General features: G+C 48.6%; 54 protein-coding genes (2 of these 54 cut by a window edge). 6 read left to right on the forward strand and 48 right to left on the reverse strand.

Annotation, left to right across the window (positions count from 1 at the left end; translation table 11 throughout):
- A protein-coding gene (gene gpr / locus ACTRDR_RS03695) for a GPR endopeptidase (protein ID WP_440526202.1) crosses the window boundary here: on the reverse strand, window positions 1–349 show its start. It extends 572 nt beyond the left edge of the window; only the first 349 of its 921 coding nucleotides appear in the window; it begins with the start codon at window positions 347–349; the stop codon falls past the left edge of the window.
- A 199-nt stretch (window positions 350–548) separates the two neighbouring features.
- On the opposite strand from gpr, the gene rpsT reads away from it, so the two are divergent.
- Window positions 549–812 (forward strand): 30S ribosomal protein S20, encoded by a 264-nt coding sequence (rpsT, locus tag ACTRDR_RS03700; protein WP_022311808.1) that lies wholly within the window; start codon window positions 549–551, stop codon window positions 810–812.
- Between the two features lie 124 nt (window positions 813–936).
- Here rpsT and ACTRDR_RS03705 read toward each other — a convergent pair whose 3' ends face one another.
- From ACTRDR_RS03705 to gap, 7 genes are all read right to left on the reverse strand, one after another.
- On the reverse strand, window positions 937–1,866 hold the full coding sequence (locus ACTRDR_RS03705; RefSeq protein ID WP_440526203.1) for a TPM domain-containing protein: 930 nt from the start codon (window positions 1,864–1,866) through the stop codon (window positions 937–939).
- A gap of 27 nt (window positions 1,867–1,893) precedes the next feature.
- Window positions 1,894–2,985 (reverse strand): hypothetical protein, encoded by a 1,092-nt coding sequence (locus ACTRDR_RS03710; protein ID WP_440526204.1) that lies wholly within the window; start codon window positions 2,983–2,985, stop codon window positions 1,894–1,896.
- A 140-nt stretch (window positions 2,986–3,125) separates the two neighbouring features.
- Window positions 3,126–3,662, reverse strand: coding sequence for a DUF3877 family protein (locus ACTRDR_RS03715; RefSeq protein ID WP_440526205.1), 537 nt, complete (start codon window positions 3,660–3,662; stop codon window positions 3,126–3,128).
- Window positions 3,652–4,749: an Rpn family recombination-promoting nuclease/putative transposase gene (locus ACTRDR_RS03720; RefSeq protein WP_440526206.1), complete on the reverse strand. Its 1,098-nt coding sequence runs from the start codon at window positions 4,747–4,749 to the stop codon at window positions 3,652–3,654. Before ACTRDR_RS03720 ends, ACTRDR_RS03715 begins: the two co-directional genes overlap by 11 nt.
- Before the next feature lie 280 nt (window positions 4,750–5,029).
- Entirely contained in the window at window positions 5,030–5,782 is a 753-nt protein-coding gene (gene tpiA, locus ACTRDR_RS03725) for a triose-phosphate isomerase (protein WP_118537301.1), read from the reverse strand.
- Between the two features lie 174 nt (window positions 5,783–5,956).
- The gene (locus ACTRDR_RS03730) at window positions 5,957–7,180 is read right to left on the reverse strand and encodes a phosphoglycerate kinase (protein ID WP_118537302.1); all 1,224 of its coding nucleotides are present in this window, start codon (window positions 7,178–7,180) and stop codon (window positions 5,957–5,959) included.
- 93 nt (window positions 7,181–7,273) lie between these two features.
- Window positions 7,274–8,287 (reverse strand): type I glyceraldehyde-3-phosphate dehydrogenase, encoded by a 1,014-nt coding sequence (gene gap / locus ACTRDR_RS03735; protein WP_022154143.1) that lies wholly within the window; start codon window positions 8,285–8,287, stop codon window positions 7,274–7,276.
- Window positions 8,288–8,538: 251 nt separating this feature from the next.
- Here gap and ACTRDR_RS03740 point away from each other — a divergent pair, with 251 nt between their 5' ends.
- Window positions 8,539–9,360: a histidinol-phosphatase HisJ family protein gene (locus ACTRDR_RS03740; RefSeq protein ID WP_440526207.1), complete on the forward strand. Its 822-nt coding sequence runs from the start codon at window positions 8,539–8,541 to the stop codon at window positions 9,358–9,360.
- Window positions 9,361–9,373: 13 nt separating this feature from the next.
- Here ACTRDR_RS03740 and ACTRDR_RS03745 read toward each other — a convergent pair whose 3' ends face one another.
- The 7 genes from ACTRDR_RS03745 to nifS all read right to left on the reverse strand — a co-directional run bounded on the left by ACTRDR_RS03745 (window position 9,374) and on the right by nifS (window position 15,509).
- Window positions 9,374–9,742, reverse strand: a complete 369-nt coding sequence (locus tag ACTRDR_RS03745) for a DUF3783 domain-containing protein (RefSeq protein WP_440526208.1) — start codon at window positions 9,740–9,742, stop codon at window positions 9,374–9,376.
- A complete protein-coding gene (locus ACTRDR_RS03750; protein ID WP_440526209.1) occupies window positions 9,742–10,158 on the reverse strand; it encodes a DUF523 domain-containing protein in 417 nt (138 codons plus the stop codon). The genes ACTRDR_RS03745 and ACTRDR_RS03750 overlap by 1 nt, the downstream gene beginning before the upstream one ends.
- 31 nt (window positions 10,159–10,189) lie before the next feature.
- Window positions 10,190–11,806: a cardiolipin synthase gene (gene cls / locus ACTRDR_RS03755; protein ID WP_440526210.1), complete on the reverse strand. Its 1,617-nt coding sequence runs from the start codon at window positions 11,804–11,806 to the stop codon at window positions 10,190–10,192.
- A gap of 319 nt (window positions 11,807–12,125) precedes the next feature.
- On the reverse strand, window positions 12,126–12,665 hold the full coding sequence (locus ACTRDR_RS03760) for a hypothetical protein (protein ID WP_176864020.1): 540 nt from the start codon (window positions 12,663–12,665) through the stop codon (window positions 12,126–12,128).
- A 116-nt stretch (window positions 12,666–12,781) separates the two neighbouring features.
- Window positions 12,782–13,861: a tRNA 2-thiouridine(34) synthase MnmA gene (gene mnmA / locus ACTRDR_RS03765; protein WP_440526211.1), complete on the reverse strand. Its 1,080-nt coding sequence runs from the start codon at window positions 13,859–13,861 to the stop codon at window positions 12,782–12,784.
- A 5-nt stretch (window positions 13,862–13,866) separates the two neighbouring features.
- A complete protein-coding gene (gene nifU, locus ACTRDR_RS03770) occupies window positions 13,867–14,304 on the reverse strand; it encodes a Fe-S cluster assembly scaffold protein NifU (RefSeq protein WP_022154150.1) in 438 nt (145 codons plus the stop codon).
- A 26-nt stretch (window positions 14,305–14,330) separates the two neighbouring features.
- Window positions 14,331–15,509: a cysteine desulfurase NifS gene (nifS, locus tag ACTRDR_RS03775; protein ID WP_176864016.1), complete on the reverse strand. Its 1,179-nt coding sequence runs from the start codon at window positions 15,507–15,509 to the stop codon at window positions 14,331–14,333.
- 146 nt (window positions 15,510–15,655) lie between these two features.
- Here nifS and ACTRDR_RS03780 point away from each other — a divergent pair, with 146 nt between their 5' ends.
- Window positions 15,656–16,987 (forward strand): oligosaccharide flippase family protein, encoded by a 1,332-nt coding sequence (locus tag ACTRDR_RS03780; RefSeq protein ID WP_440526212.1) that lies wholly within the window; start codon window positions 15,656–15,658, stop codon window positions 16,985–16,987.
- Between the two features lie 199 nt (window positions 16,988–17,186).
- Here ACTRDR_RS03780 and nrdR read toward each other — a convergent pair whose 3' ends face one another.
- Entirely contained in the window at window positions 17,187–17,651 is a 465-nt protein-coding gene (nrdR, locus tag ACTRDR_RS03785) for a transcriptional regulator NrdR (protein WP_022313475.1), read from the reverse strand.
- 53 nt (window positions 17,652–17,704) lie between these two features.
- Window positions 17,705–17,938, reverse strand: coding sequence for a YlmC/YmxH family sporulation protein (locus ACTRDR_RS03790; protein ID WP_118546063.1), 234 nt, complete (start codon window positions 17,936–17,938; stop codon window positions 17,705–17,707).
- Between the two features lie 153 nt (window positions 17,939–18,091).
- Between ACTRDR_RS03790 and sigG the strand changes: the two genes are divergently transcribed.
- Window positions 18,092–18,871 (forward strand): RNA polymerase sporulation sigma factor SigG, encoded by a 780-nt coding sequence (sigG, locus tag ACTRDR_RS03795; RefSeq protein ID WP_176864012.1) that lies wholly within the window; start codon window positions 18,092–18,094, stop codon window positions 18,869–18,871.
- A gap of 142 nt (window positions 18,872–19,013) precedes the next feature.
- Here sigG and ACTRDR_RS03800 read toward each other — a convergent pair whose 3' ends face one another.
- The 25 genes from ACTRDR_RS03800 to ACTRDR_RS03920 all read right to left on the reverse strand — a co-directional run bounded on the left by ACTRDR_RS03800 (window position 19,014) and on the right by ACTRDR_RS03920 (window position 47,549).
- Window positions 19,014–19,547: a VanZ family protein gene (locus tag ACTRDR_RS03800; RefSeq protein WP_440526213.1), complete on the reverse strand. Its 534-nt coding sequence runs from the start codon at window positions 19,545–19,547 to the stop codon at window positions 19,014–19,016.
- 12 nt (window positions 19,548–19,559) lie between these two features.
- The gene (locus tag ACTRDR_RS03805) at window positions 19,560–19,877 is read right to left on the reverse strand and encodes a hypothetical protein (RefSeq protein ID WP_178050031.1); all 318 of its coding nucleotides are present in this window, start codon (window positions 19,875–19,877) and stop codon (window positions 19,560–19,562) included.
- A gap of 93 nt (window positions 19,878–19,970) precedes the next feature.
- Window positions 19,971–20,708 (reverse strand): RNA polymerase sporulation sigma factor SigE, encoded by a 738-nt coding sequence (gene sigE / locus ACTRDR_RS03810; RefSeq protein ID WP_178050030.1) that lies wholly within the window; start codon window positions 20,706–20,708, stop codon window positions 19,971–19,973.
- Window positions 20,705–21,517, reverse strand: coding sequence for a sigma-E processing peptidase SpoIIGA (locus tag ACTRDR_RS03815; RefSeq protein WP_440526214.1), 813 nt, complete (start codon window positions 21,515–21,517; stop codon window positions 20,705–20,707). Before ACTRDR_RS03815 ends, sigE begins: the two co-directional genes overlap by 4 nt.
- Before the next feature lie 80 nt (window positions 21,518–21,597).
- Window positions 21,598–23,388, reverse strand: coding sequence for a peptidoglycan D,D-transpeptidase FtsI family protein (locus ACTRDR_RS03820; protein WP_440526215.1), 1,791 nt, complete (start codon window positions 23,386–23,388; stop codon window positions 21,598–21,600).
- 75 nt (window positions 23,389–23,463) lie between these two features.
- Window positions 23,464–25,722 (reverse strand): peptidoglycan D,D-transpeptidase FtsI family protein, encoded by a 2,259-nt coding sequence (locus ACTRDR_RS03825; RefSeq protein ID WP_440526216.1) that lies wholly within the window; start codon window positions 25,720–25,722, stop codon window positions 23,464–23,466.
- Between the two features lie 18 nt (window positions 25,723–25,740).
- On the reverse strand, window positions 25,741–26,190 hold the full coding sequence (locus ACTRDR_RS03830) for a cell division protein FtsL (RefSeq protein ID WP_440526217.1): 450 nt from the start codon (window positions 26,188–26,190) through the stop codon (window positions 25,741–25,743).
- A gap of 39 nt (window positions 26,191–26,229) precedes the next feature.
- The gene (gene rsmH, locus ACTRDR_RS03835) at window positions 26,230–27,159 is read right to left on the reverse strand and encodes a 16S rRNA (cytosine(1402)-N(4))-methyltransferase RsmH (protein ID WP_176863999.1); all 930 of its coding nucleotides are present in this window, start codon (window positions 27,157–27,159) and stop codon (window positions 26,230–26,232) included.
- Window positions 27,160–27,197: 38 nt separating this feature from the next.
- Window positions 27,198–27,629 (reverse strand): division/cell wall cluster transcriptional repressor MraZ, encoded by a 432-nt coding sequence (gene mraZ / locus ACTRDR_RS03840; protein WP_176863997.1) that lies wholly within the window; start codon window positions 27,627–27,629, stop codon window positions 27,198–27,200.
- A 300-nt stretch (window positions 27,630–27,929) separates the two neighbouring features.
- Window positions 27,930–28,805 (reverse strand): prolipoprotein diacylglyceryl transferase, encoded by an 876-nt coding sequence (gene lgt / locus ACTRDR_RS03845; RefSeq protein ID WP_440526218.1) that lies wholly within the window; start codon window positions 28,803–28,805, stop codon window positions 27,930–27,932.
- A gap of 146 nt (window positions 28,806–28,951) precedes the next feature.
- Window positions 28,952–30,049 (reverse strand): redox-regulated ATPase YchF, encoded by a 1,098-nt coding sequence (gene ychF, locus ACTRDR_RS03850; RefSeq protein WP_154495055.1) that lies wholly within the window; start codon window positions 30,047–30,049, stop codon window positions 28,952–28,954.
- Window positions 30,050–30,197: 148 nt separating this feature from the next.
- On the reverse strand, window positions 30,198–31,265 hold the full coding sequence (locus ACTRDR_RS03855) for an N-acetylmuramoyl-L-alanine amidase family protein (RefSeq protein WP_440526219.1): 1,068 nt from the start codon (window positions 31,263–31,265) through the stop codon (window positions 30,198–30,200).
- 107 nt (window positions 31,266–31,372) lie between these two features.
- Window positions 31,373–32,638: a methyl-accepting chemotaxis protein gene (locus ACTRDR_RS03860; protein WP_440526220.1), complete on the reverse strand. Its 1,266-nt coding sequence runs from the start codon at window positions 32,636–32,638 to the stop codon at window positions 31,373–31,375.
- A 98-nt stretch (window positions 32,639–32,736) separates the two neighbouring features.
- Window positions 32,737–33,897: a toxic anion resistance protein gene (locus ACTRDR_RS03865; protein ID WP_176863991.1), complete on the reverse strand. Its 1,161-nt coding sequence runs from the start codon at window positions 33,895–33,897 to the stop codon at window positions 32,737–32,739.
- Window positions 33,898–33,957: 60 nt separating this feature from the next.
- Window positions 33,958–35,349, reverse strand: coding sequence for a 5-bromo-4-chloroindolyl phosphate hydrolysis family protein (locus ACTRDR_RS03870; RefSeq protein WP_440526221.1), 1,392 nt, complete (start codon window positions 35,347–35,349; stop codon window positions 33,958–33,960).
- A 2-nt stretch (window positions 35,350–35,351) separates the two neighbouring features.
- Window positions 35,352–36,245, reverse strand: a complete 894-nt coding sequence (rsgA, locus tag ACTRDR_RS03875; RefSeq protein ID WP_440526222.1) for a ribosome small subunit-dependent GTPase A — start codon at window positions 36,243–36,245, stop codon at window positions 35,352–35,354.
- 16 nt (window positions 36,246–36,261) lie between these two features.
- Window positions 36,262–38,379 (reverse strand): Stk1 family PASTA domain-containing Ser/Thr kinase, encoded by a 2,118-nt coding sequence (gene pknB / locus ACTRDR_RS03880; RefSeq protein WP_176863985.1) that lies wholly within the window; start codon window positions 38,377–38,379, stop codon window positions 36,262–36,264.
- Between the two features lie 55 nt (window positions 38,380–38,434).
- Window positions 38,435–39,214 (reverse strand): Stp1/IreP family PP2C-type Ser/Thr phosphatase, encoded by a 780-nt coding sequence (locus tag ACTRDR_RS03885; RefSeq protein WP_176863983.1) that lies wholly within the window; start codon window positions 39,212–39,214, stop codon window positions 38,435–38,437.
- On the reverse strand, window positions 39,165–40,238 hold the full coding sequence (gene rlmN / locus ACTRDR_RS03890) for a 23S rRNA (adenine(2503)-C(2))-methyltransferase RlmN (RefSeq protein ID WP_176863981.1): 1,074 nt from the start codon (window positions 40,236–40,238) through the stop codon (window positions 39,165–39,167). The genes ACTRDR_RS03885 and rlmN overlap by 50 nt, the downstream gene beginning before the upstream one ends.
- 10 nt (window positions 40,239–40,248) lie before the next feature.
- Window positions 40,249–41,562, reverse strand: coding sequence for a 16S rRNA (cytosine(967)-C(5))-methyltransferase RsmB (rsmB, locus tag ACTRDR_RS03895; protein ID WP_440526223.1), 1,314 nt, complete (start codon window positions 41,560–41,562; stop codon window positions 40,249–40,251).
- Window positions 41,563–41,564: 2 nt separating this feature from the next.
- On the reverse strand, window positions 41,565–42,284 hold the full coding sequence (locus ACTRDR_RS03900) for a zinc metallopeptidase (RefSeq protein ID WP_440526240.1): 720 nt from the start codon (window positions 42,282–42,284) through the stop codon (window positions 41,565–41,567).
- Between the two features lie 35 nt (window positions 42,285–42,319).
- Window positions 42,320–43,252 carry a methionyl-tRNA formyltransferase gene (fmt, locus tag ACTRDR_RS03905; RefSeq protein ID WP_440526224.1) on the reverse strand — a complete coding sequence of 311 codons (933 nt, stop codon included), beginning with the start codon at window positions 43,250–43,252 and terminating at the stop codon, window positions 42,320–42,322.
- 23 nt (window positions 43,253–43,275) lie between these two features.
- Window positions 43,276–43,758, reverse strand: a complete 483-nt coding sequence (gene def / locus ACTRDR_RS03910) for a peptide deformylase (RefSeq protein ID WP_440526225.1) — start codon at window positions 43,756–43,758, stop codon at window positions 43,276–43,278.
- A gap of 12 nt (window positions 43,759–43,770) precedes the next feature.
- Complete coding sequence (gene priA, locus ACTRDR_RS03915) at window positions 43,771–45,999, reverse strand: replication restart helicase PriA (protein ID WP_440526226.1); 2,229 nt, start codon at window positions 45,997–45,999, stop codon at window positions 43,771–43,773.
- A 41-nt stretch (window positions 46,000–46,040) separates the two neighbouring features.
- Window positions 46,041–47,549: a UDP-N-acetylmuramoyl-L-alanyl-D-glutamate--2,6-diaminopimelate ligase gene (locus tag ACTRDR_RS03920; RefSeq protein WP_440526227.1), complete on the reverse strand. Its 1,509-nt coding sequence runs from the start codon at window positions 47,547–47,549 to the stop codon at window positions 46,041–46,043.
- Window positions 47,550–47,704: 155 nt separating this feature from the next.
- Between ACTRDR_RS03920 and ACTRDR_RS03925 the strand changes: the two genes are divergently transcribed.
- Window positions 47,705–49,855, forward strand: coding sequence for a hypothetical protein (locus ACTRDR_RS03925; protein ID WP_440526228.1), 2,151 nt, complete (start codon window positions 47,705–47,707; stop codon window positions 49,853–49,855).
- Between the two features lie 4 nt (window positions 49,856–49,859).
- On the opposite strand, the gene ACTRDR_RS03930 is transcribed toward ACTRDR_RS03925, so the two are convergent.
- Both ACTRDR_RS03930 and recJ read right to left on the reverse strand, forming a co-directional pair.
- The gene (locus ACTRDR_RS03930) at window positions 49,860–50,531 is read right to left on the reverse strand and encodes a YitT family protein (protein WP_440526229.1); all 672 of its coding nucleotides are present in this window, start codon (window positions 50,529–50,531) and stop codon (window positions 49,860–49,862) included.
- Window positions 50,532–51,063: 532 nt separating this feature from the next.
- On the reverse strand, window positions 51,064–52,827 hold the full coding sequence (gene recJ, locus ACTRDR_RS03935; RefSeq protein WP_440526230.1) for a single-stranded-DNA-specific exonuclease RecJ: 1,764 nt from the start codon (window positions 52,825–52,827) through the stop codon (window positions 51,064–51,066).
- Between the two features lie 184 nt (window positions 52,828–53,011).
- Here recJ and ACTRDR_RS03940 point away from each other — a divergent pair, with 184 nt between their 5' ends.
- Window positions 53,012–53,269, forward strand: a complete 258-nt coding sequence (locus tag ACTRDR_RS03940; protein WP_440526231.1) for a hypothetical protein — start codon at window positions 53,012–53,014, stop codon at window positions 53,267–53,269.
- 52 nt (window positions 53,270–53,321) lie between these two features.
- On the opposite strand, the gene ACTRDR_RS03945 is transcribed toward ACTRDR_RS03940, so the two are convergent.
- The 4 genes in view from ACTRDR_RS03945 to ACTRDR_RS03960 are tightly spaced (at most 37 nt apart) and all read right to left on the reverse strand, a layout consistent with a single transcriptional unit that may run on beyond the window.
- Window positions 53,322–54,326, reverse strand: a complete 1,005-nt coding sequence (locus ACTRDR_RS03945) for a LacI family DNA-binding transcriptional regulator (protein ID WP_440526232.1) — start codon at window positions 54,324–54,326, stop codon at window positions 53,322–53,324.
- A 37-nt stretch (window positions 54,327–54,363) separates the two neighbouring features.
- Window positions 54,364–56,109 carry a glycoside hydrolase family 13 protein gene (locus ACTRDR_RS03950; protein ID WP_440526233.1) on the reverse strand — a complete coding sequence of 582 codons (1,746 nt, stop codon included), beginning with the start codon at window positions 56,107–56,109 and terminating at the stop codon, window positions 54,364–54,366.
- Between the two features lie 18 nt (window positions 56,110–56,127).
- A complete protein-coding gene (locus ACTRDR_RS03955) occupies window positions 56,128–56,970 on the reverse strand; it encodes a sugar ABC transporter permease (RefSeq protein ID WP_440526234.1) in 843 nt (280 codons plus the stop codon).
- On the reverse strand, window positions 56,967–57,671 hold the 3' portion of the coding sequence (locus tag ACTRDR_RS03960) for a carbohydrate ABC transporter permease (protein ID WP_440526235.1). It continues 240 nt past the right edge of the window; 705 of the gene's 945 nt are visible here — the last part of the coding sequence; its start codon lies off the right edge, out of view; the stop codon is at window positions 56,967–56,969. The genes ACTRDR_RS03955 and ACTRDR_RS03960 overlap by 4 nt, the downstream gene beginning before the upstream one ends.

Here is a 57,671-nt window from a genome sequence, read left to right on the forward strand (position 1 = left end):
CATCTGCCGTCACTTCCCGATTCCCCAGTCCAACGATCAACACCGCCAGTTCTTCCTGCTCCTGCGGCAACATTTTTAACAGTTCCTCCGCCAGTGCCTCCGAGATTTCTCTGTGATAATCATCATCCGGTTCCACCATGGCAGGGGCTTCCATGGTCACATAGACTCCCATGGGTTTCCCCAGTGTCTTTTCCGCATTTTTGGTGTCGATGGTCACCTTAGTGGTCCGGATATCCGTCTCTTCTTCATAGTGTTCTTCCACCGACACTCCCCGTAATCTGCTCTCTTCCTCATTGACACTTTCCCGCGCCTCCAGCGCCAGGTCTGTTCTGATCTGAAAAGTCTCCATTTTCTAACCTCTGTCCGCCTTTCGTAGATACCATATTTTTGTAATATTTTTTGCAAAAATCCGCAAAATATGTATTGACAAAAGCTGGCAGATTGTCTAAACTACAATAGTATGTTTACGTTAGTCTTCCGTGTCTGGCTAAAGTGAAACATTTCTTGTAAATTATAATTTTATTGTATACATTATGGAGGTGTACGACTTGGCTAACATTAAATCTGCAAAAAAGAGAATTTTAGTATCCCGCACAAGAGCTGACAGAAACAAGGCTATCAGATCCGGCGTTAAGACCGCTATCAAGAAGGTATACGCTGCAATCGAGACCGGTGACAAGGAAGCTGCTAAGGCTGAACTGACTGCTGCTACCAAGACCATCGAGATGGCTACTTCTAAGGGCGTTTACCACAAGAACAACGCTGCAAGAAAGGTTTCCCGTCTGAGCAAAGCTGTTAACGGAATGGCTTAATTTTTTCTTGAACTGATACAGAATTTAAGGCATACAAAAAGCACCTATACCGTCATGTAGGTGCTTTTATTGTGCAATTTAATATGTGCGGGCTTATCGCCCGCACATATTTATTTCACATTTCTTATCTTCTGTGTCCACCGCCGCCGTGACTGACACCACTACTGCTTCTGTGGCTTCCGCCATGACCTCCGCTGTGGTGACTGCTTCCGCCACTGCTACTGCTGGTCTCGATTCTTCTGGTAACCACATTCTTACGCAGATACTGATCTCTGGTATCGTTAATCTTTGGCTTTTTACCGTCAACATACTGGTTTGTTGCGGTAGTATCTTTCGCTTTGTTCTGATGAAGATTCACCGCTGCATAGATCAGCGCGACCACAAGTCCTACCAGGATCCAGGGAGCAAATGTCATGGGCATATCTTCCTGGCTCTCCTCCATGGTCCGGGTCACATAACTGATACAATTCTTATACGCTTTGTAGGGGCTTTCGTCTATGTAGTCATCCACTGCATACAATGCCTGGTCGATCTCATAATCTCCGAAATAATCATAGACATTTCCGCAGGTGGACAGCCAGCTTCCCTTCTGTCCCTCATAGGAATTATCCAGAAGCAGAACGCCGTTGCCATGTACCTTGTTATAACCATAATTATTGTAATCATAGAAGTTATCCGCCAGATCTCTCATGGCAGTGCTCCAGTCGGTGCTGCCGACCTCCTTCGCATGGAATGCCTCCGGAAGATCCGGATTCTGCAGATCATATTCTACCGATTCGGAAATCGTTACGATGACGATATCTGCCTGAATCTTCTCCTCACACTCCGCGATATATTCCCGCAGGCTCTGCTCTTCTTCGTCTGTCAGCATATCCGCGTAATCATATACGCGCTCTGCGGGCTCCTGACTGTTGTCCCGTACAGTCTTAGGTTTGAGTGCATGAACAACTGCCGCTCCGATGGTGATTACCGCCAGTATACCGGCAATGATAAACCATATTTTAAAATATTTGAAGTACTGTCTCAGCGCTTCTTTTTTAATATCTTTTTCCATTGTCCTGTTATCCTTCCCTCATAATCTTTACAGCAGACTGGCAATCGCATTTACCATGCATAAAATTGCCGCCAGTGTCACACCAAGTGTTCCCGCATAAGCCCACACCTTTGCTTTGGAAATCGGTGCGATACCTACCAGTTTACCGGTCTGTCCGTTCACATAGAAAGGATACTCTTTCCCTTTATAGGTATAATCATACTTCCATACCGGCAGAAGTCCGTAATTTACATCACTGCCTGTTACGCTGATATTTTCTCCCAGTTTGCGTACACTGGAATAGCCGGAATAACTATCATGCAGCAGCTTCTGCGCATCTTCCTGCATCTTCGCCTTCGCACGGCTCTCCACCAGATCGGAGGTCATATTGTAACGCTCACTGTAAAATCCGGACAAATACTCCGGCTTGAACTCCTGCAACTCCTTATAATCATAAGGCTCCATCAGATCCATGACATCATCCGGCATTCCTATGGATGCATCCACTGGAATCTTATCAAAATTAATATCCATATCCCTGACAACATCATAATAAGAAGTCTCCGTATACTGCGTATTGCCGGTAGTCCAGCTGCGCACCTTGGTACCCTCGCCGTGGAATGTACAATTGGTATCATAATCGTAAAACCAGAACGGTACATAATCACCATGGATGCCATTCAGTCTTACCTCAGACAGAAAATCCGTCGGTGCGAAAATACATTTTTCAAATTTGTCACGGATCAGCTTCTTGCAGCCTTCCTTCCCCATACGGAACGGGATCAGCATATGCGGTGTGTAAGCACCGGCAATCTGTTCATCCACGATCACGTAATTGTCACAGTACGGACACTGCGTAGCAGAAGTACTGGCTGTCATAGAAATCTCACCGCCACAGTTGGGACATACCTTCGTCACCTTTTTCTGAGATTCTCCTTCCGCCGCTGCCATTCTGCTTACCGGCTGACCTGCTCCCACCTGTGTCGTTCCCTCCGCAGCACCGTTCTCCTCACCGCTTGTCTCGATCACGCCATCCTGGCGCTCTTCACTGTCCTCACTTTCACAGAAAGGACAGAACATTTTCTTTCTCTCCGGGCTGTAAACTACATTACCGCCGCAGTTTTTACATTTAAAGATCATCTTACCCCTCACTTTCTGCCTTTTACGACATTTTTCTTGGTAGAACCTTAATTATCTTACCATACATTTTCTCGTATTTCCATAGCTTAAAATGCACATAAGCTTTCTTATCGTTCGGATTACCGCGCTCTTAAGCCTTCTTAAGCTTTCATCAGATCCGCATAATCCTCCGGCAGAAACCGGTGATAGATCACATGGCATCCCTCGTCCCGGAAGCAATAACAGTATGGGTCTCCTATCTCTTCCGGGAATCGGATCATGATATCAAAATCCTCTCCCCGCATCTCTTCTATATGGATATTCTCACTATACCGTAAAAATAATTGCCGGATGTCTTTGATCTTACAGTCATGCTGTCCGATCAGCCGGATCAGTTCATAGATAAATCCTGTCTCCGCAAAATGCTCATGGACATAGGCACTGCCCTCCTCCGGAATACAGAGGCAGAACCGGTCCCCTCTGCGGGTAACGGTGAGTTTCCCAAGCTTCTCTGTCATGCTCTCCGGCTGTCCGGTCAGAGTGACTGACATCTCTTCTGCCGTATCCTCAGTGTTCAATAAATGGTTCAGCGTGGATAATGGATAATACAGGCGGATCTTCTCACGGCGGAATCCAAGCTTTGCCTGCTCCTCCTGGATCACATCCATAAGATTTTTTTCTAATTTTTCAAATGTCATGACTTTCTTCCCTGATCTCCTGTACCAATTCCTCACTGCATTCCGCAATGGCACAGATATCCTCATTCTTATAGCCTCTGGCAATCATGTTCCGGACGATCTGCACCGTCTTCCCGGTAGCTCCGATCTGTTCTCCGATCTGTTGTCCAATACGCTGCCCGATCTGCTCTCCAATCTTCTGTCCGATCTCTTGTCCGATCTCTTGTCCGATCTCCTGTCCGATACTCCGTTCCTCTGTCCGCAGATCCATCAATGCCTTACACATATCATATCTCTCCTCTCCGCTTTCCTCGATTGTCACATAATACTCCATATTCTCTGTCAGTTCCCAAAAGCCCATAAGTACTGCCATAGCTGCCGCCGTATCCGCAGGCAGTCTGCGATATGCAGGGTCTGAAGATATCAGCTGCTCCAGTCTCTGTCTGTCCCCCCGGCAGGCAAGTGCCTGAAATACTTCCCGCAGATCCGTGCGGAACCGGTCAAAATCATCCTCTTCATTAATACAATATAACTTCATGGGATAGTCTGCAAAGGGAAGTCTCGTCCTGACCGTCTCTTCCTCCAGATTCATCATATCCGCCAGACACAGCGGTCCGTCCCAGGTATCCTCCCCGTGATATAAACATAATGTATACACCGGAACCAGTCTGTCCTGCTTACGGATTCCGCTGAGACGCTCTGCGTTTCTAAGTTCCCCGGTCCCCGTATATTTGCTCCGCAGTTCCCGAAGCTGCTTTAAATATTCCTGTACATCATATTCCATGCAGCGCAGAGGCATTGTATAGTCCACATAGCTTTGCGCCTCCACCGCCAATATCCGGAACATGGTACCGTCTTCCATCCTCTTCTTCACATCCCGGTATTCTTCCCGGTGCTTTCCGTTCCCTGGTCTTTTTCGTTGGTTCCCTCTCCGTCCTCCGGGATGCCCCTGCTGTTTAGGTGGATGTACCGTATAACGTTCCGACTGTTCACTTAACATCTGAGGTTCTATCACCTGCTCCCCCTGAAAAAATACAACATTGAACAGATCCGCGAACCGGTACGCATCCCCCAGGTACTCCTGCATGACTACTGCTGCTTCTCCCATTTGTTACCTCCTCGGTAGTATGATAGGAGATTCCGACAAAAATGTCTGTAACAGCATACACGGCATTTACGTACAAACGCATTTAACACTATGCAAAAATTACATTGGGAATACGTCAGGTCAGAATCTCCTGCTTCTAGAATGTTGGATCTTATTGAAAAAGCACGATTTTCCGACTTGTCAGATGTACCAGATTTGCCAAAAAGAAAACTACTATGCTTTGTATCTAACATAGCATAGTAGTCTTTTCGTTGCAAGTATTATTCTTATTTTCTAAGAATTATTTGTTATAACAAACAATCTGTCCGAAATCAGCCTTCAAGGAAGCACCGCCTACCAGACCACCGTCGATGTCTGCCTGTGCAAACAGTTCGGGAGCGCTGGAAGCAGATACGGATCCGCCGTACTGGATACGGATAGCTGCTGCAGTTGCATCATCATAGATCTCAGCGATGCACTCACGGATTGCCTTACATACTTCCTGTGCCTGCTCGGTAGTAGCTACCTTGCCGGTACCGATTGCCCAGATGGGCTCGTATGCGATCACAGCGGTTGCTGCCTGTGCAGCAGTTACATTCAGGAATGCGATCTTGATCTGCTGACGGATGAAGTCGATGGTAACCCCCTGCTCTCTCTGCGTCAGAGTCTCACCACAGCAGATGATGGGAGTAATACCATGCTCGAAAGCCTTGAGGACTTTCTTGTTCACGGTCTCGTCAGTCTCTGCAAAGTACTCTCTTCTCTCGGAGTGACCGATGATCACATACTTCACACCTGCATCATCTAACATTGCAGGAGAAATCTCGCCGGTGAAAGCACCCTTCTCCTCGAAGTACATATTTTCGGCACCAATCATGATATTGGAACCCTTTGCTGCCTCCATAGCGGGAATGATGTCGATTGCAGGAACGCACAGAAGTACGTCTACTTCATCATTTGCTACGAGGGGCTTTAAAGTATTGATCAGTTCTACTGCCTGGCTGGGAGTCATGTTCATCTTCCAGTTGCCGGCAATGATCTTCTTTCTTGCCATAATCATACACCTCTTATTTTTTATCGTTCTTATCGTATATCGGAGAATGCCTTTGGCATTCTCCTCAGAATAACTTAGAACTACTTAGGCGGCGTACTATGACGCCTTAGTAGTTCTTTATTCTGTCTTATCATCTGCTGCTGCCACACACGGCGTTGCGCTCACAACAGCTACTTATTTGTCGTCTGCTGCGGCAACTCCGGGAAGCTCTTTGCCTTCCAGGAACTCCAGGGAAGCTCCGCCACCGGTAGAGATGTGGCTCATCTTGTCAGCAAAGCCAAGCTGGTTAACAGCTGCTGCGGAGTCACCACCTCCGATAATGGTAGTTGCATCGGTCTCAGCCAGAGCCTTCGCTACAGCGATGGTACCTGCTGCCAGGGTAGGATTCTCGAATACGCCCATAGGTCCGTTCCATACAACGGTCTTAGCGGTCTTAACAGCCTCAGCATACAGAGCTGCGGTCTTGGGTCCGATATCGCATCCCTCTCTGTCTGCGGGCATGTTGGTAACATCATATACCTGAACCTCAACAGGAGCATCGATCGGGTTAGGGAAATCAGCGATGGTTACGGAATCAACAGGCAGTAACAGCTTCTTGCCCAGCTTCTCAGCCTTTTCCATCATTTCCTTACAGTAGTCGATCTTGGTATCATCTACCAGAGACTTACCGATTTCATATCCCTTTGCCTTTAAGAAGGTGTAAGCCATACCACCACCGATGATCAGGGTATCACACTTCTCTAACAGATTGGAGATAACGTTCAGCTTGTCTGCAACCTTTGCACCACCCAGGATAGCTACGAAAGGTCTTACGGGATCTTCTACAGCCTTACCTAAGAAGTTGATCTCCTTCTCCATCAGGTAACCTACTACGTTCTGACCACCCTTAGCGGTGATGAACTTGGTAACGCCTGCTACGGAAGCATGTGCTCTGTGAGAAGAGCCGAATGCATCACATACATACAGATCAGCCAGGTCAGCCAGCTCTTTGCTGAATTTCTCACCGTTCTTGGTCTCTTCTGCGCCACGGAAACGGGTATTCTGAAGCAGAACAACGTCGCCTTCCTTCATGTTCTCAACAGCCTTGGTAGCTGCTTCGCCGGTTACATTGTAGTCAGCTACGAAAGTAACCTCTTTGCCCAGCTTCTCGGACAGTCTCTTGGCAACAGGTGCCAGAGATTCGCCTTCGTTAGGACCGTTCTTTACCTTACCCAGATGAGAGCAAAGAATTACCTTGCCGCCATCGCCTATCAGCTTCTTGATGGTAGGCAGAGCTGCAACGATACGGGTATCGTCAGTGATCTCACCGTTCTTTAAGGGAACGTTAAAGTCGCATCTTACCAGGACTCTCTTTCCCTTTGCGTTAATGTCATCTACAGATTTCTTATTTAATCCCATGGTATTAACCTCCAATTATTTTAGTATCTAAAAAGGGCCCGGTCCTTGTAAGACCGGACCCTGATAGGTCTTTACGCGTTAACGCCTGTCGGCTTATGCTAACTCGCTGAAGTACTTGATGGTACGAACCATCTGAGAGGTGTAACTGTTCTCGTTATCATACCAGGATACAACCTGTACCTGAGTATTGCCATCTTCCATAGGAGCAACCATGGTCTGAGTTGCATCGAAGATGGAACCGTAGGTGCTGCCTACGATATCGGAAGATACGATCTCATCGGTGTTGTAACCGAAGGACTCGGTAGAAGCAGCCTTCATTGCTGCGTTGATCTCTTCCTTGGTTACAGCGCCCTTAACTACTGCTACCAGAATGGTGGTAGAACCGGTAGGGGTCGGAACACGCTGAGCGGAGCCGATCAGCTTGCCGTTCAGTTCGGGAATTACCAGGCCGATTGCCTTAGCTGCACCGGTAGAGTTGGGAACGATGTTGCAAGCGCCTGCACGGCTTCTTCTCAGATCGCCCTTTCTCTGAGGTCCGTCAAGGATCATCTGGTCACCGGTATAAGCGTGAACAGTGGTCATGATACCGCTCATGATAGGTCTGCAATCGTTCAGAGCCTTAGCCATAGGTGCTAAGCAGTTGGTGGTGCAGGAAGCTGCGGAGATAACGGTATCTTCGGGCTTCAGGGTCTTGTGGTTAACATTGTATACGATGGTAGGAAGGTCGTTACCTGCGGGAGCAGAAATAACAACTTTACGGGCACCGGCAGTGATATGTGCGGAAGCCTTCTCCTTAGAGGTGTAGAATCCGGTACACTCCAGAACTACATCAACCTTTAATTCACCCCAAGGAAGCTTGCTTGCGTCAGCCTCTTTGTAGATGGTGATGGTCTTGCCGTTAACGGTGATGCTGTCCTCGCCAGCCTCAACGGTGCTTGCATACTTGTAAACACCCTGAGAAGAATCATACTTCAACAGATGTGCCAGCATCTTAGGGCTGGTTAAATCGTTGATTGCTACTACTTCATATCCTTCTGCATCGAACATCTGTCTGAATGCAAGACGACCGATACGGCCGAAACCATTAATTGCTACTCTTACTGCCATTTTAGTTTCCTCCTAAAATATTAATTTTATATCTTTTGACTTACTGTGATTCACAGATTGTCAAAATTTTATCAGCAAATTCATTTTACCTAATTCCTCTTTATAATTCAAGATGTAAATGCAAAATATTTGTGATTTTGTGGTAAATTTTACAGTTTGTTTAGAAATGGTATGATTTTTGCTCCGTTTTTTGCTATACTGTACCCTGTAAATGACTTACAACAGAATGATAACCAGAAAGGATAAAAAATATGTCTATCAAAGCAGATTGTCATCTTCACTCTTCTTTTTCCGGAGATTCAAAGGCTCCCATGCCGGAGATGATCGATAAAGGGATCACTCTTGGACTGGAAACCATGTGTTTCACCGAGCATAACGATTTTGATTATCCACGCACTGAGGAAGGTCCCGGCAGTATCTTTTTGCTGAATACAGATTCTTATTTGTATGACATCCTCCGCTGCCGCGCCAAATACGAAGGGAAAATGCGGGTTCTCTTCGGTGTGGAATTAGGCTTGCAGCCGCATCTGGCCGACCAAGACGAAGATTTTACTTCCGCCTATGACTTTGATTTCGTCATCGGCTCCACCCATCTGTGCCGGGGAATGGATCCTTACTACCCGGAATTTTTCGAGAAGTTTTCTTCCGAGGAGGAAGCCATCCGTGCTTATTTTGCAGAGACGCTGGAAAATCTGAAATGCCATGACGATTATGACGTCTTAGGACACTTGGATTATATCGTCCGTGTGGCGCCGAACAAAGATAAAAATTATTCCTATGACAAATATAAGGATGCCATCGATCCGATTCTGGAGCTGTTGGTTCACAGCGGCAAAGGTCTGGAATTAAACACCGGCAGCTTCCGCTACGGTCTCAGACAGCCCCATCCCTGTACCGATATTCTGCGCCGCTATCACGAGCTTGGCGGTGAGATCATCACTGTGGGGACCGATGCCCATAAGACACAGGATGTGGGGTCCTACCTGGATCTGGCCTCCGAGATTCTGCAGCTGTGCGGTTTCAAATATTATACGATCTATGAAAAACGCAGCCCGGAATATCACAAGCTGTAATTTTCTTTATTCCCTATCCTCCAAGCTGAATGTGTTCCTTCATCAGCTCGCGAAGCAACGCATCCGCTGTCCATGAGATATTATACGGTGTCACAATCGCTTTCAGGGCAACCGGTGGTAAGCCGGTTGCCTTATATTCTGCCAGGAATGCATCCACCTGTTGCGAATCCATTCCGGAAAACACCAGCATTTCCATTGCAAAATCAGGACCGTTATATATTTTTCCATTCTTATGAAAACCGCTGATTTCCGCCAGTGTTCCGATCTTCTGTCCATAGTCCCTGCGGTTCACTGCCGTCACATCCACACCTATTTTCTCCGCTGCCACACGCACAGCCCGGTCTTTTTGTGTACTCACGCCAAACAATAATATTTTTGCCATTATATTTCCTCACAGTCCATCACCCGGAAACTGTTCTTTTCCAGCAATTGTGCAAATACTCCCTGTCCGGGAATGAGTTTACCGGTAAAGCTTCCATCATAAATCTGCCTTGCACCGCAGCTGGGACTTCGGGACTGTAAGATTGCCAGATCGATGCCATTCTCTTTGGCAATCCGCAGAGCCTCCTCTGCGCCTTTCCAAAACTGCCTGTCCACATTTACGCCTTTACAGTTTATGACCACACCGTCCACGATCTCTGACGGATCCCTCGGGGTCGGAAGTCCTCCCAGTACCTCGGGGCATACCGGGATTACCTCATGCCCTTCCAGATATTTTACCACACGCTCGCTGTAATTATTTTTCCCGTTATATTTACAGTTTTCGCCTAACAGACAGGCACTGACCAGTATTTTCATCGTGATCTCCAGCTTTCCGTTATTATGTCTGTTACAATAGCGGTGCGATCAGCCGCATGATACACTGCCAGCCTCTCACTGCCATATTTTTCCTTCCATCCCGGTATTTATCGGTGACTTCCTCACTATCCTGTAACAGCTTATCAAAATCTGTCTCAATATCCCGTATGGCATCACAGCCGTGCATCCACACACCGTTTTCAAAATGATGATACAGGCTCCGGTAATCCATATTGATGGTACCGACGGTCGCCGTATTCTCATCGCAGAGCATCTGCTTCGCATGCAAAAAGCCCGGGGTGTATTCATAAACCCGCACACCCTGACGCACCAGTCCGGAATAATAGGATCTGGTCACACCGTAAATGATTTTTTTATCCGGAATGCCCGGGGTAAATACACGCACATCCACGCCCCGTTTGGCTGCCAGTCCCAGCTCTCTCGTCATCTCATCACTGATGATCAGATAAGGAGTTGCCACATAGAGGCGTTTTTTCGCCGTCTTGATCAGGTTCAGGTAGACATTCTCGCCCACCGGTTCTCCGTCCAGAGGGGAATCCGCATAGGGCTGTACATAGCCGGACGCCTTCTGCACATTTCCGTCTTCCGTACCATTCTGTGATGCCTGCAGATATTTTTCATAATCGGTATCGGCCTGTCCCATAACATTCCACATTTCCAAAAACATCATGGTAAAACTCTGTACCGCTCTGCCGGTCAGCTTCACTCCGGTATCCTTCCAGTAGCCGTAAGGATGCGTGATGTTAAAATACTCATCCGCCAGATTATATCCACCGGTAAAACCGACTTTTCCGTCGATGATCATGATCTTGCGGTGGTCACGGTTATTCATGAAAATATTTAAGAACGGCACCACATAGTTGAATACCCGGCACTGTACACCGATGGCATTCATGCGGTCAATAAAGCTTTTATCCAGAAAGCCGATACAGCCTACATCGTCGTACAGGATACGGACTTCCACGCCCTCGGCAGCCTTTCTTGCCAATACATCCTTCAGCCGTGCAAAAGCCTCCGCCTCCTCTATGGCATGATATTCCAGGAATATAAAGTGCTTTGCCTTCTCCAGTTCCTTAAGCTGTTCCTCGTATCCCAGATAAGCTTCCGGATAAAATTTCACGTCTGTTGCATCATACACCGGATAATTACCATACTTCCGGATATAATAACACTGGTTGGCAGCCATGGGAGCTTCCGCCTCCAGCCGCTCTGTCACTGTTTCATCCTGGGGATTTAAAGGAAACAGTTGTGCATCCACATCCTCGAATTTCCGGATGATTTTATGCATGGCCTCTTTATGCCCGAACAATCCGTAAATGCACAGACCAAATACAGGAAATGCCAATATTACAATGATCCAGGGCATCTTAAATGCGGCATTGGTATGTTTCCCATAAATCCTGAGTGCCACCACCAGCGCAAACAGACCGGTCAACAGAGAGATCACTGAAGAATACTGATACAGCTTGATCATTAATACCAGTATCCAGCCGATCTGCAAGAGCACAGCCAATGCTGCAAAAGCAATTCTTCCTATACTGTTTTTCACATTCCCTTTTACTTCAGAACGCATCTGCTTTTTCTTACCCATAATGCTCTCTTTTCTCCTTCGTCCTGCCAAAATCATAAGTGATCTCCCGCACAGACTGCCATGAATACATCCTATGATGCCAGGGTTCCAAGGTCTAAGCCCACATGAGCTTGCTCATATGTGGGTGAAAGACCTTGGAACCCGCCCCGATATGAGCATAAAAGTGGGATGATAATCCCACGATATGCGAATATTGGGTAGGATTGTGGGAGTGCGTAGCACGGAGCAATCCGTAGGCATCAAAGTCGGGGGCTTTTGCCCCCGACATCATTCTATGGGGGGATTGTTTTATGGTATAACATTTTTGCAAAAATCTCAATAGGTCTATGGACTACAACTGTCCTCTTTTGTCTGCCTAACCACAGTTTCTGTCACACAGTACCACCACTGTAGACGGCGTGGTCTGGGCAGGAATACTTCTCGTGGAAGAGGAATAGATGACCACCAGATTATGGTTCGCGGGACTCGCCTGGAAATACTGGTTGTTCACAGTACGCACATCCACTGTACCGTCCAGATTCAGCTGCAATGTCTGCTCCTCATTGACCAGGGAATTGTTGTAGTAGCTCACATCCACATACCGGTCGCTTCTCTCTTCAGCCACTACCACTGCTGTATACTGAGGCGGATAGATCAGGGGCATGGGTGCATCGTTGCGATACCAGAAGGTTGCCATCATTCCCACTGACAACGTAGTAAAATCCACCACATAGGTATCGGGGTTGATAAAAAAGTTCACCGTATTGCCATCCGTATCCTCGATAGCAGCAAATAACAGGCATCCATCAGCTCTGCGGCCGCCCTGCCCTGCCGGCACCAGATCCACAATCGTTCCCTTCATGGAACAGAAGCTGTTTCTTCTCATAGGTCTCTGAAACGAAAATCGATAATCCATAGTCTCTCCTGTGAATTATAAAAGCTTTCTTCTATTATATGCACGCTCCCGCTGTTGTTGTTACATGCCATGATAAAAATATAGGACCACTATATAAAATAGTGATCCTTGTTTTCCTATAGGACAATGGTCCCGCCGCCCAGTACATGTTCGCCCTGATAGAACACCATAGCCTGTCCCGGTGTAGCGGCACGCACCGGTGCATCGAAGGTACAGAGTACTCTGCCATCCGGTTGTTTTGTAAGCGTTCCATGCTCGCCCTTATGATTATAGCGGATCTTCGCCAGTACCCTGACGGGTTCTGTGATATCCTCCACTGCCATATAATTCACATTTTCGCATAATACTTTATCCGTGAAAAGTTCCTGATTGGAACCGATCACCACCTCATTGGTCCCGGGACGGATGGCTGTAACAAACACCCTCTCTCCCATGGGGAGATCCAATCCTCTGCGCTGTCCTAAGGTATAATGGGTAATCCCCTTATGATGCCCCAGTATCCTGCCGTCCTCCGTGACAAAATTGCCCGGTCCCGGCACCTTTTCTCCGGCTTCTCTATCAATAAAGGAGGCATAATCATTATCCGGCACAAAGCAGATCTCCTGACTGTCCGGCTTATGTGCCACCGGAAGTCCCGCCTCCTCTGCCAGGGCACGGATCTCGTCCTTGGTGTATTCTCCCACCGGCATCAGGGTATGGGAAAGCTGATCCTGGGTCAGATTATACAGCGCATAGGTCTGGTCCTTCGCCGCCGTAACGGAATTGCGGATAGCAAAACGACCGTTTGGCAGTCTGTCGATCCGCGCATAATGTCCCGTGGCAATATAATCCGCACCGATCTCTAAGCTCCTCTGTAACAGGGATTCCCACTTCACGTAGCGGTTGCAGGCGATGCAGGGATTCGGTGTATGCCCTCTTAAATACTCGTCCACAAAATAATCCATGACATGACACTTGAACTCTTTTTTAAAGTTCATGACATAATAAGGAATCTCCAGTCTCTGTGCCACTCTTCTGGCATCATCCACCGCAGACAGTCCACAGCATCCGCCATTAGCTTCCTTGGCTGCTTCCTCTTCGTCCTGCCAGATCTGCATGGTGACACCGATCACATCATAGCCCTGTTCTTTTAATAACATGGCTGCCACGGAGGAATCCACGCCTCCGGACATGCCTACCACTACTTTTTTCTTCATAGATCTTAATAGTCTTCCTCTTCTTCGCCCTCACTGATATCGTTCTTGGGCTTCTGCAGGCCTTCAATGGTGATGTGATTCTTCTCCGCATAATCCCACAGGGCTGCATGGATGGCTTCCTCTGCCAAAAGTGAGCAGTGTACCTTTACGGGAGGCAGTCCGTCCAGAGCCTCCATTACCGCCTTGTTCGTTACCTGCAAAGCTTCCTGGATGGTCTTGCCCTTTACCAGTTCGGTAGCCATGGAGCTGGTAGCTACGGCAGCACCGCAGCCGAAAGTCTTGAACTTTGCTTCCCTGATGATCCCGTTCTCGTCAATGTCCAGGAACATTCTCATAATATCTCCACACTTGGCGTTACCCACGGTACCTACGCCACTGGCATCCTCGATCTCCCCGACATTTCTGGGATTCTGAAAGTGATCCATTACTTTTTCACTGTACATGTATCTGTTATCCTCTTCTTTCTTACTTAGTTGTTCTTCTGATTTTTCAGAAAATCTTCATATAAAGGAGACATATCCCGCAGTCTCTGTACGATTTTCTTCACTTCTTCCGCTACGATATCCATCTCTTCCTTCGTGCTATCCTCAGACAATGTCAGACGTAAGGAACCGTGGGCTTCCTCATGCTTTAAACCGATGGCTAACAGCACATGGGAAGGATCTAAGGATCCGGAAGTGCATGCGGAACCGCTGGAAGCACAGATTCCCTTCATATCCAGCATGATCAGCATGGATTCTCCCTCGATAAACAGGAAGGAAAAATTGATATTATTCGGAAGTCTCTTCGTGCGGTGACCGTTCAGCCAGCAATGAGGGATCTCGTTCTCCAGACGTCCGATCAGATAATCACGCAGTTCAATCTCCCTCTGGGTCTTACTGTCCATGATACGCATGGCACGCTCTACGGCTGCCCCCAGTCCCACGATGCCGGGGATGTTCTCTGTACCGGCTCTGCGGCTTCTCTCCTGCGCTCCGCCGTGTACAAAAGAACGGATCTTTACGCCTTTACGGATATACAAAAAGCCGATGCCCTTGGGGCCGTTTAATTTATGGCCGCTGGCACTGAGCATGTCAATATGCATCTCGTCCACGTTGATGGGAACCTGCGCATACGCCTGTACCGCATCGGTGTGGAACAATACGCCGTGCTCCTTCGCGATCTCTCCGATCTCGGCAATAGGCTCGATGGTACCGATCTCGTTATTGGCAAACATCACGCTGATCAGAATGGTATCGGGGCGGATGGCTGCTTTCAGCTCGTCCAGGCTGATCAGTCCGTCTCTGTCCACATTCAGATAGGTGATCTCAAAACCTCTCTTCTCCAGATACTCACAGGTATGGAGAATGGCATGATGCTCGATCTTCGTGGTAATAATATGTTTTCCCTTGGAAGCATAAGCTTCTGCGGTGGCTTTTAACGCCCAGTTGTCGGACTCGGAACCGCCGGCGGTAAAATAGATCTCTTCCGGCTTCGCTCCCAGGCTGTCCGCGATGGTCTGGCGGGCATGATCCATAGCCTTTTTACTCTCGGCGCCCAAACCGTAGATGGTGCTGGCATTGCCGTAATATTCACTGAAATACGGGAGCATCGCATCTACGACCTCCGGTGCTGTTTTCGTAGTCGCTGCATTATCTAAATATATCATATTGCCTCATTTCTGCATATCTTGTAACTAATCATGCACATTTTACTGCTATTCATGATAGCATTCACTTTACTGTTCTGTCAACAAGGTCATCGGAATATACTTTTGCAAGATCTTTTAAGCCAAAAAGGGGCAAAAATCCGCTTATGAAACAAGCCAAACGTCATCCCCTGATCTTCGGTACTATGATCCTGACTGCAACCGGCCTCATCACCCGTGTCATTGGATTTTTCTACCGTATCTATCTGTCCAGGCTCTTCGGTGAAGAGGGAATGGGCATCTATCAGCTGCTCAGTCCGGCGCTGTCTCTTTCCTTTTCCCTGACTGCCGCAGGTTACCAGACCGCCATCTCGAAATATGTGGCAGCGGATAGCGCCAAACGCCCTTCCGGGAATTTAAAGCCGCTACTGGCCGGGATCAGTATCACCTTACCCCTGTCTCTTGTAACAAATGCCATTTTGTTTTTCTCTTCGGATCCCATCGGTACTTTTCTGTTAAAAGACCCACGTACCGTACCCATGCTGCGGATCCTGTCCTTCTCTGTCCCCTTTGCCACGCTGCACGCCTGCATCAACGGTTATTTCTATGGGAAAAAGAAAGCTTCCGTACCTGCTCTTACACAGCTTTTAGAACAGCTTGCAAGAGTCGGCTGCGTCTTTCTCGTCACCGGAGCCGATCTGGCAGAAGGACGTACTCCCTCCATCAATGCCGCGGTTCTTGGTCTCACCGTGGGCGAGATCTTTTCCATGCTGATTGCTCTGGTCTGCCTGTATATACATCTGTATCCGGGCAGTAGTATTCTTTCCGTGCGGAATATCTTTCCTTCTGTTCCGGTCTACCGGGATCTGCTTGGTATGGCACTGCCTCTGACCGCTAACCGTATCGTTCTGAACATTTTACAGAGTATCGAAGCCGTCTCCATTCCCCAGAAGCTTCTGCTCTATGGTTATGATACCACCACAGCCTTAAGTGTATACGGTGTCCTTACCGGCATGGCCATGCCCATGATCTTTTTCCCTAATGCCCTTACCGGCTCCGTGGCGGTGCTTCTCCTTCCCACCATCTCCGAAAATCATGCCAGAGGAGACCGTGGAGCCGTCTTATGTGACACACTGCGCACCGTAAAATATTGCAGTCTCATGGGTGCCTGTTGTCTGTGCGGTTTTCTGTTTCTGGGTGACTGGATGGGAACGGAACTGTTCCACAGTGAACTGGCCGGTCATTTTATCGTGACTCTGGGCTTCATCTGTCCTTTTCTGTATCTGGATACCACTCTCTCCAGCATTTTGCAGGGTCTCGGTATGGCAGGACGGATCTTTGCCTCCAACGTGGTCTGTCTTCTGATCCGGCTCCTGTTCGTATTTTTTGCCATTCCCGTGATCGGTATGCAGGGATATCTGTGGGGGATTCTGGTCAGCCAGCTGGTACTTGCGGGAATCTACTTCTTCTGTCTGTATCGTTTCTTCCGAAAAAATTAAAAAAAGCCTCCGTCATCCGGCTTGCGCCGGATTGGCGGAGGTATCTGTTTCCCGGTAATCTTATTCATCTTATTCTGTAAATACCGTCTTGCTTATCCTTTTTCATTATCGCACATGCCATGCGAAATTCTATCTTTATCTGGCCGTATTATCAGTTATAATATCGACTGTTTTTACGAAAACTTAAGTCTTCCGGAAATCAATTGTGATTCTTGTCATTCAGGACACTCTTTAATTCATCCATAAAGGTGTTCACGTCCTTGAACTCCCGATATACGGAAGCAAATCTTACATAAGCTACCGCATCCAGATCCTTCAGCTTGTTCATCACAAGTTCACCGATGGTTCCGCTGGGGATCTCACGTTCCTCCCGGTTGAAGATCTCGTTCTCCACCTCGTCCACCAACGTCGTGATCTGTTGTGCGCTGACCGGACGTTTATGGCAGGCCCTGAGTACTCCTGCTTCGATCTTGGCACGGTCATAGGCCTCTCTGTTATTGTCCTTTTTAATAATGATCAACGGAATCGTTTCGATCTTCTCGTAAGTGGTGAATCGCTTGCCGCATTCATCACACACACGGCGACGGCGAATGGAATTGTTATCTTCCGCCGGTCTCGAATCGATCACTCTGGTATTTTCATGGCTGCAGAACGGACATTTCATAGGCATCCTCCTCTTAAAAACCACGTGTTATTTATACGGATATTATAAGAGAATCAGCAGTTAATGTCAACTAAAATTATGTCCGGACCGATCTGCCGGATGTCCTTGTAAGGAATGACAATATTGGGCTCACAGCGCAGGAATCCCAGCCACTGGTTTCCACCCGGCACCATGATCTTACAGATGCATCCGCTGCACTCATCGAACTCCAGATCACAGACATGCCCCAGCTTTTTACAGTCTCTGACATTGATCACATCTTTGCATTTTAATTCGGAAAAAAGCATATGCGTACTCCTGCTTTCTTTCTATAATATATAATATATGCCTTTCCCATCCGTTTGTTCGGCAAATACTGGAAATTCTACCGGCAAAGTATATCCTCCCACAGTCCTGTGAATACTGTTGTTATCACAAAATTCAGTAATCGGGAGGTCTCTATGGTACAGGGAAAAGTGGAAATCTGCGGCGTCAATACAGCAAAACTGCCTTTGTTAAAGGCGGCAGACAAGGATGCTTTATTTGCGAAGATCCGCGAAGGAGATACCGCTGCCCGAGAGACCTATATCGAAGGGAATTTACGTCTGGTCCTAAGTGTGATCAAACGTTTTTCAAGCAGTGCGGAGAATGTGGATGATCTGTTCCAGATCGGATGCATCGGTCTCATCAAAGCCATCGACAATTTCGACGCTACTCTGGGTGTGAAGTTCTCTACCTATGCGGTTCCCATGATCATCGGGGAGATCCGCAGATTCTTACGGGATAACAACAGCATTCGCGTATCACGCTCCCTGAAGGATACCGCCTATAAGGCAATCTACGCCAGAGATACACTGACGAGAAAAAATCTGAAGGAGCCTACCGTGGAAGAGATCGCCGCGGAGGTGGGTATCTCCAAGGAAGACATCGTCTATGCCTTAGATGCCATGCAGAACCCCATGAGTCTCTACGAACCGGTCTATACCGACGGCGGCGACACCCTCTATGTCATGGACCAGATCAGTGATAAAAAAAATAAGGAAGAGACGTGGGTGGAACATCTCTCCCTCAGTGAAGCCATGAAACGTCTGAACGACAGAGAGCGTCATATCATCTCTCTGCGCTTTTTCGAAGGTAAGACCCAGACCGAGGTCGCCGACATGATCGGCATCTCCCAGGCCCAAGTCTCCCGCCTCGAAAAAAATGCTTTGAAAGCTATGCGGGGCTATCTTACCGCATAGACCTCCATTTTTATATCCGGGTGACATCCCCCTTACGTGCAGCATTTAACAGTAACCCCAGCTTTTCGTTCTGTGTCAGTTTTGCCGTTTCCGCTTTCTCCCTCATTTTTCATGTTATCTTCTGATTGTTCTGATTGCACTTTTATTGTCTGCGGAATCTCCGCAGCATTCCATACAGTATCTGAAACAGCAGATATCCGATCACTGCCCCCAGCACATTGGTCAGGATATCGTCCACCTGAAAATATCCCCTGCCGGTGATCAGCTGGATCGTCTCCACGCCGAAGCTGGTCACGAATGCCGCAAAGGTATTACGGAAAAATCCCCTCAGCCACGGAAATGCCCAGGGACAGATAAATCCATAGGGAATAAACAGCAATACGTTTTCCACGACATACGCATGGTTCCTCGCATTCGTCCCCCAGGTCGAGAACAGTTCCAGGTCCATGCCGATCCGGCTGCCATCCTCTCTGGAGAAAAAAGTGATCACCAGAATGATCATCAGATACAGAGAAAATGCCATGAGTCCCGCCATGGGAAAAGCATCCTTCCCCTTACGCTCCCGTCTGGCATTCAGTCCGTTCAGGAGCAGTCCCACAACAGCCCCCGCCATGATCCCGTAGGGAAGATAGGCCAGGGTCTCCTTCAGATCCTTTATGATATATTTTAACATCATCTTATTATTCCCTTACATTTGATAGGTATCCCAATGGGAAGGTGCTTCCTCCCATATCTTCTTATCCTCGAATAAGCGGTCATTCATCCAGCCGACGGCATCCACCACGCCATCCTCGTCAAAAGAAAAATATGCTCTTTTCTTTTTTTCCTCCGGGGTCTTAAAATAATTAAAAGGCTCCGGCCATACCGTCACCATAAGCTTTTTACCACCCTCGGGGTCCTCCGGATCCTGTGTCTGTTCCAGGCGGTAACGCATCCCCTGGTGGCATCCGGTGAATTCCGTCTTTTTTAAATATTCCATCGATAATATATCATCACGCTGTATCATGTATCTTCATCCTTAAAATCTGTCATTCACAATCCGGAGAATGGGTCCTCTCCGTAATCTTTATAGTATCATGTATCCGTCCCGAATGCAAAGTCAAATATGCAGGCTGATCTCCTTTTTCAGCTGCCTCATGATCTTTTTTTCCAGTCTCGAAATATAGGACTGGGAGATTCCAAGAAAGCTTGCCACTTCCTTCTGTGTCATCTCCTGTCCGTCCGGGGTTCCCAATCCGAACCGCAGCCGTACAATGGTCTTCTCCCGGTTTGACAGCTTGCTTACGGCATTCATTAAAAGTTTGCGCTCCACTTCGTTCTCTATCCCTCTGTAGATCACATCCTCATCCGTTCCCAGGATATCCGACAGGAGCAGTTCATTGCCGTCCCAGTCCACATTTAAGGGTTCATCGATGGACACTTCCATCTTCGTCTTATTATTCCGCCGCAGGTACATCAATATCTCATTTTCAATGCACCGTGAGGCATAGGTCGCCAGTTTGATATTTTTCTCCGGATTAAAGGTATTGATGGATTTGATCAGTCCGATGGTGCCGATGGAGATTAGATCCTCCACGCCCACTCCCGTATTATCGAATTTTTTGGCTATGTAGACCACAAGACGCAGGTTATGCTCGATGAGGATTGCCTTCGCCTCATCCTCATACTCCGTTCCCAGATCGCCGATGACCTGATTCTCCTGATCACTTTGGAGGGGAGGCGGTAATACTTCCGCTCCGCCGATATAGTGAAGATCACCTTTCCGATGTATGGGAAAAGGCTCCCTGCGTGTTATTTTCAATTTCATTTTTCCGGGTATTGCTATCTTTAAGATCATAATTGCTCCTTCCTGTCTCCCGGCTGCAGCAATGCAGGATGCAGCAGCATAGGAATTTCTTTTCCGGCAATTTCCTCTTCACTCACTGCCAGATATACATTTCTGCACACTTTTTCCACGCCCCGGTACCGGATCGTTATCTGCGGTACCGGATAACCGCTAAGGATGCCGCTGTTCTTCCCCACGCTGTGATAGGGGATGGCACGAAATCCCGAAGGTTCCTCTCTCCACAGGCTCTTAAATACCCTCACATCCAGCACCGACACCGGTGCTCCGCTGATAGGCTCTCTTAACGTATTGCCGGAATCGATCAGGGCGGGGACCCAGCATTCACCGTCCGTTCCCCGTAGGAACACCTGACAATACGCCGCGTACTCTTCTTCCTTTTTTCTGTGTCTCAGAAAAATGATACAAAAAAGGGCTCCCACTCCAAGCACCATGCAGGTGCCCGGGAGAAATTTTCTGCCTGCGGGAAAGCTTCGAAACACCGCCGCCAGCGCCCCTCCCATTAAAAAAGTATAAACGCACTGTTTTCTGAAATACAGCCAGAATCCCCTCATATTCCGTATGGGAAAAGCCACCCACAGCATGAGTCCCGTCCCCGGCAGAAGACACAGGAAAAGCTTTAGAAGCGCCGTTCCCTTCCATAAAAAAGGGAGCAGATAACATACCGCTCCGATCGCCGCCCCGGCTGTCAGCCGGTACCACGTGGCAGTGTGGCAGGTACTGTGATCCACCAGGATCAGAAGTAACAGGTTCATGCCGAAGTTCAGGAGGAACAGGCTGTCAAAATACAGTTCATAATGCATCACACCCCTCCTTCAGAATCATTATAAGGGGTGTGGTCAGCAGATTTTGTCAAATTTTCACCCGCCGGAACCTTTTTCATTCAGTTATTTTCGACAGCAGTATCTTCTGTCTTCTCCAATCCCAGATAAGGTAAAATATTTTCATACAACTGCCTTATAATAGGGGCTGCCACCTGTCCTCCGTAATAGACGCCCTGTGGATTATTGATGATGGCTATGGCGATGACCTCGGGATCATCCGCCGGAGCGAAACCGATAAAAGAAGAAATATAACGTCCGCTCCCACGGGGCAGGGTCTGGCTGGTCGCGGTCTTTCCTCCTACCCGGAACCCCTGCACCTGCCCGTTCCTGCCGGATCCTTCCGCTACTACCATCTCCAGGATATAGCGCATGGTGGCAGAGGTCTCCTCCGACAGGATTCCGCTGCGTACCGGATAGGAAAACACCTCTTCCACCTCTCCGTCCCGGTTCAGCGCTTCGATCCCGAAATGTGGCGTGATTCGATTGCCGCCGTTGATAATGGAGGATGCCGTAGTCAGAAGCTGGATCGCCGTGATCTGAAAGGACTGCCCGAAAGCCACCGTCGCCAGTTCCACATTTCCCATGTCTTCCTTTTTATGCATGATCGTTGCCGCCTCCCCCGGCAGATCCACCCCGGTGCGCTGTTTTAAACCAAACTGCTCAAAATACCGGTAATACTCATCCACACCGAGGCGGAGCCCCACAGTAATGAGTGCCGGATTACAGCTGTTTTCCATACACTGCACAAAGGTCTGACTTCCATGTCCCACCGTCTTATGGCATCTGATCTTACGGTCATCCACAATGATAAATCCCGGGCAGGAGAAGTTGCTGTCCGGGGTCACGACACCGGACTCCAATCCTGCAGCCGCCGTAATGATCTTAAAAGTGGATCCCGGTTCATAGGTATCATTAATGCAGCCGTTTCTCCACATGGCATTTAATTTTTCCTGCTTCTGCTCGGCTGTAAGCTGCCCGGGGTCCACCGTAAGGAGACTGCCGTCTTCTGCCGTAACGGTCTCCATAGGCAGTGTATAGGGGTCATTGAGATCAAACTCCGGGTAATTGACCATCGAAAGGATCTCCCCGTTCTTCGGATTCATGACAATGATATAGACGCTGTCCGCCTCCTTGGCAGCACAGGCCTGTTCCGCCAGCTGCATGGCATACTCCTGGATATTTCTGTCAATGCTGATGCGAAGGTCTCTCCCCGGCACCGGCTCCACCCGGCGTTCTCCCGCCGTATCCACCTCGATTCCCTTGGCATCTGTTACGGTCAATATCATACCGGGCTCTCCCTTAAGTACTTCCTCGTAGACCACTTCCAGTCCGATGATCCCCTGATTATCGCCTCCGGTAAATCCCAGCACCTTACTTGCCAGTTCTCCGTAAGGGTAATATCTCTTATAGTCTTCGTCCACTTTTACCCCTGCCAGATCATATTCCCGGATTCTGTCACCGACAGTCTTATCCACGTTGCTTTTCACCCGCTCTATGGAGGAATATTTTTCCACCCGTTTCCTGGCCAGTTCCTCAGAGATACCCAGTTCCTTTACCAGCATGGCGATCACCTGCTCAGGTTCCTTGATCTGGTTATGGATCACGGATACGGTACAGACCGTTTTGTTATCCGCCAGCACGACGCCGTTACGATCCAGGATCCTCCCTCTTGCCGCTTTGATGCTTCTCTCCCTCTCGTGCAGTCTGGTGGCTGCTTCTCCATAATAATCCGCCCTCCATACCATCAGGTACAAAAGTCGTCCAAGCAGCCCACAGAAGACTGCCGTACATAGGAAAAATATGGTCATGATCTTTTTGCGGTGAAAAAATCGGTTCTGATGATCTGCCATAAAAAAACCTCACCCACGGAGCTTTTTACATTTTATGGCTCCAAAGGTGAGGCTATTCATTCCATGAACGTCTATTTATTCATTTTGCTGATTCAGCAGATTATTGTTCACCGGGCTGTCACCCAGGGTATCCTCTCCGCCGACATCCGCTCCCGTAACGGGATCGATCAGGCCGCCGTCGATCGGACTTACCAGATATCCGGTAGCAGGATCCACAGGGTAATTTCTCCAGTCCTCAGAAGTTGTGGGAGACTCTTCTCCCTCTCCGGTTCCGGTGCTCTCTCCGCCCGTCTGATCCGCAGGATCGGAAGCGGTATCTGCTCCGTCACCGTTATTCTGGGTATCCCCGTCTTCCGGTTTCTGTGTATACTGATTCGTAATCTCGATCTGTTTCTCTGCCAGTTCCTGAATCTCCTTCTCAGACAGCTCCTCCGTCATGAAGATATTCAGATAAGGCAGTACTTCCGTCAGAACATTTCTAACGATTCCCGTTGCGAACTTTGCATCATCCTGAGGGGATGCATTGGCACGGTCCACAACCACGTAAATGGCGATCTGAGGATCATCCGCCGGTGCATATCCCATAAAGGATACAACATATTCACCGTTTTTACGAGGAATGGTCTCTGCGGTACCGGTCTTGCCGCCGATGGCATATCCGGCAGGTCTTGCGGTTCTACCGGTTCTGCGGTCACCGCCCTCTTCCATAACGGTAGCTCTGCAATACTGTCTGATTTTCGCCGATGTGCTCTCGGAGATGGTCTGTCGTAATACTCTCGGTTCAATGTTCTCCACCGTTGCTCCGCTTGCATTGGTGATCTTGTCCACCATGTGGGGCTCATAATAATATCCGCCGTTGATCAGGGAGCAGAAACCGGTGATCATCTGGATCATGGTCACATTGAAGTTCTGTCCGAAGCTGTTGGTCGCCAGATCAGCGCTTCCCATCTGGTCTACCGGGAACAAGAGGCTGGCGGTTCTCGCTTCTCCTGCCAGATCCACGTTGGTCTTTAATCCAAAGTTAAAGGTCTGCTGGAATTTGGCAAATTCCTCCTTGCCCATGGTGGCAGCGATCTTCATTAACGCTACGTTGCAGGACCAGGCAATGGAATTCTGTACCGATACATCGCCTTCACCGCCGGAACGGTAGCTGTGGCATTTGATCGTATGGCCGCCGACTTCCAGATATCCGTTACACTGATAGTGCTCGTTGCCGGTGATGGCACCACTCTCCAGTGCTGCCGCCACGGTAAAAGGCTTCGCCGTGGATCCCGGCTCGTAGGTAGTGGAGATACAATAGTTCTTCCACAGGTAATTCAGATTATCCAACAGTTCTTCATCCGTCAGGGCATCGATATCTTCCTGGGTAAAATAGGTATCTGTCTTCGTCAGTACCTGATAACCGTTGGCATTGGTCACCATCTCGATCTTACGGGATCCCAAAAGGGCATCCGTATTCCTGGTATCGTTCAGGTCATAGGTAGGATAGCTTGCCATGGCCAAAATATTGCCGGTATTGACTTCCATGATGATGCAGCCCACATTTTCCGCGCCGTTGCCGGGATGTGCCGCATCCTTATGCTCCTCGTTAAACTGCTTTAAGTATTTCTCCACAATGCCCTGAATATTAGCATCAATGGTACTGTGTATCGTGTTGCCATCCACTGCCGGCTTGATCGTACGTTCCAGGTTGGCATCATCATTCAGATAACCGTACTCTCTTCCGGTGGTTCCGTTCAGGACATCATTGTAATACTCTTCCAGTCCGTACTGTCCTTCATTGTCCGCTCTGGCAAATCCGACCACATCTGCCGCCAGAGAACCGTTTGGATAGACTCTCTTATATTCCTCTTCGAACCAGACACCACGGATCTTACTGTTTTCCAGTGCTGCCGCCTGGAATCCGCTGATCTGGTCATAAGTCATCCTCCGAAGAGGCACATACCACGAAGATTCGGGATGAGACGTTACATACTGCCGCACCGCCGTCATGTCCAGATCCGGGAAATTCGCAGCCAGCGCTTCCATGGTGGGTTCCAGATAATCCTCCCGGTCCAGCATTACCCTGGCGTCGATGACCAGGTTATACACCTTTTCACTGACGGCAAGCTTCGTTCCCTTGGCATCCACGATGTCACCACGCCTAAACGGCAGGGTGATGGAATCGTATTTTTGCTGGGAGAGCACCTGCTTCTCATAGTCAGCTCCGTCCGCTCTCACGATCCATGACAGACGAAACGACAGCAGAATAAATGCCAGTATGATCAATACATACAGGCATAACAGTTTCTTCTGCATTTTGATACTGAATTTCTTGGGGTTCTTCTCCTTCACACGTTCTGCCTCCCGTGCTTAGTTCTGACTGCCGTCAGCCTGACGCATATAATCGTTGCTGATGCCGGCATAAGGAATGACCTGTCCTTCTGTTGCGTAGGTCATTCCCAGTTCACCGATGGCAATTTTCTTGATCTCTTCCAGCTTCACACTGCTGGTGATACGGCTGTATTCTTCATCATTGGACAATTTCAGAGCGTTCAGTTCACTCTCCATTCTGGATACTTCCGTGATCTTTGTGGTCAGCTGTGACTGCATCTGAATATAGTTCACCAGGAAAAATGCACATGCCACCAGTGCCACCATCAGAAAAGTCACATAGCCGATGCTCATGTGTCTTGCTTTTTCTCTGTTTTTTCTCGTCTCATGAGACAGCTGTCTCCGGGGCTCTTCCATTTGTCTCCGGACCTGTAAGTCTCTTGCTGTATTATCATATATGTATGGGGTATTACTTCTTCTCTGTGCCATACTTTATTCCCACTTTCACTGATTAAAGATTTAAAATTCTTATTTCTTTTCAAACACACGTAGCTTTGCGCTCTTGGACCTGCTGTTTGCTTCCAGTTCTTCCGCACCGGGAAGGATCGGTTTTCTGGTGATCACCTTTCCCTTGGAGACCTTACCGCATACACACACCGGAAATTCCGGAGGACAGGTACAGGGATTTTCATTCCTGCGGAACGCATTTTTCACGATCCGGTCTTCCAGGGAATGGAAGGTGATGATACAGAACCTTCCGCCGGGATGTAACAGATCGATCAATTCGTCCAATGCCTTTTTCAGTACTTCCAGTTCCTGATTGCACTCAATGCGGATCGCCTGGAATGTCTGCTTGGAGGGATGTCCGTTCTGCCGCATTTTCGCCGGAACTGCGGCCTTAATGATCTCATTTAATTCAAAGGTAGTCTCAATGGGCTTGTCTGCCCTGTTTTTTACAATATGTTTCGCAATGTTTTTCGCAAACGGATCTTCGCCGTAATCCCGGATGATATGATACAGCTCCATCTCGGAATAATTGTTCACGATATCTCTTGCTGTCAGGGTCTGCCTGCGGTCCATCCGCATGTCAAGCGGTGCATCAAACCGGTAAGAAAACCCTCTGTCCTCGGTATCTAACTGGTAGGAAGAGACTCCCAGATCCAGCACGATGCCGTCCACACCGGTGACTCCGTATTCTCTGAGTGCCTCCACCGCATTCACGTAATTGTTGCGGATCACGGTCACTTTATCTCCAAAGCATCGTAATCTCTCCGATGCCGCCGCGATCGCCGCGTCATCCTGATCGATCCCGTAGAAATGTCCGTTCTGTAAGCGGCTGCACACCTCATAGGCATGTCCGCCGCCTCCTAAGGTTCCGTCCACATAGATGCCGTCCGGTCTGATATTCAGTTGTTCGATGGTCTCATGCAACATCACAGAATAATGATTAAATTCCACGACGGTCATCCTCTCCTGCTTCTTTAAATCTGCTTCTTTTAAATGGTCAGTCCCAGTCCTTCCATGGCGCCGGTGATCTCATCCATATCCGCATCCGAGTTCATGGTCTCCCACTTATCCTTGCTCCAGATCTCCACACGGCTGCCGACTCCGACTAACACCACATCTTTTTCCAGTCCGGCGAATTCTCGCAAGTGTGTCGGCAACAGGATTCTTCCCTGCTTGTCCACTTCCACCGTAGCCGCACCGGCTAAGAAGAAACGGGCAAATTGTCTTGCTTCCTTATTGATCAGAGGTAATGAGGTCAGCTTCTGTTCAAAAGCATTCCAGTCATCGCCCGCATACACAAATAAGCAGCCATCCATTCCCTTGGAAATTACAAATTCCTCGCCTAAAGTCTCTCGGAATTTCGCCGGAATGATCAACCTGCCTTTCGTATCTAACGTATGGTTGTACTCGCTCATAAACATCGCACTCACCACCATTCATCCAAAAGGGGACTGCCACGAAAAAGGAGGTCATTTTTCCAAAAATCTACCACTTTGTGGCACTTGCCTCCACTTTCTCCCACTTTTATTATGATTTTATACTAAATTAAGGGATTTTACAAGAGAAATCAAGTGGCTTTTTTCGACGGCAGAATCAAAAAAAGCGTCCTGTCCTATGACAAGAGCGCTCTTTTCCACTATATGTGGTAAAAAAATAAGAGCAAACACAATATCTATGTATTTGCTCTTATTTCGATATTCTTAATAAATTTTTAAAAATTTTTAATTTTTTTCCACTTTCGGCTGTTTTTTCAGGTGCATACGTACCACAATGTCCGTCACCACCGCGAAGATCACCATACACAGGGATAATACCTGGGATACGGCGAGGCTCGTTCCGGGGATAAACAGGGTATCTGTCCGGATACCTTCGATCCAGAATCTGCCGAGGCCATAGCCTCCGAAATACAAAAGGCAGATCTCTCCCTCGAACTTTTTGTGCTTGCGGTATACCAGCATAATGATCAGAATCATCAGATTCCACAGACTCTCATAGAGGAATGTGGGGTGTACCTGAATATAATTCGTTCCCTCAATAATATGTGCCGCTACATTCTCGGAAATATCCCGACTGCGCACCGCTTCGACAGGGAGCCGCATAGCCAGGAAATTATCCGTATATTCTCCGAACACTTCACGGTTCATGAAATTGCCCCAGCGGCCGATAACCTGTCCTAAGATCAGTCCCGGTACACACAGATCTCCCAGCCGGAAAGGGCTGATCTTCTTGATCTTGCAGTAAATAAACAGAGTCAGGAAAGCTCCGATCACACCACCGTAGATCGCCATACCACCGTTACGGGTATTGAAGATACTCAACAGATTGTCCTTGTAATAATCCCAGGCAAATACCACGTAATAAATTCTGGCACCGATCACTGAAAAGATCACGGCATAAATAGCGAAATCCCAAATAGTATCCGGATTCTCTCCGCTCACCTTCGCTTCATGCACCGCCATCAGGATACCCGCCAGTACACCGATGCCGATGATCAGACCGTAAAAAGCGATCTCGAAACCGAATACGGTAAAGCTTCTGGGAACATTTTCCAGGTAAATGCCTAAATGGGGAAATACAATATCTCCTGCATTCATCATAATTATTATATCCTTTCTTGCTCATGTCTCCATACTAACCGGCTTCTCCGCGCTTTGCGCTCTCGAATCCGGAATAGACATTCGCTAATAGACAGATTACTCTGCCTGCAAGCAGTCTCGTAATCTGTCTATTGCGGATCTTAGTATTACACGTTGAATCGAAACAGAATTACATCGCCGTCCTGTACGACATAGTCCTTGCCTTCCATGCCGACCAGTCCCTTTTCACGGGCAGCTGCCAGGGACCCCTGCTCTAAGAGATCCTTGTAATTTACAACTTCCGCCTTGATGAAGCCTCTCTCGAAATCGGAATGGATCTTGCCGGCTGCCTGAGGCGCCTTGGTACCGATCTTGATGGTCCATGCTCTGGTCTCATCCTCTCCTGCGGTTAAGAAGCTCATCAGACCTAAGATATGATAGCTTGCCTTGATCAGCTTCTCCAGGCCGGATTCCGTTAATCCCAGATCATCCAGGAACATTGCCTTCTCGTCATCATCCAGTTCGGAGATCTCTTCCTCGATCTGTGCGCAGATGACGAATACTTCGCTGTTCTCACTTGCAGCGAACTCTCGCACCTTCGCTACCATCTCATTGGATGCGCCGTCGTCTGCCAGATCATCTTCGGATACATTTGCCGCATAGATCACGGGCTTGTAGGTCAGCAGATTGTATTCCTTTATCAGAGCCAGTTCATCCTCATCGGTGACTTCCAGGCTCTTCGCCATCTTACCGCTTTCCAGATGCTCCTTGATACGCTCTAAGAGTGCCAGCTCCTTGGCATAGGTCTTGTCCATTCTGGCAGCCTTGACTACCTTGGACAGTCTTCTCTCCAGTACTTCCAGATCTGCGAAGATCAGCTCTAAGTTGATGGTCTCGATATCCCGTAAAGGATTTACACTGCCGTCTACATGAATGACATTCGTATCCTCGAAGCATCTTACCACATGGACGATGGCATCCACCTCACGGATGTTGCTCAAGAACTGGTTACCCAGTCCTTCACCCTTAGAAGCACCCTTTACCAGACCTGCGATATCTACGAATTCAATCACAGCAGGGGTCACTTTCTTGGAATGATACATCTCTCCCAGCGCCTTTAATCTGTCATCCGGAACTGTTACCACACCCACATTGGGGTCGATGGTGCAGAAAGGATAGTTAGCGGATTCCGCTCCCGCCTTGGTCAAGGAATTGAAAAGTGTACTCTTTCCTACGTTGGGAAGACCTACAATACCCAGCTTCATGATTTATTTACCGTTCAGACCCACCAAAAGGGTCTGCCTTTCTTGTATTTTCTATTCTGTATTTCGCTCATAAGTCCATCCGCCTCCGTGCAGAGGCAAACGAATCTAAAATAGTATTATAGCATACCTCACACTCTTTGCAAAGTCCCTACTGTTCAAAGTAAGTATTGATTCCGGCAAGAAGCCCTGTGGCTAATTGTTCCAATATCACATCGCTGTGATCCGAATATGCGTTTCCCAGTTCCATATCCACAGAAGGGATCGTGCTGTAGGATGTCTGGGTCAGGTCAATACCCATATGTCCTTTCCCATAAATTGTGGCTCCCTGCTCCCGCAGTCCCTCCACCAGATCCGTTCCCAGGATATCGTGCTGCTGCCAGTGCGACGCTACCGGCTCCATGGTTTTCAGTGCTTCCGGCACCGAGATGTAGAAGCATCCCTTGTCGTAATTTTTGCCGTCTCCGCTGTCCCAGTGCAGTGCAATATGGCAGTCCGCGACATTGTTGCAGATCACAGTCCGCGCCACATTGTCTAACTGCACATCCTCACTGTCCCTGAGCATCAGCACATCATAACCGGAAGATAACAACTTATCCCGCAGGATCTGTGCCATACGTAATGTCACCTCCCGCTCCGGTGTGCCGTCCTGAAATGTCATGCCCCCGGAGACTGCAACAGCCTCCGTAGCTCCCGCCGCTGTGCTGCCGCCGGTGACCTTCGCCGAGCCGTCCGGATGGCACAGCGTCTTCACCTTCGCACCGCCCGCCGTCCCGTGTCCGGCATTGACACCGATGACGATACCTTTGCGTCCGGATTCCTCCGGTGCCGGGTACAACACGGCTGCTCCGGTATTTATTTTAGAATGATCTGCATATTTCCATGTGGGATCCAGGGTGATCTGCTGCAAGTCAGTGTATTCTACCGGTTGCATCTGTGGTGTGACATTTGCCGTTCCCTGTGGTGCCACACTCTCCGAAACCATAGCTCCTATAATTTCTGCATTCTCTATGGTCTCTGTGCTCTCCACGTTTTCTGTGCCCTTCACGGTCTCTGTGTTCTCCACAGTTTCTGTACTCTTCATGTTCTCCACGGTTTCTGTGCTCTTCACGCTTTCCGTACTCCCGGTATTTTCCTGTGTTCCACAGGCAGTCAGGGTAAGCGCCAGCACCATAATGGTTACTCTCACCGCCACCCTGTATTGTTTTCTGTGAAGCATTTGTCTTTTACTCCTCCGATATGAAAAGAACCACAGCTGTGAACTTACAGCTATGGTTCTTCTGTTCTCTCTTCCTTATTCCGCTTATTTCAGAACACATCCTCTGATCAGCCGCGCAGTTTGAAATGCTCTAACAGCTCGTTCAGAGTCGTTGCAGATGCGGAAAGCTCCTCGCTGGTAGCGGAAGTCTCTTCAGCTGCTGCAGAGTTAGACTGGATAACATCATTGATGTCTTCCACACCCTTTTTGATATTTTTAACGGAAACCGCCTGTTTGTCAGACGCAGTACGGATATTGGCAACCTCCTGGATGATCTGATCCAGCTCAGCCATAACCTCCTGCATAGCATCATTGGTCTCCTTGGTGACCTTATTACCCACCTCTACTTCATTCATGGACTCTTCGATCAGCTTCTTGGACTCTACTGCAGAATTAGCACTCTCTTCTGCCAGCTGTCTGATCTGATCTGCCACGACTGCGAAGCCTCTTCCTGCCTCTCCGGCACGGGCTGCCTCGATGGAAGCATTTAAGGACAGCAGATTGGTCTGGGATGCGATATTCTCAATATCCGCGATGATCTTTTCAATGTTCTGGGTCGTTGCGTTGATCTTCTTCATGGCATCTACCAGTTCATCCATCTTCTTCTGGCTGTTGGCTGCCTCGATACCTACCTTTTTCGCCTTGTCATGTACAATGTCGGTAGACTTGGTATTCTCCAGTACCTGACTGGTTACTTCGTCTACGGTAGCCACCAGTTCTTCTACGGATGCTGCCTGATGGGTAGCGCCCTCCGCTATATCCTGTGCACTGACTGCCAGCTGATTGCTGCCCGCAGATACCTGCTCGGAGGAATCCTGAATACCGTGCATGGTCTCACTGATCTTATTTACCATTTCATCCAGCTCATCCAAAACATTTCGGAGCAGTCCGACATATGCCTCCGGGCAGCTGCTGTGAACATCAAAATTACCATCGGAAAATTGTTCTACAATAGTCTGCAGATCTGATACAACCTTTTTCAAAATAGCTGCGGCGGTCTCAAAGCTGTCGGAAAGTCTGCCCAGCTCATCCTCAGATTCATAAGGTACACCGATCTCAAAATCACCGGATGCGATCTTCTCAGACGCAGTTACCAGGTTCGTGATCGGATCTATCAGCATTTTGGCAAGCATTTTAGACATGGATGCATTAAATATGATAGCTAAAACAAGTAAAACCACAACAACTATACTTCCTATATAGCCTTTTGACCGTACCAATTCCACCACTGCCACCAGTGCCAGCACCACATATAAAATGTCCATGATGCGGAATGCAAAAGAAAGCTTATTTTTAATTGGCTTGTCTCTCAGTATTTCTTCCAGTTTTTTCATTTGTTTTCTGCTCCTTCCGTGAATTAACCTTTCTGTATTTTATTTTAATTTTCCTTATCTGTTTCGTCAAGATGAAGCTGATTAAAATTATGTAAAATTCAGGTATGGGATGCCCGGCTCATCTCCAGTAATTTATCTCTCATTTCATTCTCAATGCGCTGTAAATCTTCCTCTGCGCTCTGTCTTCTCGCACGTCCCTCTTCCTGGATCTTCATGACCTCATCCAATGTCGTCATCAGTGTCTGATTCGTACTCTTAAGTGTCTCTATATCCACAATTCCCCGCTCGGATTCCTTCGCTGTCTCCACAGACGCCACCTTCAGTGCTTCCGCGTTCTTCTTCAGCAGTTCATTGGTCATATCCGATACGGCACGCTGTGCCTTGGCGGCATCGGTAGCATGATCCAGACCGATGGCAATGACCATCTGACTCTTCCACAGGGGGATCGTATTCACTAACGTCGACTGGATCTTCTCGGACATGGCGATATCATTGGACTGGATCAGACGGATCTGGGGTGCCATCTGCAGGGAAATGGCTCTGGTCAGCTCCAGATCATAGATCTTCTTCTCAAACCGCTCACACATTGCCGCGAAATCTTTCGCTGCCTGCGTGTCCTCCGGCAGTCCGCTCTTCTGTGCCTTCTCTAAAAGTTCCGGAAGCTCCACACTTTTTGCCTGCGCCAGCTTCTTTTTGCCTGCCAGGATATACATGGACAGTTCCTTGAAGTAATTCAGGTTCAGCTGGTATAGCTTGTCCAACACAGCCACATCCTTTAACAGCACTACCTGATGACTCTCCATGGCATCACAGATCTTTGTGATATTGACTTCTGCCTTATCATACTTTGCTTTTAGATTGCTCAGCTTGTCTCCGCTTTTTTTGAACAGTCCGAAAAATCCCTTATCTTCCTCGGTGTCGAAGTCCTTTAGCTGTGCCACCACATCGGTTAACAGAGTTCCAACTTCTCCCATATCCTTGGTCCGGACATTATTAAGCGCCGTCTCTGAGAAATCTGCGATCTTCTTCTGGCTTCCGGCTCCGTACTGTAACACCGCCTGGGTATTGGTCAGGTCGATCTGTGCTGCGAAATCATCCACCTGCTTCTGCTCTTCCGGTGTCAGTTCCATCTCGGGAACCGCCTGCTCTTCCACTAACTCCTCCGGCTTCTTCTCCACGATCTCTTCCTTTGCCTCGGCAAAAGGATCCAGTGTAAGAGTCGGTGCTTCTTTTGTTGCTGCGTCTAAATCCATGTTCATACTAATCTCCCTTCCGCAGACGATTCCTTTCGTCGGAGGAATCGCGAATCAAATTTCAATTTACTGTTTTTCCATTACAAAATCGGATTCCGTCAGACCTTCCTTTGCCAGCATGGTCTGTAATACCTGCGCATCAGCCGCTGCGTCAAAGGCTGCATCCTGAAACAGATTGTTTAACAATGTCACAAATGCCTGATTGATCATGTCCAGTGTCTTCCCGATCTCTTTCTTGGCATCGAGAATGTCCTCTCCGGGACTGCTGACTTCATCAAATTCCGCATACTGCTCCACCAGCTTTAAAGTAGTGGGCAGATAATAATCCATTAATTTATGCATTCTGTGCATCTGCTCCGGGTGCTCCTGCACTCTGTCGAAGATCTCCTTCAACAGATTCTCCAGACGGTACAGCTTCTCGGAGATTGCCTCCTCTTCGATCCGGTCGTTCAGATCCCGCAGATGTCTGATGCATTCCATCCCCTCTGCCACCATACTGTGGAGTTCCTGTTCTCTCTCCGCCTGTGCAACGTCCTGTGCTGTTCCTGTATCCGGCATCTGTTTTGCCTGCTCCTCTAAGTTTTTCTGTTCCAGATAAGCCTTTTCTGTCTCCAGATACTGATGATAGATCACATCATTTAACATAAAACAGGTCTCTTTGTCATCCAGATGACCGTCAGGGAACATTCCGGCCTTCAACATTTTACGCAGATCCTTTTTTACATAGCGGACGCTTTTGCCGGTATAACGCGCCATCTCCGTGATCACACCGTACATCTTGGTACCGCACAGCTCCAGATATTTCTCCGCACGCTGTAATCTTCTGCGCTGTCCGTTGCCATAGGATATCATCTCCAAAAATACCAAAGAAAGTACTCCCGGAAGAATTGCCGCACTTAAGCTTGCTGCACTAAAAGCTGCCAGGAGAAGCTGTACCAAAAGTCCCAGCCCGGAAAAACCAAGTCCGATGCCGCCGAACACAGTGTACAAAGTTCCGGACACGCTTCCCTTTTTCTCCATTTTTACCAAAGAAGTCATCTCGGAAGCCGTAGCCTTTCTGGGTGTCCCGACTCCTGCCTGATTTCTGGCACGGTTCTGCGCCGCCTGTGCCTTACGCTGCTCTTCCCATTGTTTTTCCCGTTCTATTCGCTGTCTGTGCCATTCTTCGTTTTGTCTGCGGTGTTCTTCCCGCTGTCTTTCCCGTTCTTCGCGCTCCGTCTGGATCTGCTCTTTAGACTTCTCTTCTTCCCGCTTTTTATCCTGCCAGTTGCGCTGGGAATTCCAGACCTTTTTTTCCGTGGCTTCCCTGGATAGATTCGCCTGAAAATCCGCTTCCCGCAGAGCATCGGTGACCGTATCGGTTACTAATGTATTCAGTGCCCGGAAATCTCCGGTCTTCATGGCTTCGGCAATGGTCTCTTTAAATTTTTCCCCAAGATGATTCTGCACTTCACTCATAATTAATATTTTCTCTGACTTTTCAGTTCCTCATAGAGCAGACAATAATTTTCGTAACGTGTCTGCGGAATCTCCCCTTCCGCCACAGCATCTTTCACGCCGCAGACCGGTTCTGAGATATGAGAACATCCTCCGAATCTGCAATATTTTTCAAAAGGAACAAATTCGGGATAAAATCCCGCCAGCTGTTCTTTTTCCAGTCCGAACAGTCCCAGGGAGCTGAACCCCGGAGTATCCAGAATGTAAGTATCCGGTGCAATGGAGATCAGTTCGGAATGCCTGGTGGTATGTTTTCCACGCTCGATCTTCTCACTGATGGACCCAGTCTCCATCACGATCCCCGACTGTAAACAGTTGACCAGCGAAGACTTTCCGACGCCGCTGGGCCCCGCCACCGTGGTGGTCTTGCCCCGAAGCAGGTCTTTTAATCTGTCGATGCCTTCCTTTTCCCTGGCACTGACAGTAATGGTCTGAAATCCCGCCTGTTCATAGATGGAACAATAATCCTCTTTTTTCCCCTCTGTGTCAATGTCCTGTTTGTTAAAGCAGATAATGCAGGGAATGTCCTGCTGCTGCATCATGATCAGGAAACGATCCAGCAGGTTAAAATTGGGCTGTGGCTTACAGATGGCAAAAATCACCAGTGCCTGATCCACATTGGCAACCGCCGGACGGATCAGTTCGCTGTGCCTGGGAAGCAGTTCTGTGATATTTCCCTTTTTCTGTGCTTCATCTATGACTTCCATCTCCACATCGTCCCCGACCAATGGTTTCCTGTGGTCCTTACGGAAGACACCTTTTGCCTTGCATTCATAGATTCCGTCCGCACTATGCAGAGCATCCCCTGCATGGACATAATAGAATCCGGCAATTCCTTTTATAATCTTGCCCTTCATAGTTCCTGCCTTTGTCTTATTCCTTCACGAATTCCACTCTTCTGGTAAAGGTCTTGTTCTCTGTGGTGCCGGGGACGACAACATCCCCCTCTGTTGTGGTGCTTGCCGATGTCACCTGGTAGGTCATGGTGAGGGTACCGCCGGAGGAGGCGATGCCGTTGATATTGGTCGATACCGGGAAGGTGGTAACCTTCGTATCCATCAGCACGGTGCCGTCATCCGCCACCAGGGTGATGCCGACTTCCATTCCCGATACATACTGGGGTGCCTCGGAAGTCGTCGGTGCCACAATGCTGACATTGCACTTATAGGTTACTTTCTGTGCGCCCTGGCTCACCTTAATATCAATGGAGGTTCCCTGATCCACATAGGATCCATGGGAATAGCTCTGATAGCAGATCATACCCTCTCCCACTTCGTCACTGTAAATATAGGTCACACTGCCTACCGTCAGTCCGGCTTCGATTGCTTCCACCGTACCATCCTGCTCTGACAGTCCGATCAGGTTCGGCACACGGATCTTCGTATCTTCCTTGCCCAGGCTTACAGTAACGGTGATCACACTGCCCTTCGGTGCCTTATTACCCTCTGCGGGGGTCTGGAAGATCACGCGTCCTGCTTCTATGGTATCGGAATAGCCCTCTGTCTTATTGACCAGAAATCCCTTGCTTACCAGCTGTGTATTCGCCTCATCAAAGGTAAGCTCCACCACATTCGGAACTTCTACGCCCTGGGTTCCGGCACTTGCCGTAAGTGTTACCGTGCTGCCTTTTTCAATCTGGGCATCCACGCTGACATCGGTACTGATCACCACACCTTCTGCCACGGAATCAGATTCCTCATATGCGACTTCCGTCAGAATTCCCAGTCCGGTCAGTGTATTTCTCGCATCATCCACATTCATGCCCTTCACATCCGGCATGGTGACTTTCTCTGCCTCTTCCTTGGTTTCCTCCGTAGTGATGATCGGGCCGGAAGGCTTATTGCCTTCGTCCTTTTTCCCGCCGAAGATCTTCACCGCCAATACGATCAGTATGATACAGATCACGATACCGGCAACGATTGCCAGAACCGTGGTCACTTTCTCCATCTTGGGATCGTAATCGTAATCGTCTTCGCCTTCTCCCTCTTCTTCACTCTCGTACATTGCTTCTGTATCGGAGCGCAGGCGCATGGTCTCATCGTGGTCCGGTTCCTCATATTCACGGTTTGCGGGATAAGGTGTCTTTCTCTTGATCTGTGCCATATCCTCATCGGAGAGCATCCGTGTGCCACCCTCCATGTCCGGGTCATGGTTCACCACGAAATCCTCATCCGGATTGATCAGAGACTGCTTCAGGTCTGCGATCAGCTCCGCCATATTCTGGTATCTGCGGTCCGGGGACTTCTGACAGCACTTCAATACGATGTTTGCCACGCTGGAAGGGATCTCCGGTACATATTCCTTGGGAGAAGGCATCTCCTCCTGAATATGCTTGATGGCGATCGCTACTGTGGTCTCCCCGTTAAAGGGTACTCTGCCGGTCAGCATCTCGAACATCGTAATTCCCAAAGAATAAATATCGCTCTTCTCATCGCTGTAGCCACCTCTGGCCTGCTCCGGAGAAGTATAGTGGACACTTCCCATGACATTGGAGGTAATGGTGTTACTGGTAGCTGCCTTGGCGATACCGAAGTCCGTCACCTTTACCTTACCGTCTTTGGAGATAATGATATTCTGCGGTTTGATATCCCGATGAATAATATGATTATTATGCGCAGCCTGAATTCCCATGCTTACCTGGATAGCAATACTTACCGCTTCCTTGTAAGACAGACGCGCCTTTTTTTCAATGTATTTTTTGAGGGTGATGCCTTCTACCAGCTCCATTACGATATAGTAGATTCCGTTCTCTTCTCCTACATCATAGACATTTACGATATTGGGATGCATCAGTCCCGCTGCCGCCTGTGCCTCAATGCGGAATTTAGAGACAAAATTAGCGTTCTCACTAAATTCCTGTTTCAATACCTTGATTGCCACATAGCGATTCAGCTTATGACATTTTGCTTTATAGACATCTGACATACCGCCGGTTCCGATCTTCTCCAGGATCTCGTAGCGATCGCCGATCATCATTCCTATTTTGATCATTCCTGCTCTCCATTCCAAAAACCTAAATAACTAAGCATATTGAATATTATCTGTCTTATGCACACGGCTCAATCAATATCACACTGATGTTGTCTTTTCCGCCGTTGGCATTGGCTGCTTCTACCAGGTGCTGTGCCTGTTCCACGAGATCTCTTGCTCCGTTGATAATCATACGGATCTCTTCATCCTCCAGCATATTGGTCAACCCGTCCGTACACATTAAGACGATGTCACCCTCCTGCAGTTCCACGGTAAAAAAGTCCGGTTCCACGTGATCTTCCGCTCCCACTGCCCTGGTAATAATATTTTTCTTAGGATGATTCCTGGCGTCCTCACGGTCCAGTTCTCCGATGCGCACCATTTCCTCTACATAAGAATGGTCTCTTGTGATCTGACGGATCTTGCTGCCCACCACATAGAGTCTGCTGTCACCCACATTGGCCACCTGCAAAAATCTGCCCATGCAGGATGCCGCCACTACGGTCGTACCCATTCCTTCCAGCTTCTTATCCTCACTGGCACACTTCCGGATCACCGTATTGGCTTCCTCGATCGCCTTGCGGAAGATCAGTGACGGATTCTTCTCGAAAGAATTCTCCATCTCATGGATCATGGTCTCCACCGTCACCTTCGACGCATAATCTCCCGCATTATGTCCACCCATACCATCTGCTACGATAAACACGTTGGGCAGGTTGCCCACCGGCTCTTCCGAGGTATAGATATAATCCTGATTGATATTTCTTTTCCTTCCGATATCGGTTATGGAAAACGTCTTGAGCACGTCAAACTTCCTCCTGTGAGAGTCCGTCCGGGTTCTGTGTCTCCTGCACATGACGGCGTCTTAACTGTCCGCAGGCACCATCGATATCCCGGCCCATTTCCCTTCTAATTGTAACATGTATCTTTTTACTTTCAAGTTTATTTTTAAATGCCTGAATGTGCTTCATGTCCGACTGCACATAATCCCGCTCTTTAATAGGATTCACCGGGATCAGATTGACGTGACAGCACAAAGGCTTCGCCAGGGCGATCAGTTCTTCGGCATCCTCTTTTGTATCATTCACACCGCCTACCAGACTGTACTCAAAAGTGATCCGTCGCCCGGTCTGTTCAAAATAGTACCGGCAGGCATCCATCAGTTCATCGATGGAATACCGGTTGGCGATGGGCATCAGTTTTCTTCGCTTCTCATCGGTCGTGGCATGCAGGGACAATGCCAGTGTGATCTGCAGTTTTTCCTCTGCCAGCTGTCTGATCCGGGGCACGATGCCGCAGGTAGATACCGTCACATTTCTCTGGCTGATATGCAATCCGTTCTCATCTGTTAACAGATGGAGAAATTTTAAAATATTATCATAATTGTCCATGGGTTCTCCGGTGCCCATGACTACCACATTGGAGACCCGCTCCTGCGTCAGCCTCGTGATGGCATAGATCTGATCTAACATCTCCGAAGGTGTCAGGTTCCGCTCCAGTCCATCCAGGGTGGACGCACAGAATCTGCAGCCCATACGGCATCCCACCTGGGAAGAAATACAGACACTGTTGCCGTGTTTGTACTGCATCCACACGCTTTCCACCACGTTGCCGTCAGACAGTTCAAATAAAAACTTTTTCGTACCGTCGATCTTCGACTCCTGTATTCTGACAGGCTTTACACAGGTATATTCATATTTTTCCTTGCATTGTTCCCTGAATTTTGCGGAGAGACTGGTCATCTCGTCAAAGCTTCGCGCTAACTTCACATGCATCCACTCATACATCTGTTTTGCCCGGAAAGCTTTCTCTCCCATACTCTCCAGTTCGACCTTCAGTTCCTCCAGATTCAGGGATTTAATATCTTTTTTACTATCCATGTCTTATATCTCACGTTCTTCTGCGCAGCCTTGCAAAGTAGAATCCGTCGGTCTCATCCGTTCCCGGCAGAAGTTGTCTCTCCTCCTCTAAAACGAACGGAAACTGTTCCATGATCCAGGCTGCCATGTTCTGATTCTCTTCTCTGTTGATCGTGCAGGTGCTGTACAACAGCACGCCGCCCGGCTTCACATACCGCCATCCGGCTTCCACGATCTGCCTCTGCAGTTCCTGGATAGACTTAAGGCTCTCCGGTGTCACATGATATTTAATGTCTCTCTTTTTGCCCATAACACCTAAGCCCGAGCAAGGGACATCCATCAGCACCACATCCGCAGACGCTTCCCTCTCTGCGTCATAAACTGTGGCATCATGCACTTCCACTTCCACATTGGTGCGGTGCATGCGCTCCAGATTCTCATGTATCAAATCTGTCTTATATTCCGACACATCGCGGGATAACACATGTCCCGCCTCTTTCGTATATTCTGCCGCCAGGATCGTCTTACCTCCCGGTGCCGCACACAGATCCATAACAAAGTCTCCCTGATTTATTTTTGCTGCCTTTACCGCCAGGGCGGAAGACGCATCCTGTACAGTGAATTTTCCTTCGGCAAATCCGGGCAGCTCGCTGACGTTTTCCAGATTTTCCGCCAGATATACATAAGGAAGCTCCTTATGTGCGCTTAAGTGAACCCCTCTAGCCTCTATCTGTTTCTTAAGCTCCTCACGTTCCGCTTCCGACAATTCCAGGCAAAAACGCAGAGATACCGGATGAATCTTAAGCAGTCCCATGAGAAGTGTTTCCGTTCCCTCCATGCCGTATACCGGAAGCCACAGATTCACGATCCATTCCGGCATAGAATATTTTACGCTGAAATATTTCACGGGATCCGCAGGATCCGGCATGGGCATATTGTCCTTGCTGCGGGCAATACTTCGCAGGACGGCATTGACGAACCCCTTCAGAGTACGGAAGCCGCGCTTTGCCGCCAGCTTGCAGGCCTCATTACATACCGCACTGTCCGGCACCGCATCCATATACAGGATCTGATAGGTGCTCATGCGGAGCAGACAACGGATCAGAGGCTTCATCTTACGGACCGGAACCGAAGAGAACCGGTTCAGATAATAATCCAGCTCCAGCTGTCTCTCTATGGTACCCTCCGTAACTCTCTTGATAAATGCCTTATCTCTGGGATCCAGGTAATCGTATTTATCCAGCACTGCTTTTATTAATTTATGGGAAAAATCCTGCCCCTTTTCCAGGTCCAGCAGGATCTCCACAATAATCTCTCTTGTATCGGTGGTTGCAGGCTTCCCCATGCTTAGTCTCTCCTTCTGCGGTTACCGCCATACAACAGGATCAGACGAAGCAGCTGTAATGCGGAGGATGCTGCTCCCGCTACATAGGTAAGGGCTGCCGCTGTCAGCACCTTTTTACCACCGCTTACTTCTTCATTACCTAACAGTCCGTATTCCTCTACCTTCACAATTGCTCTGCGGGAGGCATTGAATTCCACGGGAAGTGTCACCAGCTGGAAGATCACGGTCAGGGCAAATGCCCAGATTCCCAGCTGGATCAATGTCTGGTTCCAGCTGAGCAGTACTCCTAAGAAAATCAGGGGAATACTTAAGTTGCTTCCGATGTTCACCACAGGTACCAGTGCCGCACGAATACTCATAGGTGCATAGCCGTGGGCATGCTGGATCGCATGTCCGCACTCATGGGCAGCCACACTGACTGCGGTGACTGAGGTTCCGTTATAATTCTTATATGACAGTCTTACGGTATCCGTCCGGGGATCGTAATGATCGCCGTCGTTTGCGTTCAGACACTCGATCTGTACGTTATACAAACCTTCTCTATTGAGAAGATTCCGGGCAGCTTCCGCTCCCGTAATTCCTCTCATATTCCGGACCTTACTGTATTTGCGCATGGTGGAGTTCACCAGCGCACTGGCCCCAAGGCATAACACCAGTCCGATCAATACCAGAAAATACGTGGGGTCAAAATAATAACCATATCCATAATAACCACCATACATAGCAAAGTCTCCTTTCTTATTGCCTGGCTTGTTTATCACTCTCCCAGGAGTTCTCCCGGCTGCACCTTCACGCCTAACAGGAAATCATGGGCTGTCATACGCTTTTTGCCTTCCAGCTGCAATTCCATGACCTTCAGAGTTCCTTCCGACGCTGCCACCTCAAAGGAATCCTTATTCACTGTAAGGATCGTTCCCGGGGTTTCTGTGTGAGCCGTCACCATGGGAATCGCCTTCCAGATCTTTAACTGTTTTCCGCGATAAAATGTGTAGGCGCTGGGCCAGGGGGTCAGTCCTCTGATCAGTCTGTCCAGTTCAGCTGCCGTTTTGGTGAAATCCAGTCTGCCCATTTCTTTTGTGATCAGTGCCGCATAGCAGGTCTTCGCATCGTCCTGTTTTTCCGGGGTCAGCTTTCCTGCTTCTAAGAGCGGCAATGCTTCGGTGATCGCTTCTCCGCCGAGCACCATAAGCTTATCGTGCAGTGTTTCAAAAGTATCTTCCGAAGTAATGGGAATCTTCTTCTGATACAGCATATCTCCGGTGTCCAGTCCGGCATTCATCTGCATGATAGTCACACCGGTCTGCGTCTCTCCGTCGATGATCACTCTCTGGATCGGAGATGCACCACGGTATTTCGGGAGCAGGGATGCGTGGATATTCAGGCATCCGTACTTCGGCAGATCCAGGATCTCCTGAGACAGGATCTGTCCGAACGCTGCCACAATATAAACATCTGCGGGATATTTTTTCAATTCCTCAATAGCCTCGGGAGTCTTGATCCTGCGGGGCTGGAATACCGGGATGCCGTGTTTTACAGCACATTCCTTCACCGGTGGGAACTGTAACTGCCCGCTTCTTCCCTTTGCCTTGTCCGGCTGGGTCACCACTGCGGTGATCTCATGTCCCTGTGCGATCAAAGCTTCCAGAGCTCCCACTGCGAAATCAGGGGTTCCCATAAATACGATCTGCATAGCTTATCTCCTTCCCGGAATACTTATTCTTCTTCCTCGTCCTCATAGGTCACGTCCTGCAGAGGACCTTCCGCCTTCTCCACATAGAGATGTCCATCCAGGTGATCCAGTTCGTGGCAGATGGCTCTTGCCAGCAATTCCGTACCCTCTACCTCTATGGGCTTCATATTCACATCCAATGCTACCGCTTTCACATAATTGGGTCTGGTCACGATACCAAACTTTCCGGGAACACTCAGGCACCCTTCCTGGCCGGTCTGCTCTCCGCTGCTCTCCACGATCCGGGGATTGATAAGAATATACGGATCCTCTCCGGTGGTGTCGATCACCACGATCCGCTTAAGTATGCCCACCTGGGGGGCTGCCAGTCCTACGCCGTTGGCATCATACATGGTCTCTAACATATCCTCGATCAGTTCCTTCGTCCGGGGAGTCATCTCCTTGACTTCCTTACAGTTCTTGGTCAGTACTTCATCTCCATATTCACGAATATTTCTGATTGCCACAATTATTACCTCCTATAATACGTTCACCGGGTCAAAATCGAATTGTATACTAAGCTGTCTTGGCTGCCACTGTCTCAGAGTCTCCTCCACACAGTCCTTTACCGCCACCAGCGTATCATACTCCGCATGCTTCGCATAGAACACATACCGGTAAATATCGTTGATCTTGCTGATATTTGCCGGGGTCGGTCCCAATATCTGCAAAAAGTCCATATTAGACTTTACCACATCTGCCAGCCTCTGGGCAAGCTGTTTTACGTTTTCTTCCTCTTTGCCATAGATCTGTACCGCCAGCATATGTGCCGCCGGAGGATATCCCGACAGCTCTCTGTACAGGATCTCTTCCTCATAAAAGCTCTTATAATCCTGGGCAGCCGCGCAGGTAATGGCATAATGATCCGGCTGATAAGTCTGAATCACCGCTTCTCCCGGAAGCACCCCTCTGCCTGCTCTGCCCACCGCCTGGGTCAGTAGCTGGAATGTCCGCTCTCCGGCACGGTAATCTGAGGCGTTTAAAGACAGATCTGCCGCCAGGATCCCCACCAGGGTCACCTTCGGGAAATCATGTCCCTTCACGATCATCTGGGTGCCAATCAACACATCCGCCTCACCGTTCGCGAAAGCAGACAATATTTTCTCATAGCTGTCCTTCGTCCGGGTAGTATCCGCATCCATCCGTAGTGTCCGCACCCCCGGATACAATTCTTTCAATTTATCTTCGATCTGCTGGGTACCTGCTTTGAATCCCAGAATATATTTCGATCCGCACTTCGGGCATAGCTTTGGCATGGGCTGCATATAGCCGCAATAATGACAGATCAGCCTTCCCCCTTTATGTTCCGAGAGGGAGACATCGCAGTGGGGGCATTTCATGACTTCGCCGCAGGCGCGGCAGGATACGAATCCCGCATACCCTCTGCGGTTTAAAAACAAAATGGTCTGCTGCCCCTTACTGATCCGGTCTGCCATCAGTTCCTGTAATTTTCTGCTGAAAATAGAACGGTTTCCCTCCTGCAGTTCCTGCCTGAGATCCACCGTGTGTACCGTGGGCAGTTCTCCGCCGGTCAGGCGTTTCGTCAGATGGAACAGCCTGTATTCTCCCTTTCCGGCGCGGTAATACGCCTCTAAGGAAGGGGTCGCCGATCCCAACACTACACTGGCTCCGTACAGCTTCGCCACTTCCATTGCCGTCTCTCTGGCATGGTATTTGGGAGTACTCTCACTTTTGTAGCTGTTCTCCTGTTCCTCATCCATAACGATCAGCCCCAGATTGGGGAATGGGGTAAAAAGTGCGGATCTCGGACCTATGATCACATCGATCTCGCCTGCTTTTGCACGCTCGCACTGATCATATTTTTCTCCGGGAGACAATGTGGAATTCATGACACTGACCCGGTCACCGAATCTCTGATAGAACCTAAGCAGTGTCTGGTAGGTCAGAGCGATCTCCGGGATCAGCACGATTGCCTGGCGTCCTCTTTTTATCATCTCGCCGATGAGTTGCATATACACTTCCGTTTTGCCGCTGCCGGTGATGCCATGGATCAGATAGGTCTGCCTTCTGCCGGCATCAAAATCCGTAAGCACTTCCGTAACGATGGTCTGCTGTTGTGAGCTAAGTGTATTGTGCGCTGCCTCCAAGGCTTGCATTTTCACCGGATTCCGGTAACTTTCGGTACTGACTAATTTTGCCGCGCCCACTTTTACGATACTGTTTACCGTAGCGGCGCTGACGCCCAGTTTCCCGGTGACCCATTCGTAGGGAATACTCTCCTGCTCAGACAGAGCTTTTAACAGTCTGGCCTTCGCCACCTGTTTCTTGCGCTCGCATTCTCCTAAGAGTGACAGGATCTCCTCTCTATTCATCAGGCGCACCAGCTGTCTGTGCTCCAGTTTCTTCACAGTCTGCTTCGCCGGCAGTACCGTCTTCAGGGCCTGGATCATGGTACAACCGTAATTGCGGCGGATCCAGGCTGCCAGTGCGATCATTTTGTCTTCCACACCGGTCTCTTTTTCCGGTAGTCCTACGATCTCCTTGATCTTCTCCGGATCGAACTGACACTGATCCCCTATACTGACTACGTAACCTTTGATCAGACGGTTTCCATTGCCGAAAGGGATCATGACGCAGGCTCCCGGCTCCAATCTGTCCCGCATTCTCTCCGGTACCCGGTACTGAAATGTTTTATCCAGTTTTTCATGAGAGATATCTACAATGATATCCGCATATAACGTACGCAATCTGTTTTCCTCTCTGTTCACCGGAATCCCGGAAGGCTGTCTTATAAATCCTGACCCGCTGCCGATCCGGGGATATGTCCCTCCGCCAGGATATCCCGGATCAGATCCCGTTCATCCATGGGATGCTTCACGCCTTTGATCTCCTGGTAGTCTTCGTGCCCTTTTCCTGCCAGCACGATGATATCGCCGGGTTCTCCGTGTTCGATGGCATAAGTAATGGCTTCCTTGCGGTCACAGATCTCCACATATTTTCCATCCGTCTTCGCCATACCGGTCTTGATATCATTGATAATATCCTGCGGCTCCTCGAACCGGGGATTGTCGGAAGTGATGATGGTCAGATCCGCCAGTCTGCCGCTGACCTCTCCCATCTCAAAACGACGCTGTCTGGAACGGTTGCCGCCGCAGCCAAACAGGCTGACCAGTCTGTGGGGTTCATACTCCCGCAGGGTGGTTAACAGACTTTCCAGTGCCATGGCGTTATGGGCATAGTCGATCAGCAGAGTAAATTGGTCAGAAACCTTGATCATCTCAATACGGCCCTTTACTTTTGCCTGTAATAGTGCCTTTTTGATAGCGTCCTCATCCACCTTAAAATGACGGCAGATGGCAATGGCTGCCAGCGCATTGTACACGCTGAATTTGCCGGGCATGGGTACTTCCACATCAAAATTCATCAGACCGGTCACATGGAAGGTCACTCCCAGTTCTCCGGGTTTGTGCACCAATTGCCGGTTCTCGGCCCGCAGCATGCAGTGTTCTCCCATACCGAAGCTCTCCAGTGCACAGGTATGTTCCTCCGTCACTGCCTGCCAGTGTTCATCGTCACCATTGACAATTCCCACCTTGCACTGTTTGAACAACAATCCCTTACAGTGCAGATATTCCTCAAAGCTTGCATGCTCGTTGGGACCGATATGATCCGGCTCCAGATTTGTAAAAATACCGTAATCGAATACAAATCCCTGGGTACGGTGCAGCATCAGCGCCTGGGAGGATACTTCCATAACTACCGTATCCAGTCCGGCATCCACCATGCGGGCAAAATACTCCTGCAACAGGTAAGATTCCGGTGTCGTATTATTTGCATGAATATGTTCGTCTCCGATGATCACCTCGATGGTTCCCACCAGTCCCACTTTATATCCGGCATTCTCCAGAATGGATCTCACCAGGTAGGTGGTCGTGGTCTTGCCCTTGGTGCCCGTGATACCGATAACTTTCAGTTTCTCCGCCGGATGGCCGAACCAGGCTGCGGAGATAAATGCCATGGCATATCGGGTATCCGCTACTTTGATCACAGTCACATCCGCATCCGCAGGAAGTTCTATGTCCTTTTGTACCACCAGCACTCCGGCGCCCTGCGCTGCCACCTGTGCGGCAAAATCATGTCCGTCAAAATTTGCTCCGTTAATACAAATGAACAGGCATCCCGGAATGACTTTACGGGAGTCATAGACTACAGCTGTGATCTCCCGCTCCAAAGTCCCTTGTACCGGTTCGTATTCCAGTTTATCCAGAAGTGTTTTTAATGTTCTGCTTTTTTCCATAAAGGTATCCGCCTTTCCCGAAAAATCTTGTTGCATACTTCTTTATATTTTACTCTTTTTTCTTAAAATGTACCACCCTTAAATTTTTCAGTGTCTTTCACATCTTCCAAAGTAATGCTATAATAAGGTATCTTTTTATTTTAAGGGGGATTCTTATGAACGGCTTTTACGGATCCGTAAACGGAAATATCATCGGTACACTCTATTTTCTTATGTTTCAGTGCGCAGGTTTTCTGTACATCCGTCGCCTTTTTCCGCAAAAAGAACTAGTCTTTCGGTTACTTGTCGGCAGTGTCCTCGGTTCTGTTCTGCTACAATGGATTCCCGCATTGTTTGCCCTTTTCTTCGATTTTTCCCTGACCGCCCATGTGGCGGCTCTTATTTTCATTGCTGTGAGCCTGCTGCTTCTATATACCCTATATCATCCGGTCACGACAGCTTCCTCTCCGGTTCTGCATAAGGATTGCCGGCAACTGTTTTTTGAAAATTATGCTTTTCTTTTACTGGCAGGTATTACTTTTGTGTTATTTTGTGTTTTGCTGTTCACCCACACCCTCCTGCCACAAGAAGACGGACTTCATGTAGGACAATGTACCTACGGAGATCTGCAGATGCATCTGGGAATTATCACAAGCATTGCCGACCAACAGATTTTTCCGCCTTACTACTCGATCTCTCCCCGGGACAGACTGTGTTATCCTTTCCTATGCGACAGTATTTCTGCCAGCATCTATCTGTTTGGAGCATCACTGCGCTATGCCTATATGCTCCCCATGTATTTCGCCTTTTTGCAGGTACTTGCCGGATTCTATGCCATCGCAGACACTCTTCTTCATGACCGCGCCAAATCGCTGACCGCGTGGATTCTGTTCTTCTATAACGGTGGATTGGGATTTATGTATTTTATTGACTTTAGCAGCGAAGGTGGTTACCGGATTCGTGATATTTTTACCGGCTATTACACCACTCCCACCAACCTGATTACCCGGAATATCCGCTGGGTCAATGTCATCGTGGATATGCTGCTGCCCCAGCGTGCCACCCTGTTTGGTTACGCGGTTCTGTTCTGCGCTCTGTGGTTATTGCTCCGTGCCATCAGGAATGGGGAAAAAGACTTATTTCTCCCGTCAGGCATTCTCGCCGGAGCTCTGCCCATGATTCACACGCATTCCTTCGTCGCCATTGTGATTTTAAGTGCCTGCTGGATGCTGCTTTGGCTCTACCGCGCTATCCCTCATGCTTCAGCATCCGGACAGACGCACCCCGGAGCCATTCTTCTTGGCATCTTTACTCTCTGTATGCTCTTTTTTGAGATTATGAACAAAAGTGCTGCTGTCATCGCACCTGCATTACTTTTTCGTTTTGGAATTATCATTGCTGCAATGCTGGTCCTGTACGGATTGTCCCTGTTCTATCGATGCTTTTTTAAGAAAAAAACAGATAGCTATACTCTGCGGGAGTTCTTAACTACGTGGGGAATTTTCTTTGCTGTCGTCCTTCTGCTTGCGGTTCCGCAGCTGCTGGAATGGACCTTCCGACAGACCGCGCAAGGCAGCTTTTTATCGGGACATTTTAACTGGGGCAATCAGGGAGATGAATATCTGTGGTTTTACCTGAAGAACTGGGGAGCAATCCTGGCTTTATTCGTTCCCGCAATGATACATTGCAAAAAAGAAGATTTCGATGTGATGTCCGGCGCATGTCTGCTATGGTTTGTGGCAGAGATCATTTCCTTTTCCCCGAACACTTATGACAATAATAAATTTTTATATGTGACCTATGTATTCGTCTGCTGTCTCAGCGCCGGATACGGTATAGACCTGCTGCGCTCTCTGAAAAAAAGTTCCTCGCGTATCCTATGTCTGGTCGGCATGATGCTTCTGTGTACCGTCTCCGCCGTACTGTCACTTGGCAGAGAACTGGTATCTGACTACACTGCATACTCTAATGCCCAGGTGGAAGCTGCCACATTCGTAGAGGAAAATACCCCTGCCACCTCCTGCTTTTTAACCAATGGCAGACATGTCAATGAGATCTCCGCCCTGGCGGGACGAAATGTAGTCAACGGTGCCGGAACCTTTTTAGCATTCCATGGTCTCTATCATTCGGAAAACCTTGCGGACTTCAAAAGCATTTACGAGGATCCTTTAAACGCGGCTCCCCTGCTTGTAAGTTACGGGATTGATTATATCGAGGTGTCCTCCTGGGAACGGGCGGATTATGCCGTGGACGAGGCAGCTCTTTCCTCTCTGTATCCCTGCATCTTCGACAACGGAGAGATTCAGATCTACCAGGTCACTCGGTAGCTTTTCACTCCGCTGTGGGAAGTTCTACGGTATCACATTCCCGGGGCTTACCGAAGTTCTGGATAAAACCGATCACCTGTCCCGACAAAAGTACGGTAAACAGTGAATAACCGATCCGTCTCACCGGGATATAGCTCAAGGACATGACCAGCACGATCAGGTCCGATAGCAGGTACACCCACTGGATCTTCCAGCCGGTGGCATGGGAAATGCTCATGGCCAGGGCATCGTCTCCACTGGGTGCTCCTCCGATACGTACGCACAGTCCGGCGCCCACACCAACAAACAGTGCACCCACCAGGGCTGCCACAAGGGGCATGTCCGCCAGTCCGGGCCACAGGTGCGGGAATTGTTCGCAGATCTTATATGTACCGGAGAATCCCACCGTAGCCAGTGCGGAATAAGCGATGAATTCCTTACCCAGCAGTTTCCATCCCAGCACATAGCACAACACATTCATGATGCCGCCGGTGACCGCCGGGGAGATGCCGGTCCAGTGCTCCAATAACAGAGTTGCTCCCAGTACACCACCCTCGGTAACACCGGAGATGGAGTGTACATGATATAATCCAAATGCCAGAATAAAACTTCCCAATAAGGTTATAGCACAATTTTTTAATGTGATGTTTTTCAATGCTTCTTTCCATTCGTGAATCTGTGATTTCATTTTGTTCATTTTGTAATTTCTGTTCTTTCTATAATTTTATATTCGTATCTTTATGATGTCCCGCCTTTGATGCCTACGAATTGTTCCGTGCTGCGCACTCTCACAATTCTACCCTCTATTCGCATATCGTGGGATTATCATTCTTACATTATAACCACGGATATCGGTCTATCGTCAAGTCTTATCGGAGAATCGAAAAACCCCAGGCTGTTATACCTGGGGCTTTTCGATTTTCTTATGAGGGGGGGAGATAGTGAGTTCATCAACTATCTGAAATACATATTACAGAAGAAATGTGTACAGAATGTGTATGAATTCTAATTTAATTCTAAAATGAATCTTGAGGTTTTATAAACTCTGAAAAGTCCTACTGAACACCAAAAAGTCTCAGGCATGATGCCTGAGGCTTTCCGGTTTCTTATGAGGGGGGGAGATAGTGAGTTCATCAACTATCTGAAATACATATTACAGAGAAAATGTGTCCATTTTGTGTTTAAAAAATAAAAAAATATGAATGTGATTCTGAACAGTTACAAAAATGTCAGCAATAGTTCTGCATGACAAACTGCACTTCCGTCCTACCCTTATAGGTATTTTGGCCGACCTGATATACCACAGAAAGAGGAAAACTTCCTCTTCCGGCATAAAGTGCTTCTTCACTTCCGATACCATATTTTTCATTTAAGAAAGCTCCCAGTCGTTCCAGGTCCCCGAAAAACACCAGCGTCTGCGTATTTCCTTCCGGTGTCTTCACCCGGAATCTGGCACAGGTCTTGTTGGCACCCATTTTAAATCCCGCCTGAAAGAGCAGATCCTTTTGTGCAAAAAGTGGCTTCGGATTCCCGGTTCCGAAAGGTTCTAATAACGCCAGTTCTCCTGCCAGGGCTTCGTCCGCATATCCCATGGGCATTGCCACATCAATATGTACTCTGGGAATAAAATCATCTTCTGTCAGCGTACAGTTTTTATTGAGAGCAATCCGCAGAGGTTCAATATCCTCCTCCCGCATGGACAGACCTGCTGCCAGTTTATGTCCACCGTACTTGGTAAAAAACTGTTTCACCTGCGTCATGGCATCATACATATGGTAAGCTTCGATAGAACGGCCGGATCCCTTCACACCGTCCTCTCCTTTGGTCAGGATGAATACCGGATGATGATATTTTTCCCTGACTTTCCCGGCAATGATTCCGGCAATGCTCTCATGGACCTCCGGCAGATAGATCACCATGACTTTATCCTCCGTCATGTGATGTTCCTGAATATATGTATCGGCCCGCTGGATCCCTTGTACTGTCAGGTTCTTGCGGCTTTCGTTTAAGTCTTTCAATTCTCTCGCCGCTGTCATGGCATCCGCTCTGGTAAAACTCTGCAAAAGCTCCAGCGCCCTTTTCGCAGTATCCAGTCTTCCCGTAGCATTCAGGCAGGGACCCAGCACGAACCCCAGGTGATATGCACTCAGCCGGTCCGGAGCGATTTCATTGACTTCCATCAACGCTTTCAGTCCTTCGTTATATCCTTTTTGGATCCGTTTCAGTCCTTCCTTTACCAGAATGCGGTTCTCATCCTTTAACTCCATAACATCGCATACCGTGGAAAGTGCCGCGAATTCCAGCAGTTCATCCTGAATATTTATAAGCCCCGGATTCCCGGTCTTCTCCGTGATTGCCCAGATCACCTTCAGTGCCACAACGCCGCCGCAGATGCCTTGAAATGGATAAGAACAATCACTGCGCTTGGGATCCACCACCGCCAGTGCCGGGGGCAGCTGTTCCTTCCGCTCCCCGTTTTCTTCTATATAAGGAACCTCATGATGATCCGTAACGATCACACGCATGCCCAGGGAATTTGCCAGCTCGATCTGTGGTGCCGCGGCAATTCCGTTATCACAGGTGACGATCATGCCGACACCCTCCCGCTTAGCCTCTTCGATCAGATGTTCATTCAGTCCGTATCCGTCATGGATTCTGTGGGGAATCGCCGTATCCACCTGTGCGCCAAGCATCTGAAACCCTTTGGTCAGGATATAAGACGAGCAGATACCATCCACATCGTAATCTCCGATGACCCGGATATGCAGACCTTCCTTTACCGCTTTCAGAATCTCCTCCACTGCCCTGTCCATATCCTTAAGCAGCCAGGGAGAATAGCAGTCCTCCAGTTTCCCATAGAGGAACTTCTGGATCTGGCTCTCTTCCGTCAGATCCCGGTTTCTAAGGATCCTCGCCGTCACCGGACTGATATGAAATTCCTTCGCCCATTTATCAAAATCTGCCTTCTTCGCAGCCACATACCATTTTTCCATGCAGGTTCCCGCTTTCGTAATTGTTTTTCCCTAAGCCTCATTACATTATAGCATAAAAAAGCTTGTGCATATCCTCTTTTTATGCTATATTCAATTCAATTTCTACGTGAAATTTCTTACATCCGGCGTTTCGCCATTTTTTCAAGCAACTTTTAATTACACAAAAAGCTGGGAGGAAATTCTTATGACTGCAAAAAACGATGAATACCTTATGGAAGCGACAAAGACTTTATATAATCTGAATGCGGACGATATGGTCAGACAGCGTTGTCAAGCACGAATGGACGCAGAGCTTCAGGAACAATATCTGTTGAAGAAGATTGATGCTTTGACGACTGATAATGATAAGTTGACTGCCGATAACAATAAGTTGACTGCCGATAATGCCGCCAAAGACGCTGAGATCGAAGCTCTGAAAAGGAAACTTGCAGAGTTACAGTAAACTACACAATCTCATTATAAAAGGAGCCTACGTGAGGCTCCTTTTATATGCATCAGGTAGATTCCCGGATGATCAACGTTGGGAATGTGATATGGGACTGCACATAGAGATTCGGTCTTTTTATTTTTTGCAGGATATACTTTCCGGCCTGCACCCCCATATCGTAGACGTCGATGTTGACGACAGAGAGCATGGGCTTCAGGATCTGAGAAAACGGGAAGTCGTCAAAGGTAATCACCTTCATCTCCTCCGGGATCAGGATTCCTCTGTCGTGCAGGGCATTCACACAACCGTAGGCGATATAATTATCTGCACACACTAACGCATCCGGACGTCTTCTATTCTCCAGGATCTGCATGGTCATTCGGTAACCGCTGTCACAGACGGATTCTCCTTTTTTCACATATTCTCTGGGCAATAACACATCATGCTCTTTAAGCACTGTCAGGACTCCGTCAAGACGTCTCGCTGAGATCTGATCCTCCGGTTTACCACCGATAAAAGCCACGGACTGACAGCCCCGCTCCAGCAGATGCTTCGCGGCCAGTTCTCCCGCCAGCCGGTTATCGATATCGAGCCAGCAGAAATGACTGTTAAAATTCGGATTGCCGATCACAATATGCGGGATCTCATGAGTAAAAAGCAGTTCATCCAGTGCCTGGGAGATCACCGACGCATGGATCACAAACCCGTCTGCCTGCTTGGTATCCGCTGCATTCCGGATAAATTCCGCACAGTCTCCCGCTGCTATATTCCTGACTACAAGCGTATAGTCCTTCTGTGCCAGCACTTCCTCCAGCCCACACAAGATCTCAAACATCTGTGGATTGGCAAACCCTGTTCCTTTCCCCAGCTCTGCCACAAATATAATGGTTCGTGCAGACTGCTTGGCGAAATTTTTCGCCCGCAGATTCGGATGATAATCCAGCTCCTCCATAGCTTTTCGTACTTTATCTGCCGTCTCCTGCGAGATTGAATAGGAGCCGTTCATCACTTTCGATACGGTTGCCGTAGAAGTTCCCGCCAGTTTTGCCACATCTTTAATGGTTGCTCCCATCGTTCACCCTCCTCGCGCGATTTTCTCTGAGAATATTTTAATCCCTTGTCTTGATCAGTGCAAATCCTTTTGCTGCCAGCTGTCCTTCCTTAAGACCTTCCTGCCAGAGAATCTCTCCGCCCAGCAGTTCTTCAGGAAGGGGGACGTTTTCCTCTTCCATATTCAGGAAAATACGGATACTCTCTATACTGCCATCTTCTTCCTCCAGATATCTTTCATAGCCATACACTCTGCTGCCCGGTTCCGCCAGTAATGTGCGATATTCTCCTCTTCGCAGCGTTCGTTCCCGTTTGCGCAGAGCAATTGCCTTCTGATATAGCAAAAACAAAGGACTGCTCTCATCCAGTGTATCCCAAGGCATGGGCTGCCTGTACTCTTCCTCCAGAATACCGGTCAGTCCCGCCTCATCCCCATAGAATACTGAAGGCATTCCGGGGAAAGTCATCTGAAAGATCACCGCCAGGCGGAAGCTTTCTTCATCCCGGCACAGCGAACGGAACCGGCTGACATCATGACTGTCCAAAAGGTTTAACTGTGCATAGACTGTCTGCTTACGATAGCGCATACGCATATCCGTTATGCGGCTGTCAAACTCCATGGCATCTGCCGTCTGCTCCCCAAAAAATCTCCGGCAGTGCTTACGGAAATCATAATTCATCGTAGAATCAAACATGGTTCCGTCCAGCCAGTGCGCCGCACTCTCCCATACTTCTCCGATGAGAATGGCGTCGGGATCCACACTTTTTACGATCTCTCTGAATTTTCTCCAGAAGCCATCATTGATCTCACTTGCCACATCCAGCCGCCACCCGTCGATATGGAATTTTTCCACCCAGTAGCGCCCCACTTTGCAGAAATATTCTGCTGTCTCCGGATTTGCCAGATTTAACTTCGGCATCATCCGTTCATAGCCAAAGCACTCATATCCCGGATATTCCTCCGGATCCTCCGGTCGCATCACCGGATAGGTAAGTCCATAGAACCAGTCTCTGTAAGCTGACTGTTCTCCTTTTTTCACCACATCATCAAAGGCGAAAAAATACCAGCCGCAATGATTGAACACACCGTCAATGATTACTTTCAGTCCGTTCGCATGAAATACATCGATCAGCCGGTGAAAATCATCATCGGTTCCGAAACAGGGATCAATGTGAAAATAATCTAACAGATCGTACTTATGATATTCTCCGGCGACAAAGATCGGATTGATATAAATAGCGTTCACGCCGAGGTTTTTCAGGTACTCCACGTTCTCGCAGATCCCACGGATCGTACCGCCGAGCTTCCCCCTCGTCGGTACACCGCCCCATTCCTTCTCCTCTCCTCTGCCGCAAAGATACCGGTACTCAGTGGCAAAGCTGTCGGGAAAAATATTATAAATGATCGTATCCTGTGCCCATTCGGGAGGTGTAACAATATCTGCGCGGTGATTGAACGGCAGCTGATAATATTCCGAGCGGTCATCCACGGTATGATCCGTGAATCGTTCTCCGTAGTACAACACCTCTTCCCTGCCATCGGACAATGTGAAATAATAGCAAAGTCTTTTATAGGGATGCTCCAGCGTAATCTCCCAGTAATCGAATTCTTCCGTCTGCGCCACCACTGCCATCTTCTGTTCTGTAAAAAGCACCGGTGTAAGTCGGCATGCCCTGTCTCCGTAATGGAGCCTGCATTCTGTCAGATTCCCTCTGCCTGCCCGCAGACGGATCACAATATGCTCTTCATCTGTCCCATAGGCATACTGGGACATGGGTATATGTAATACTGCACTTCGATTCATACTTCCTCTTTCTGCGGTCTATCCCTTCACTCCACCTGAGGTCAGACCCTCTGTCATGTTCTTTTGCAATGCGAAAAATACGATCAGGATCGGCAAAGACACGATCAGGGATGCTGCCGAGAAAATCGGCCAGCTTCCACTCATCTCCGTCGCCTGCAGCGAATATAATCCTGCTGCCAGCGTATAAGTATCGGATCCTGTCATGAAATTAATGGCAAAAATATACTCGTTCCATACATAGACAAGAACCATCATAGCCGTTACCGCAATAGTAGGCTTAGCAAGCGGCAGTACGATCTTTGTCACCTGTTCTAACTGTGTGGCTCCGTCGATCATGGCTGCCTCCTCGATCTCCACCGGAATCGTGTCAAAATACCCCTTCATATTCCATAGTGCAAACACTGCCATCGTACCGGTATACACGATGATCAGACCCGTTCTGGTATTGATCAGCCCCATAGGACTAAGCAGCTTATACAGCGCCGTCATGGACAAAAGGGACGGAAATGCATAAAGTAAAATCAACAGCTTCAAAATCGCCTTTCTGCCGGGAAATCGTTTCCGGGAAAAAGCATACGCTGCAGGGATTCCGGTCCCCAGCGAGATCACCAGTGTGGTCACCGCAAGGATCAGACTGTTCTTCAGCCACAAAAGCACCGGTTTCTCGGTAAAAACCGCCTTATAGTTCTGCAGCGTCATATGCTTTGGCAAAAAGGAAAAGTCAGATCCTAACAGGCTGTTCTCTGCATTCAGCGACACGGAAAACGCATATAATACCGGCACCAGCACGAAAAAGCATACCAGGACGAAAAACACATTTACCGCTATAAGTACCAGCACATGTTTCGTCTTTTTACTCATCTGCTCTCCTCCTTTCTGCCGTTTGTCACCAGAGAAAATACTAACAGCATTCCGAAGATCAGAATGGAGATAGCGGAACTGTATCCGTAATTGTTCGTAATGAATGCCTTCTCATAGGCATAGGTTAAAATGGTATGAATATTCGCACCGGTCTTGGATCCCACCTGCTGGGTCAGCAGATAGATGACATCGAACTGTTTAAAAGTCGTAAATGTCGTGATCATAACCGACGGTGCTATAATGGGGCGGATCATCGGAACCGTAATATATCTCGTCCGTTCCAGCCAGGTGGCACCGTCTAACAGCGCACTTTCGTAAAAGCTCCGATCCACGCTCTGCAGTGCCCCGTCAATGATGGTGATCATGAAGGGTAACGCCAGCCAGAGGTTCACTGTCGTACAGCTGATGAATGCGATCACATCACTACCAAGCCATCTCACCGGTTCCATTCCCAGTCTGATCATCCATTGATTCAACAGACCGAACTGGGAATTGAACATTCCTGTCTTCCACAGCAGGATGGATACATATCCCGGCATGGCCCAGGGAAAGATCAGCAGGGTACGATAGACATTCCGCAGTCGCAATCCCTTGACATTGAGAAGTGTTGCCATAATAAAAGCGATCACCAGCTGCAGCACCATATTTACCACGGTCCACAATATCGTCACAAAAAGTGCCGTCAGGAAGCCATTGTCAAA

Source organism: Simiaoa sp. (genome assembly GCF_051972595.1).
Lineage (GTDB): Bacteria > Bacillota > Clostridia > Lachnospirales > Lachnospiraceae > Acetatifactor > Acetatifactor hominis.

Bases quoted from the DNA above. Each gene is read 5' to 3' on its own strand.
- ACTRDR_RS03820 (WP_440526215.1), bottom strand. From the start codon at position 23,388: ATGGCAGATCATCAGAACCGATTTTTTCACCGCAAAAAGATCATGACC.
- ychF (WP_154495055.1), bottom strand. From the start codon at position 30,049: ATGAAGCTGGGTATTGTAGGTCTTCCCAACGTAGGAAAGAGTACACTT.
- ACTRDR_RS03870 (WP_440526221.1), bottom strand. From the start codon at position 35,349: ATGAGTGAAGTGCAGAATCATCTTGGGGAAAAATTTAAAGAGACCATT.
- ACTRDR_RS03955 (WP_440526234.1), bottom strand. From the start codon at position 56,970: ATGAGTAAAAAGACGAAACATGTGCTGGTACTTATAGCGGTAAATGTG.
- lgt (WP_440526218.1), bottom strand. From the start codon at position 28,805: ATGATGAATGCAGGAGATATTGTATTTCCCCATTTAGGCATTTACCTG.
- ACTRDR_RS03720 (WP_440526206.1), bottom strand. From the start codon at position 4,749: ATGGGAGAAGCAGCAGTAGTCATGCAGGAGTACCTGGGGGATGCGTAC.
- rsmB (WP_440526223.1), bottom strand. From the start codon at position 41,562: ATGGGGAAGCCTGCAACCACCGATACAAGAGAGATTATTGTGGAGATC.
- nrdR (WP_022313475.1), bottom strand. From the start codon at position 17,651: ATGAAATGTCCGTTCTGCAGCCATGAAAATACCAGAGTGATCGATTCG.
- ACTRDR_RS03750 (WP_440526209.1), bottom strand. From the start codon at position 10,158: ATGAAAATACTGGTCAGTGCCTGTCTGTTAGGCGAAAACTGTAAATAT.
- ACTRDR_RS03715 (WP_440526205.1), bottom strand. From the start codon at position 3,662: ATGACATTTGAAAAATTAGAAAAAAATCTTATGGATGTGATCCAGGAG.
- nifU (WP_022154150.1), bottom strand. From the start codon at position 14,304: ATGTACAGTGAAAAAGTAATGGATCACTTTCAGAATCCCAGAAATGTC.
- ACTRDR_RS03780 (WP_440526212.1), top strand. From the start codon at position 15,656: ATGAAACAAGCCAAACGTCATCCCCTGATCTTCGGTACTATGATCCTG.
- ACTRDR_RS03920 (WP_440526227.1), bottom strand. From the start codon at position 47,549: ATGGAAAAAAGCAGAACATTAAAAACACTTCTGGATAAACTGGAATAC.
- ACTRDR_RS03730 (WP_118537302.1), bottom strand. From the start codon at position 7,180: ATGGGATTAAATAAGAAATCTGTAGATGACATTAACGCAAAGGGAAAG.
- ACTRDR_RS03705 (WP_440526203.1), bottom strand. From the start codon at position 1,866: ATGGAAAAAGATATTAAAAAAGAAGCGCTGAGACAGTACTTCAAATAT.
- ACTRDR_RS03950 (WP_440526233.1), bottom strand. From the start codon at position 56,109: ATGAATCGAAGTGCAGTATTACATATACCCATGTCCCAGTATGCCTAT.
- ACTRDR_RS03940 (WP_440526231.1), top strand. From the start codon at position 53,012: ATGACTGCAAAAAACGATGAATACCTTATGGAAGCGACAAAGACTTTA.
- ACTRDR_RS03800 (WP_440526213.1), bottom strand. From the start codon at position 19,547: ATGATGTTAAAATATATCATAAAGGATCTGAAGGAGACCCTGGCCTAT.
- ACTRDR_RS03760 (WP_176864020.1), bottom strand. From the start codon at position 12,665: ATGGATTATCGATTTTCGTTTCAGAGACCTATGAGAAGAAACAGCTTC.
- ACTRDR_RS03740 (WP_440526207.1), top strand. From the start codon at position 8,539: ATGTCTATCAAAGCAGATTGTCATCTTCACTCTTCTTTTTCCGGAGAT.
- ACTRDR_RS03900 (WP_440526240.1), bottom strand. From the start codon at position 42,284: ATGTATGGTGGTTATTATGGATATGGTTATTATTTTGACCCCACGTAT.
- ACTRDR_RS03885 (WP_176863983.1), bottom strand. From the start codon at position 39,214: ATGTGCAGGAGACACAGAACCCGGACGGACTCTCACAGGAGGAAGTTT.
- sigG (WP_176864012.1), top strand. From the start codon at position 18,092: ATGGTACAGGGAAAAGTGGAAATCTGCGGCGTCAATACAGCAAAACTG.
- sigE (WP_178050030.1), bottom strand. From the start codon at position 20,708: ATGATCTTAAAGATAGCAATACCCGGAAAAATGAAATTGAAAATAACA.
- mnmA (WP_440526211.1), bottom strand. From the start codon at position 13,861: ATGAAGAAAAAAGTAGTGGTAGGCATGTCCGGAGGCGTGGATTCCTCC.
- ACTRDR_RS03790 (WP_118546063.1), bottom strand. From the start codon at position 17,938: ATGCTTTTTTCCGAATTAAAATGCAAAGATGTGATCAATGTCAGAGAC.
- gap (WP_022154143.1), bottom strand. From the start codon at position 8,287: ATGGCAGTAAGAGTAGCAATTAATGGTTTCGGCCGTATCGGTCGTCTT.
- rsgA (WP_440526222.1), bottom strand. From the start codon at position 36,245: ATGAAGGGCAAGATTATAAAAGGAATTGCCGGATTCTATTATGTCCAT.
- cls (WP_440526210.1), bottom strand. From the start codon at position 11,806: ATGATTTTGGCAGGACGAAGGAGAAAAGAGAGCATTATGGGTAAGAAA.
- ACTRDR_RS03745 (WP_440526208.1), bottom strand. From the start codon at position 9,742: ATGGCAAAAATATTATTGTTTGGCGTGAGTACACAAAAAGACCGGGCT.
- ACTRDR_RS03930 (WP_440526229.1), bottom strand. From the start codon at position 50,531: ATGAACAAAATGAAATCACAGATTCACGAATGGAAAGAAGCATTGAAA.
- nifS (WP_176864016.1), bottom strand. From the start codon at position 15,509: ATGATATATTTAGATAATGCAGCGACTACGAAAACAGCACCGGAGGTC.
- ACTRDR_RS03710 (WP_440526204.1), bottom strand. From the start codon at position 2,985: ATGATCTTTAAATGTAAAAACTGCGGCGGTAATGTAGTTTACAGCCCG.
- tpiA (WP_118537301.1), bottom strand. From the start codon at position 5,782: ATGGCAAGAAAGAAGATCATTGCCGGCAACTGGAAGATGAACATGACT.
- fmt (WP_440526224.1), bottom strand. From the start codon at position 43,252: ATGCAGATCGTATTTATGGGAACCCCTGATTTCGCAGTGGGAGCTCTG.
- ACTRDR_RS03815 (WP_440526214.1), bottom strand. From the start codon at position 21,517: ATGCATTATGAACTGTATTTTGACAGCCTGTTCCTCCTGAACTTCGGC.
- recJ (WP_440526230.1), bottom strand. From the start codon at position 52,827: ATGGAAAAATGGTATGTGGCTGCGAAGAAGGCAGATTTTGATAAATGG.
- ACTRDR_RS03855 (WP_440526219.1), bottom strand. From the start codon at position 31,265: ATGCTTCACAGAAAACAATACAGGGTGGCGGTGAGAGTAACCATTATG.
- ACTRDR_RS03830 (WP_440526217.1), bottom strand. From the start codon at position 26,190: ATGGCACAGAGAAGAAGTAATACCCCATACATATATGATAATACAGCA.
- ACTRDR_RS03860 (WP_440526220.1), bottom strand. From the start codon at position 32,638: ATGAAAAAACTGGAAGAAATACTGAGAGACAAGCCAATTAAAAATAAG.
- mraZ (WP_176863997.1), bottom strand. From the start codon at position 27,629: ATGTTTATGAGCGAGTACAACCATACGTTAGATACGAAAGGCAGGTTG.
- rlmN (WP_176863981.1), bottom strand. From the start codon at position 40,238: ATGGATAGTAAAAAAGATATTAAATCCCTGAATCTGGAGGAACTGAAG.
- ACTRDR_RS03945 (WP_440526232.1), bottom strand. From the start codon at position 54,326: ATGGGAGCAACCATTAAAGATGTGGCAAAACTGGCGGGAACTTCTACG.
- ACTRDR_RS03925 (WP_440526228.1), top strand. From the start codon at position 47,705: ATGAACGGCTTTTACGGATCCGTAAACGGAAATATCATCGGTACACTC.
- pknB (WP_176863985.1), bottom strand. From the start codon at position 38,379: ATGATCAAAATAGGAATGATGATCGGCGATCGCTACGAGATCCTGGAG.
- ACTRDR_RS03865 (WP_176863991.1), bottom strand. From the start codon at position 33,897: ATGAACATGGATTTAGACGCAGCAACAAAAGAAGCACCGACTCTTACA.
- ACTRDR_RS03805 (WP_178050031.1), bottom strand. From the start codon at position 19,877: ATGATACAGCGTGATGATATATTATCGATGGAATATTTAAAAAAGACG.